Raw genomic sequence first — 57428 nt, forward strand, 5'->3', positions numbered from 1 at the left:
CACAAGGTATTTACGTGTCCCACAATGCCGCGCAGCGGCGCCATAGCTCGAGACCTCGCGAGCCGATGTTCGAACTCAAGCCGAGTTCAAGGATTGGCTCGCCGGATCTCGAGACGCGGCCTCCTGCGTCGGCTGCTCCTCGACCAACGAAATTGTCATTTGCCTCATAGACGCGGCCGACTCCGTCGGGCGCTCCTCGACCACCGGTGATGGCATGGGTCAGGACCTGATGCGAGCACCGAAAAGTTATCCACACTGTGCAAACTCCTGTTAATAACTACACTCACGTAATTCGAATGACAAGAAAACTCAGAAGGCAGAGAGGGGAACTGGTGTTCCCAGTCCGCGGTGATAGCTGCTCACCGCCCGAGAGATCGCTGGCCGTCAGCTGGGAAGCCCCAAAGTTTGCGGGGGCCGCACGGGGGAGCCTCGTACTCTGAAGTGTGACTTCCAGCGAGCAACCGGATGCCCGGTGAGTGACGAGCAGATCGACCCGCCTCGGCGGCGTCGGCGTGCCACCCGAACGCGGCTGGTGCTGCGTTGGAGCGCGATCATCGTCGTGATCGCGGTGCTCGTGACCGGCGGCTACGTCTTCTACAACTACCAACGGTTCACCTCGGGAATCACCCACATCGACGCCATCACGCATTCGAATGCGCCGCAGAAGGACGCCGACGGAACCGATCAGAACATCCTGCTCGTCGGCGACGATCACCGGCCGGCGAATGCAACCGCCGACCAGCTGGCCAAACTCGGCACCGAGGATGACGGCGGCGGAACCAACACCGACACCATGATGGTGTTGCACGTTCCGGCCGACGGAAGCACGGCGACGCTGATCTCGTTCCCGCGCGACTCCTGGGTCGACATCCCTGGATACGGCATGGACAAGCTCAACGCCGCTTTCACTCTGGGCAGTCAGAACGGTGGTGATGCTGCCGGAGCGCAGTTGCTCATCCAGACGATTCAGAACCTCTCTGGGCTGACCATAGATCACTTCGTGCGTGTCTCGATGCTCGGGTTCTACAACATCGTGGATGCTCTCGGCCCGGTTCAGGTGTGTCTCAACGCGGCGGTCGACGACCCATACTCCACGCTGAACTTGCCGGCTGGAGTCTCAACCCTGAACGCGCAACAAGCGCTCGCGTTTGTGCGGCAGCGACATGGGCTGAACAACGGCGACCTCGACCGGCAAGTGCGGCAACAGTACTTTCTGACCGTGGAGGCTCGGCAGATCCTCTCGGCAGGAACCCTGCTGAACCCCGTCAAGCTTCAGAATGTTCTGGATGCCGTCAGCTCTTCGATCGAAACCGATCCAGGGCTCAATCTTCTGGCCCTCGCGGCGCAGCTTCACGGGCTGAACGCCAACAACATCACCACGGCGACGATCCCGATCAGCGGCACTCCGACTATTGAGGTCGACGGTCAAGATCTGGACGTTGTCGAGGTCGACACGGCCGCGATGCCGGGCTTCATCGCAGGAATGATCGGTCCGCCATCCGCTTATGTCAAGGCAAAAGCGGCTCCCGTGGGCAGTGTGACCGTCACGGTGCTGAACGGTGGCGACACCGATGGGGCCGCCGCGTCTGCGACCTCTACACTGACGTCACTGGGCTTTGCCACCGGTACCCCCGGCTCGGCCGACGCGACGGTCACCACCACGATTGAATATCCGGCCGGGCTCGAGGCTCAAGCGAAAGCGCTGGCTCCTTTCGTGCCGGGTGCCATCGTCTCGCTGTCGACGAAGGTCTCCGGAGTCACCCTGATTCTCGGCACCGACGAGTTGACCGTCACACCGCCCAGCACCGCGTCTGCCGAAACCGGGCCGTCAGGCGCCGCCGCGCCGCCGGCATCCGCCTCGCCCGCGCAGAACTTTGCTGCCGGCGCCTGCATCAACTGAGGCGTCAATAAGCTGAGGCGTCAATGGTTTTGCACTGATAGTTTGAGCACAATGAACACCCAGCTGACCGACGACGCCCTCGATTTCGTGACAGAGCGGCACTTGGCCACGCTCTCGACCTTTGCTGCCGATGGAACCATCCACGTCGTGCCGGTCGGGTTCACCTACCTTGACGGCACGATCCGCATCATTACTTCGCGGGGCACCGCCAAGGTGCGCAACGTCGTGCGCGGTGGAAGGGCCTCGATCGGTCAGATCGACGGGGGGCGCTGGATTTCGTTCGAAGGCCCGGCAAGGGTTCTCGAAGATCCGGAATCAGTCGCGCAGGGCGAGCAGCTCTACGGAGTGCGGTACCGCACCCCGCGGCCGAACCCCGAGCGGGTGGTGATCGCCATCGAGGTGGCGAAGGTCATGGGGTCGGCCGGGATGAGGGAGCACTGAGGCCTGCAAGCGCGAGGTGATGAGGCTCCTCAACGCTTCCTCGCCCGCGATATCGTCCCCGTCCCCCTCCCCATCCCCCTCGCCATCCCGCAACACCACACCAACGCCCACATCGCCGTTTGACAGCAATCGGCCGGTCGAGATCTGACCCAGCCGCGCGCCCATTCGACGGAGATTTTCGCGATTTGGGCCGGTTCTGGCCCGATCTCGAGGTTTCAGGATCAAATCTCCGTCGAACGGGGGCAGCCCATCGGGCACGGAGCTCACCTCGGCCACGCGATGCCTCCTCCGCAACGTCACGGGATCGGCCAGATCCACCACAGGGCTTGGCGCGCGCGGGTCACTGACAGGCTCGACCGACGAGATGGTCAGCGAGTAGGGACAGGGGCCCGGGTCTGAGGCTCGACCAACGGCTCGACCAACGGCTCGACCAACGGCTCGACGAACGGCTTGACCGGCGCGACGGACTCGACCAACGGGACGGTCACCGGCGACGGTACTGCTGCGGGCTCGCGCTCGGTTTGTATACGAACGAGCACGACCCCGGCCAGAATGAGCGCGCCCCCGACGAATTGAATCGGAGCCGGGAGCTGGCCGAGCAGCGCCCAGGCGATCACCGCGGCGAAGAGCACCTCGGTCAGCCCGACGAAGGAGGCGAGGCGGCTGCCGAGCCGCGCGCTTCCGGCGATGCCGAGCAAGTAGCCGGCAACGGTGGACATCCCGAGGATCACGGCAGCCGGCACCAGCCAGGACACCGACGAGCCCAGCAGTTCGACCTCGCCGAAGCTGAACCTGAACGGAGCGAGGCCGGTCACTGCGAGCAAACCGAGGCCGATCGAGGCGACCACCATCGAGCTGGCAGCCAGCACGATCGGCGGCAGGTCGGCATCCGCTTGCGCCGAAATGACGAAGTAGATGCAGGCACCGAGCGAGGCGAGGAGAGCCCAGGAGACGCCGACCAGGCTGGGGGCGGCGCCAGCCAGGTTGAGAACGAGCACGAGGCCGGTGAGGGCGACGACAGAACCGGCGATGGTGAACCAGCCCGGGTGCCGGCGCGAACGCGCCCAGAAGAAGAAGACGAGAAAGACGGGCGCCAGGTACTCGATCAGGATCGCGACGCCAACGGACATGTGCTCGATGGCGTTGTAGAACGCGAGCTGGGAGCCGAGTACGGCGAAGACTCCGTAGGCGAGGATGAGGCCCGCATTCTTGCGCAGGATCTGCCAGCGCCCATGCAGCGCGAGAATCGCCGGAATGGCGAGCACGACGGCTGCCCCCGCCGTGCGCCAGAGCACGGCGGCGGTGGGCGACCAGCCGGCGTCGAGCAGCGGCGCAACGAACGGTCCGCTCATGCCGAACGATGCCGCAGCCAGGAACGCGATGGCCAGGCCGGAGCCGAGCCGTTTGTTCGTCGTCGTGATGGTCATGGCTGGCTCCTTTCGGGAGGGCGCTCGGGCGGGAGACTCGTCATCAGGGGCGACCGAAGTGGCCGACGGGCGCACGGGAGAATCCCAGGGCGTCATGAGTCAAATGCGTTATACTCATGACAATAATCGAAACGATGTCAGGAGTCAATGTGCTGTTTGCCTATGACGTTGAATCAACCCTGGTTTCGACAGCCGCGCTCGTGAATACGCTGCCCGAGCTGTCCGACTCCGGGCGCGACGAATTGACGACACCGGCAGAGCTCGACGAGTTCATTCGGTCCAATCAATACACCGGCTCTCGCACACACGACGAGGCCGAGCTGGCCGGGGTGCGCGCGATTCGTGAACCCCTGCGTGAGCTCTGGACGATTGCCGACGAAGAGAAGGTCGTCGACCTCGTCAACGGGATGCTCACCGCGGCCCGCGCTCTTCCGCAAATCGTGCGGCATGACGACCTGGGCTGGCACCTGCATGCCACGAGCAGCGAGAGCCCATTGGCCGATCGCATCCTCGTGGAGGCGGCGATGGGGTGGGTCGATGTGATTCGCAACGGTGAACGCGAGCGGATGCGGATCTGCGCGGCCGACGACTGCCAGGCAGTTCTCGTCGACTTCTCTCGCAACCGCTCGAAGCGCTATTGCGATGTCGGAAACTGCGGAAACCGGGCGAATGTCGCGGCCTACCGGGCCCGGCTCTCCGTCGCCGAATAGCCTCGCCCGGAGCACGGGCCCTGACAACTCACTCCCACTCATTCAGGCCTCGATTCCGGCCGCTGATTCGGGCAGCCGATCACCCCGCGGCTCACCCCTCGGCTCGCGCGGATGGTCGGGTTAGCATGAGGAAATGTCGACTCAGGCTCAGGATTACACCGACGTTCTCACTCGTGCACGCGCCCACGCGCTGAGCTGGCTGGAGACGGTCGGCTCCCGACCGGTGGGCCCGCGGCTGCGCGCCGATGAGCTTCAGGGCGGGTTCGCTGCACCGCTTTCCGACGCGCCGACCGACCCGGTTCTGGTCATCGATGAGCTGGCTCGGCTCGCCGAACCGGGGCTGATGGCCATGCAGTCCGGCCGCTTCTTCGGCTGGGTGATCGGTGGCACGCTGCCCGCCGCCCTCGCCGCCGATTGGCTGGTCAGCGCCTGGGACCAGAACGCCGCCTTGCGGTTCGCGACCCCGGCAACCGCGGCGGCCGAGGAGGCAGCGGGTGGCTGGCTGCTCGATCTGCTCGGGCTTCCGGCGGAGTCCGACGTCGGGTTCACGACCGGCGCGACGATGGCGAATTTCGTGGGCCTCGCCGCGGCCCGGTACGAGGTCTTGGCCCGCGCCGGCTGCGACCTGGCGGTGAACGGGCTGTTCGGGGCGCCACGCATCCGTGTCTTCGTCGGTGCCGAGAGACACGACGTGATCGACCTGACCCTGCGCTATCTCGGTCTCGGCGCCCCCACCGTCGTCGAGGTCGACGAGCAGGGTCGCCTGCGCGCCGACGCCCTGGCCGCAGCGATGGATGCGACGGGGGAGCCGGGGAGCCCGGCGATCGTCTGCCTGCAGGCCGGCAATCTGCACTCCGGCGCCTTCGACCCGATGCGGGAGGCGATTGCCGTGGCACACGACCGCGGGGCCTGGGCGCACGTCGATGGAGCCTTCGGGCTCTGGGCGGCGGTCAGCCCGCGCTATCGCGAGTTGCTCGATGGGGTCGACCTGGCTGACTCCTGGGCGACCGACGCCCACAAGACCCTCAACGTTCCCTACGACTGCGGCGTGGCGATCGTCGCTCGGTCCGAGCCGATGCGCACCACATTCGGCGTGCATACGCACTACCTCATAGCCGATCATCTCGGCGTCGGCGACCCGTTCGAGAAGACGCCGGAGCTCTCCCGGCGTGCCCGTGGGGTGCCGGTCTGGGCGGCGCTTCGGTCGCTCGGCCGATCGGGAACCATCGACCTGGTCGACGGATTGGCGGTCCACGCGCGAGCTCTGGCCGACGGTCTCGCCCGGATTCCCGGCGCCGAGGTGCTCAACGACGTGGTCTTCACCCAGGTCAGCGTGAGCTTCGGCAGTGACGAACGCACCCGCCGGGTGACCGAGCTGCTGCTCGCCGACGGCACCACCTGGATGTCAGGCTCCCGCTGGCGGGGGCGCGACGTGCTGCGCATCTCGGTGAGCAACTGGTCGACGGATGCGGCAGACGTCGAGCAATCGCTGGCGGCGGTCGAGCGGGCGGTCGCCGCGGCCTGACACTCACGCCGAGTTTGACAGTTGCGGTCGAGTTTCCCCGGCGCAACAGGGGATCTCGACCGCAAGTGTCAAACTCGGCGAGGGTGGTTCGCAGGGTTGCGCGGCTGGGGCTACGAGGCCTGCTCGACCTGGACCTCCCACTCCGGGCGCGGAATCGAATCGAGCAGCAGCTGCGTGTACGGATGCTGCGGATTCTCGAGCAGGTCAGCCGTCTGACCGTGCTCGACGATCTCACCGCGACGCATCACCATGGTCGTCTCGCAGACCTTGCGCACGACGGCGAGATCGTGGCTGACGAAGAGCAGTGTGAGCCCGCGTTGCCGACGAATCTCGTCGACGACCTCGAGGACCTGAGCCTGCACCGACACGTCGAGCGCGCTCGTCGCCTCGTCGAGCACCAACACATCCGGACCGACGGCGAGGGCACGCGCGATCGCGACGCGCTGCCGCTGCCCACCCGACAGGGTGCGCGGACGCGCATTGGCGTGCTTCTCGCCGAGGCCGACCTGATCGAACAGGGCGAGCACCCTGGTGCGGGATTCCGCATGGCTGAGCGGGGTGTGCAAACGCAGCGCGTCTTCGACGGCGGCACCGGCCAGGATGCGCGGATCGAGCGACAGGTACGGGTCCTGGAACACGATCTGCACGGTGCGGGCTCGCTCCAGACGCTCTGCCTTGGTGCGAACCCTGCCGTTGCGACCACCTGACGCCCGGGTGACGCCGGCGACCAGGATGTCGCCTGTATCGGCCTGCTCAAGCCCGACGATCATGCGAGCCAGGGTCGATTTGCCGGACCCCGACTCGCCGACCACGGCGAGGGCATCACCGCGCACAACCGACAGCGACACGTTATTCACGGCGATCAGCGGGTCATTGCCCTTCACGTAGTAGGTCTTCGACAGCGACCGCGCTTCGAGCATGACGCCCGTGGGCTGCGCCGATGCTGAGGATGCAGATGGTGCGGTTACCGAAGCTGTCGACGCCGGCCCGGTCTCCACGAACGCGGCGGACTCCGCCGGGCTGATCACCGAAATAGCCCGCGTGAACACGCTCGGCGTTGCTGCGACCAGCTGCTGCGTGTAGGCAGCCTGCGGGTTGGTGAACACATCCTTCACACCGCCATGCTCGACGACCTGGCCGGAATTCAGAACGTAGACCCGGTCGCAGAGCGCCGAGGCGAGGTTGAGGTCGTGGGTGATGAAGAGCATTCCCATGCCCCGCTGCGCCTGCTGTTCGGTCAGCACGCCGATGATCTCGGCCTGCGTCGTCACATCCAGGGCCGTCGTCGGCTCATCGCAGATCAGCAGCCGGGGCGACGTCGACAGTGCGCCGGCGATCATCACTCGCTGCAGCATTCCGCCTGAGAGCTCGTGCGGATACTGGTTGAGGTGCGCCTCTGGCCGCGGCAGACCGACCGAGCGCAGCAGTTCGAGTGCCCGTTCGGCGGCATCCGCTCTTGACCAGCCGTTGCAGAGGATGAGCGATTCGGCGAGGTAGTCGCCGATGCGCCGCATCGGGTTGATGCCGGAGCGCGGATCTTGAAAAACCATCGACGCCGTGCCGCGACGCAGCGCCAAAACCTGCGCCGAACTGGCGGTGAGCACATCGGTTTTGTCGAGCACGACGGAGCCGCTGGTCTCGGACAGGCCGGGCAGCAGGCCGAGCGCAGATCGGGCGGTCAGTGACTTGCCTGACCCGGATTCGCCGACCAGGCCGACGGTCTCGCCCTCCTCGACCGTCAGCGAGATCTCATCGAGCAGACGTGCCTTCGAACCGGTCGTCAGGTCGAGGGTGAAATCGGAGATGTTCAAGAGGCTCATGACGAAAGCTGCCCTCCGATTCGGTCGGAGAATTCTTCTCCGATGATGTTGACGGCGATGACCACGAGAACGACGGCGATCGCGGGAACCAGAGCGGGAAGAATCTGCCCGCTCATCAGGGCTCCGCGGCTCTCGTTGATCATGGCGCCCCAGTCGGCGGTCGGCGCTTGCACGCCCAAGCCGATGAACGAGAGGGCGGCCAGGTCAGCCAGCACGTAGCCGAAATTCAGCGTTGACTGCGCGCCGACAGTGGGCATTACGTTCGGCAGCACGCGGCGCAGCGCGATCCAACCGCCCGAGAAACCTTGCACCCGATAGGCCGCGACATAGGGGCGGGTGCGTTCCGTCACGACGAGCGAGCGCACCAGGCGTGCCACGAACGGCGCATAGGCGATGCTCATCGCGGCGACCGGGGCAGCCAGACCTTTGCCGAAGAGTGCCACGGCGAGGATGGCCAGCAACAGTGCCGGAAACGCGAACAGCAGGTCGAAGATGCGCGCGAGCACCGCGTCGATCCAGCCGCCACGCCACGCGGCGAGCAGGCCGAGAAGAATGCCGAAGATGGTCGACAGAATGACGACGAGCAAGGGTCCGAGCAGCGAGGAGCGTGCCCCGAACATCATTCGGCTGAGCGTGTCGCGACCCAGCGCATCCGTGCCGAGCCAGTGAGTGCTCGTCGGACCAGACAACACATTGGCGAGGTCGACGAAGTCGGGGTCGTATGGCGCAAGAATCGGAGCGGCGATGGCCGAGATCACCATGATCGCCACGACGATCAGACTCGCCAGAAACAGGCCGTTCGCGCGGGGGAGCCGCAGTGACCTGAGCACCGCGGTGGGAACCGCCGGCGCGCTCATCGGGCCGCCGCCCCTGCTGCCATGCGCGGGTCGATCAACGGCGCCAGAAGATCGACGACGGTGTTCACCAGCACGAAGACGATCACGATCAGCAGCACAATGGCCTGCACGACCGGAAAGTCGAGGCGGTCGACCGATTGCACGAGCAGCGAGCCGACACCGGCCAGCCCGAACGCCTGCTCGACGATCGAGCTGGCCACGAGCAGACCGGCGACGAGCACACCGCTCACGGTCAAGATCGGTCCGATCGCGTTGCGCAAGACGTGACGACGGATGACCCGAGCTCGCGTCAGCCCTCGGCTTGTTGCAACTTCCACGTGCTCCCTTTCGAGCTGATCGAGCATGGATGAGCGGGTGACCCGAGCCACCAGGGCGACGAATGCGAGGGCCAGGGCGAGTGACGGCAGAATCAGATGGTAGATCCCGTCGAGAAACCCGTCTCCACTGCCGAACGATGGAAACCAGCCGAGCTGCACCGAAAACACGGCGATGAGCACGATGGCGCCCACGAACGACGGAATCGCACCCAGGCCGGTCATGGTGATCAGGATCGCCCGGTCGGCGGTCTTTCCGCGGTTGAGAGCCGCGACAATGCCAGCAGCCAAACCGAAGATCGCGATCATGGCGCCGGCCATGACGACCAGGCCCAGCGTTACAGGGAGCCGGTCGGCCAGCACCGTCGTCACGTCTTGCCTGAACTGCAGCGAACGGCCGAGGTCGCCCTGAAACAGGTTGCCGACCCAGTCGAGGTACTGCTGCCACATGGGCTTGTCGAGACCGAACTGTGCGGTGATCTCGGCGACGGCCTCCTGGCTGGGCTTGCGACCGCGGAGGAGGAAGGAGACCGGGTCGCCCGGCACGAGGGCGCGTGAGAAGAAGACCAGGAGTGAGGCGGCAAAGACCGTCAGCACCAGGGTTCCGAGCTTCTTGGCGACGAGCGTGGCGACGTTCACCGGCCGGCCTCACTTTCAGCCGACCGGTCAACGCGCAGGCCGCAGTTAGCTTGCGCCAATTGTGGCCGCCCAGGGGTAGTACAGGTAGTTGATCGACGGAGCGACGCCTGTGATGTTCTTGCCGAGCCAGACGACGGTGGGCGATTCGTAGAGCGGCAGCCAGGGCAGCTGCTCGTTGACGATGACCTGTGCTTTGGCGGCTTCGGCTGCTCGCGCGGCCGGGTCGGCAATGCTCACGGCGTCGGTCACGATCTGGTCGAACTCGGGGTCTGACCAGTTGCCGTAGTTGCTGAACTCGCCGGTGCGGAGAATGGCGAGGCTCTCCAACGGGTCAGCAGTCGACTGGTACCAGAGCGTGTAGAAGAGGTCGACTCCCTCGCGGGCCGATGGGTCGGAGAACATCGTCGTCCACTTGTTCGGGGTGATGGTCTGGATGGTCGGTTTCAGACCGATCGCCGTCGCTGCAGCGGCGGTCGCCTGGGCGATCACGTCGAAAGATGCGGTGATCGGCGAGGTGGCAATGACGATCTCTTGACCGGAAACGCCGGCTTCCTCGATCAGCTTCTTCGCGGCATCCAGGTCATAGGGGTATTTTTTCAAGTCGCCGAATGCCGCCGTGACGGTTGCCTCATCGGCGCCGTTCCAGACCGACTTCGTGGTGATCGCATCCGTCACGGTGCCGTAGCCCTGTTCAGCGGCCTTCAGGAGCCCGTCGCGGTCGATGGCCATGGTCAGGGCCTGGCGTACCCGCACATCACCGAGCGGTCCGTCGAGGTTGCTGACGATCATGCTGGCGACGGCGGTGTTGGTGCCGAAGTAGACCTTGCCCTCAGAAGAGGTCTTCAACTGGTCGATTCCGTTGGAGGGAACCATCCAACCGCCGTCGACTTCGCCGGCCTTGAACGCGTTGATGCGCGCGTTCGGGTCGTTCTGAAAGACGAAGGTGACCTCTTTCGACTTGGCGGTGAGGTCGGGGTCCCAGTAGCCGTCGAAGCGATCCAGCGTGATGCTTTCGCCGGACTTCCATGCCCCGAAGGAGAAGGGGCCGGTGCAGTTCACTCCGGTTGACGAGTTGCCGTAGTCTTTGCCGGCCTTGGCCAGGGTGGCAGCCGATTCGATGACGCCGGGGGCGCCGGTCATGCCCTGGTTGAACTGGGAGTCGGGAACCGTCGTGGTGACGGTGACCTGCATGTCGCCGGTCTGTTCAATCGTTGCGACATTCTGATAAACGCTGAACCAGGACGAGCCGACAGCCGGGTCGAGATGGCGGCTCATCGAGGCGACGGCATCGGCCGCGGTGAGCGGGGTGCCGTCGTGGAAGGTCACGCCAGGGCGGATGTTGTAGACCCAGGTCGTCGGGGTCGGGTTCTCGAACGACTCGGCCAGGCCAGGGGAGATGGTCAAGTCGGCGTTCCAGCGCAGGAGTGACTCGCAAACGTTGGCGAGCACCTGGTTGTCTGGATAGTCGAATGCGTAGGCGTAGTCGAGCGAGTACGGCTCGGCGTGAATGGACCAGGTGAACGAATCGAGCTCGCCGGTCGGGGCGGGCGTCAGCGCGGTCAGTTCGAACTTCGGTGAATCGTCGTTCGATTCGGACTTCGGCGCGGTGCACGCGCTGAGAGAGAGTGCTGCAACGACGACGAGTGCCGACGCGGTGAGCAGGCGGCGCGGTCTGAGGCGTGCTCGGGATGACGGTGCTGTGGTGGACATGGATCCCTCCGGGGTTCGGTGGAGCACTAGTTGGTGCGGGCGTAGACCTGAGTGCCGCGCACCCAGGTCGACGTGACGGTTGAGGTGTAGATCTCACTCGGATCGAGGTCAAACGGATTGGGCTCAAGCACCGCCAGGTTGGCCAGGTAACCGGGAACGATGGCCCCGGTGTCGTGATCGCGGTGGTTCACGTAGGCGGATCCCGCCGTGTAGGCGGTGAGGGAGGTTGCCAGGTCAAGCTTCTGACTCGGCGGTCCGAGCGGCCTGTCTGTCGACGTCGGGGAGACCCGGTTGACCGCGATGTGAATGGCCGCGATCGGGTTTGCACTCGACACCGGCCAGTCGCTGCCGGCGGCCAAACGTGCACCCTGAGAGTGAAGTTCGCCGAACGGGTAGTGGTGGTCTTCTGAGGTCTCCGGAAGGAAGGGCAGGGTGAGCTCGTCGAGCTGCGTCTCGTGGCAGCCCCAGAGCGACTGGATGTTTGCAATCGCGTCGAGCTGCGCGAAACGGGGGGTGTCGGCCGAGTCGACGACCTGCAGGTGCGCCAGGTGGTGGCGGTTGTCGTTCGACCCGTTGGTCTGGTGTGCTGCCTCGACGGCGTCGAGGGTTTCACGCACCGCGCGGTCGCCCAGCGCGTGGAAGTGCACCTGGAAGCCGGCGGCATCCACCGTCGTGACGTAGTGCTTGAGCAGCTCTGGGTCGATGAACGAGAGGCCGGAGTTGTCGGTGTCATGCCCGTGCGCGTCGCGGTAGGGAACGTTCATGGCGGCGGTCTGGTTCTCGGCAACGCCGTCGACCATCATCTTGATCGTTCCGAGGTCAAGGGTCTCGGCCGGGTACCGGGCGGCGACATCGTCGCGACGCTCGATCATCTGCTGAACCTGTTCGATGCCGGCGCTGCGCTCCCACCACTGGGACCCGACGACATGGGCGAGCAGCGTACCCTCTTCGATGGCACGCTCATAGGCGACCAGCGAGTCAGTCATGCCGAAGCCGGTTCCGACGAGGGCATCTTGCCAGCCGGTGACACCGAGAGAGAAGAGTTCGGCCTGAGCGGCCAGGAGTCCCTGGTAGGCGAGGTCATCGCTGGTCTGCGGACGCACCTCGTTGAAGAGTTCTGAGGCCCCTTCCTGCAGGGCGCCGGCCGGTGTGCCGTCGCTTTCGCGCTCGATGCGCCCGTCGGCCGGGTCGGCTGTGGCGGCGGTGATGCCGGCGATCTGGAAGGCCTTCGTGTTGGCCCAGGTGCTGTGATGGTCGCGGCTGGAGAGCAAGACGGGCCGGTCGGGCACGATGGCGTCGAGCAGGTCTCGGGTGGGGTTTCCGCCGGGAAAGTGATCCATCGACCAGCCGGCGCCCTGAATCCACTCGAGGTCGGGGTTCGCTGCGGCGTACTCGGCGATCATCGCCACCGCCTCGTCGGCAGTGGTCGCCTCGGTGAGGTTGCACTGCAGCAACTCGACGCCGCCGGAAACGGGGTGAATGTGCGCATCCTGAAAGCCGGGAACGAGCAATCCGCCGTTGAGGTCGATGACCTGGGTGTGCGGTGAGGTGAGCGCGGCAGTGTCTGCCTCGGGAACCACCGCGGTGATCACGCCGTCGGTGACGGCCACCGCCATCCGTTCCGGCGTGTGCGAACGGGTGGTGAAGATCCACCCGCCCGTGTAGATCAAATCTGCGGGTACTGCCACGGAAACTCCTCGTGCTCGATACGGCGTCATCGTCGACCGGACCTCGTCGACCGGATTTCAGGAGACTAACTGCCGGAAAGCCTCATTGTCAACACTGTTCACAACACTGTTCACAATCGTAATCTGTGCGAAACTTTGCAGAGGTTGAATCGGCGGGAGCGGCGCGCGGCGGGAGCGGCAGGCGCAGTGTTCCGCCATGATCGACTGACGGATGTCACTTCGAAGGAGGCAGAGGGAATCGATGAAAACTGTCGATGACAAGCAACGCACCGCCCCGAAGGAGCGCGCGCGCCTCGACGCGGATTCGATCATCGAGGCCGGGCTTCGGATCGCCGCTCAACCCGGCACCACCACGATCTCGGTGCGGGAACTCGGTGCGATGCTCGACGCGGCGCCGACCGCGATCTACCGCCATTTCCGCAGCAAAGAAGGGCTCATGCAGGCACTTCTCGACCGGCTGATCTCGATGTGCATCGAACAGGTGACGGCGCCGCAGGAGGCTTGGCGCGAACGGCTCACACAGTTGTGCGCTGCAACGCTCGATGTCTTTTCGGACTACCCGGCGGTGGGCCTCGAGGCCATCGTGCTCAGCACCGAAGGGCCCGGCGAACTCGACACCATCGAACTCATGCTGGGGGCCTATGCCCAGACGGGGCTCGAGGGAACCGAACTCGTCAGGCACTACGCCGCCCTCTCGACGTATGTGCTCTCTTTCGCCGCCGGCATCGCGCGGGCGCGCAGCATCTCGCACGACATGCACGCACACGACTCGGCGCCATGGTGGGGACGCACCTTGCCGGTCACCGCCGCCTCGCATCCGCAGATCGCAGCCTTGCGTGAGGAACTCATCGCGCTGACGGACCGGGAGATCTATTTTCTCGGCATCAACGAGCTGATGGATTCCGCCGAACGCGCCGGTGCACGAGCGCGCGAACGTGCGGCGGCCTCGGCCTGACCGACCAGCTGTCCTGTGACGGCGCTCACCATCGAATCGACGTGAGGATCGACATTCCGTTCCAGACGACCGTGGTGGTGTCGAGCACGAGGCGCAGGCTTGATTTCTCGAAATCGACGCGGCTGGCACACGCCCGGTGGGTGGATGGCCTGGTGTCGGGTCCCTCATCGCGGCGGGCGATCAAACAGAATCCCTTCGACGGCGTTCTGGCCACCCAGAGCCTCCACCCGCTGGCGGTGGTGCCGGCGAACCGGCTGGCGCTGGCTTCGATTCGTTCTCGCTGAAAGATGATGAAGCCAGTGAAAACGTCAGCGTCAGTTTGGGTTTGGGCGAACCAGACATCGGCCGCGGTCAGATTGCCGGGAAACCGGCTCAGAGTGAGCAGGTCGGATGGTGCGCTCTCCGCCGCGGATGTCGTCGGCGCGCTGACCGGCTGTTCGAACCCGACGGCCGAGGCCAGGCCCAGGCCGATTCCGATGATGACCCCAGCCGTCAGGGTTGCAAGCAGCAGGATTCGAGAGGGAACGCGCGCGCGTCTGAACTTCCTCGCATCCCTCGCATCCGTCGCCTCCGTCGCCTCCGTCGGATCCCGGGCGCCCGGAGCAAGCCCCGCACCGACACCGGTGCCGAGGGGCTCAGAGACGGCGGCGGTGAGGGGACTGCGCTCGGTGAAAACATCTTTCATCCGGCTGAGCGCTGCGTAGACATCGGCGCGTCGACGGTGCTCGGCTGCCGCGATGGCGGCGAGGCGCTGAACGGCTTGCTCACGCTCCAGGCCCTCGGTCGTGAGCGTGGGACGCCCATAGGTGAGGTCCTGGAGGCGTCGAAGCTCTGCCTCCCCTGCCCCCTCTGTTTCGTCAGTCTCTTCTGCCAAACCGTCGGCGACGGCATCCGCTTCGATGCGCGCCTCATCCGCCGCCACCTGGGCCAGCGCGGCCAGCGCGTCGTCATGTCCCTGATAGCTCGCAAGGTAGACACCTCGCACCCCCGGGTCTGTGCTGATCAGCGCTAACGCTGATTCAGCAGTCCACGGGTGGGGGAGGTTCACGGCTGCTCGCTGACCTCACGACGGATGCGAGCGAGGAGTTCGCGAATTTGCTCCCACCGGTCAGGTGGAACGGTGCCAGGAAGCAGGAGCAACCAGAGCTCCTCGACCCGCTGGTAGATGTCGTCGCGATGAGTGAGCACTTCGGAGACCATCTGCACGCCAGTGAAGGCGGGGATGATGAGGTGCGCCAACGTCGAGGGGTTGACTTCTTCTCTGAGGTCGCCTGCGGCCGCCGCCTCGACGAGATACCCCTCGATCCAGGCGATCCAGTCAAGGTAGGGCCCGACCACCGGCGTTTGAAAACTCGAGGCCTCGAGGGTCAAGCGGATGCCGGCGCGCGCGATCGGATTCTCTCGAAGTTGCCGGGCAAACGCGAAGGAGGCGGTCAGCGTGGCGGCGATGCCGGTCGTGCCCGACTCATGCAGGGCCACTCCGATGGTGCCGGCTGCCGCGTGTTGCGCGTCGATCACGGCGAGGGCGATCGCCTCTTTCGAGTCGAAGTGAAAGTAGAGAGCACCCTTGGTGACGCCGGAGGCCTCGGCAATTTCGGCCAGCGACGTCATGCCGTAGCCATGTGCTTGGAATGCCGTTGCCGCACCGGTGACGATGGCTTCACGGGTGTTGGCGGCACGCTGTTGTTGCGCCATCACGCTCCTCGACTCAGGTTCAGTTTAATCACCGATACCGGTCGATGGTCACGCTGCGCGATCGTGGCCGGTGAGACATATCAGGTGCCACCGCCCACGATCGCGCTGGGTCCGCCCCACTTGTGTCCCCGCTCGTAAAAGATACCAGACGGTATTTTTGTCAGACTGGCATGTGGCTGTGTAAGTGGTTGTGGGTGCGGTGCGGGTTCGGTTGCGCAACTGTGATCAAAAAAGATGCGGCCGGGCCCTTACTGTTAAGAAACTTTCTTGATACATTCGTCGAAACCACAACGCGAGGATGCGATTGATGTCAACGAAGACTGTTCAGGGAACACCGTCATGGCTGCGAGCCACGAACGATCGCACCGCGCTGTCGCTGTTGCTCACGCATGGGCCGCTGACCCGCAATCGCATCGGCGAGCTCTCCGGTCTGTCGAAGCCCACCGCTTCCCAGATGGTTCTTCGGTTGGAGGAGGCCGGCCTCATTCATGCGGTCGGGGAGGTCTCGGCAGGGCGTGGCCCCAACGCGGCGAGCTACGGAGTGCGCGTCGACCGGGTGCTCGGCGTCGCCATCGACATCAGCGCCTCGGTGATCGCGGCGACACTCGTCGATGCAAGCGGAACCGTGCACCCGATCGTGGAAACCTCGGTGCAGCGCCCGGCCAAAGAACGCACGGCGCTCTCGGATGTGCGCACCGCCATCGACGCAGTCTGTGCCGCGAATGGCGCAGACCCGGCGGCCGTGCACTTTGTCTGCATCGGTGTTCAGGCGGCGATCGACCCCCGCACCGACGAGCTCAGCTTCACCGATACGCTGCCCGGCTGGCCGCGCACTGGCGTGCGCAAGCTGCTTGAAGACTCCCTCGGCATTGCCGTCACGATCGAGAACGACGTCAATCTGGCTGCCCTGGCCGAACGCAGAGGCGGTGCGGTTGCCCAGGCGGGCGGATTCGCCCTGCTCTGGATGGGAGCGGGTCTCGGTCTGGCTGTCGATCTCGGCGGCACACTTCACCGCGGTGCCGGCGGAGGTGCCGGGGAGATCGGCTACCTTCCCGTTCCCAAGGCCGCGGCTCAGTTCGATCCGAATGCCGACGACCTGCAAGACCTGATCGGCGGCCCGGCGGTCGTGCGTCTGGCCCGCGAGTGCGGCTTGCGCGGCCGCGGCTACTCGGCCCTGATCGAACAGGTCGGCGCCGGCACCCACTCCGGCGCCGGCTCCGGTCTGGAGGCCGACGCGGTGATCACCGCCTTGGCGCCGCGCATCGCCCTCGGAGTGATTCCGGTGCTCGCCGTGCTTGATCCTGAGGTTGTCGTGCTCGGCGGCCCCACCGGCATCGCAGGAGGCGCTCAACTGGCCGAGCGCGTTCAGGCGCACCTGCGGCGTACCTCGCGCTGGGCGCCCGTCGTCGTCGCATCCACCGTTGCCACCTACCCCGTGCTGACCGGAGCCCGTGAGCTGCTGGTCGCCGAGGTGCGCGAGCGACTACTGCGCGACGTCGAACGCATCGAAACCCCCTAGCTCCCCATCAATCGAGCTCCCCACCCATCGGATAGAGGCAGGAAGAAATGAACAAGCGAATAGCCCGGCTCCACCTTCCGGTCATGGCCCTCACCGCGGCATCTGCTCTCATCTTGAGCGGATGCACGTCGGGAGGCTCCGGAAGTGACTTCGCGACAACGACGCCGACCGAGCTCTCTGGCACCGTGTCGTTCTGGCACTTCTTTTCAGACCGCGAGGCCGACGTCATCCAGTCTGTGGTCGACGATTTTGAGAAGGCCAACCCCAAGGTGAAAGTGACGGTGCACCCCGGCCAAGACGACGAGAAACTGCGCAAGGCCATCTCCACCGGAAGCAACGTCGATCTCGGCCTCTCGTACTCCACTGACATCGTCGGAAACTTCTGCTCGACCGGCGCATTTCGCGACCTCGGTGACGTGATCAAGCGCGACAACGTCGACATGAACCAGTTCACCGACACCGTGAAGAGCTACACCGAGTTCGACGGCACGCGCTGCAGCATGCCGGTACTGGCGGATGTCTATGGCCTGTATTACAACAAGGATCTGCTGAGCGCGGCCGGGTTCACCGAGCCGCCGAAGACCCTGGGCGAGCTCGAAACGATGGCCGACGCGCTCACCACCTACAACGCCGACGGGTCGATCAAGACTCTCGGCTTCAACCCGACGATGGGTTGGTACGAGAACGCACCGGCTCACATCGGACCGGCGGCCGGCGCCGAATGGCTGAACGCCGACGGCACATCCGCCATCGGAACCGATGCCGGTTGGCCGGATCTGATCAACTGGCAAACGGCCTACGTACAGAAGATCGGCTGGGACAAGCTCAACACATTCACCTCAGGGCTCGGCCAAGAGTTCTCGGCCGACAACGCCTTCCAGACCGGTCAAGTCGCCATGAACATGGACGGCGAGTACCGCACGGCCTTCATCGACGACCAGGCGCCGAAGCTCAACTACGGCACCGCGCCGTTCCCGACGGCCGATGCCCACACCGATCTCTACGGCGGCGGCTACATCACCGGAAACATCGCCGGAATCTCCAAGGGGTCGAAGAACCCGGAGCTGGCCTGGGCTCTGATGAAGTACCTCACCACCGATACCGCGGCGGTCGTCAAGTTATCGAACGGGCTGAAGAACGTGCCAACCACCCACGCCGCCCTCACCTCGAGCGACCTGGAGGTATCGCCGCAGTTCCAGACCTTCCTCGACATTTCGGAGAGTGAGCACACGACAACGACGCCGCCGAGCCCGGTCGGCGCAGGCTACCAGCAGTCGTTCCAGGACTGGTGGAACATCTACCAAACCGACCCGAGCGGGGATCTGAGCACCGCGCTGACCGACATCGACAAGCAGATCAACGACTCGATCGAGCTTGTGAGTGGTCCCTGACATGACCGCGACCGCTGACGTCCGGCAGGAAACTCTCGGGGTGCAGACGGCGACCGCCGTCCGCACCCCGAGGTACCGCCTGCGTCGCAAACTGGCGACGCTCGCGCTGCTCGCACCGGCGCTGCTCGGACTGTTGATCTTCTTCGTCTACCCGCTGATCGCATCCGTCTACTACTCGTTCACCCGCTACGACCTCGTGTCGCCGCCCGAATGGATCGGCCTGCGCAACTACGAATACCTCTTCACCAAAGACCCAAAGGTCGTCATCGCGGCGATCAACACGTTCTGGTTCGTGTCGATCATGGTGCCGGTGAAGATCATCTTCGCGCTGCTCATCGCCGGGTTGCTGGCCCGGGCTCGCGCGGCTTCGGGTTTCTGGCGCACGCTCTTCTATCTGCCGGCGCTCGTTCCCCCTGTCGCCTCCGTCGTCGCCTTCGTCTTTCTGTTCAACCCCGGCACGGGGCCGGTGAACCAGGTGCTGCGCTTCTTCGGAATTCAAGGTCCGCTCTGGTTCAACGACCCGGCCTGGTCGAAGCCCTCGCTGCTGCTGCTGGCCATCTGGGTGATGGGCGACATCATGATCATCTTTCTTGCTGCGCTGCTGGATGTCCCGCGCGAGCAGTACGAGGCGGCCTCGCTCGATGGGGCAAACGGCGTGCAGCAGCTGCGCTACGTGACATTTCCGAACATCACTCCGGTGCTGCTCTTCGCCCTCGTCACGGGAATCATCGCCGCCCTGCAATATTTCACAGAGGCGGCGGTCGCTTCGGGCGTGGCGTCCGGCAAGGCGGTAGTCGGCGAGGGCACCGGAAACAACCTCGGCTATCCGGGTAACTCGTTGCTCACCTACACCGAATGGCTCTATGTGCGCGGCTTCAGCCAATACCAACTCGGCTACGCCTCGGCCTTGGCCGTGCTGCTCTTCGTGGTCTCTGCCGTGATTCTCGTGTTGTTGCTGCGCCGGTTCAAGGCGTTCACCCCGGAAGGCGCTGCCTGATGACGACTCAAACGGGGCTCTCGAAGCCCGGATTCGCCCCATCCGGACTCTCTCGACGCGGACTCTATTGGGTCGGTGAGCACGCGGTGCTCGTTGCCCTCGGCGTGCTCTTCATCGCCCCGATCGTCTTCGTGGGTCTCACCTCCCTGATGTCGAGCGAGCAGACCCTGACGGCATCGCTCTGGCCGAACCCGGTGCAGTGGAGCAACTACCTCAACGTGTTCACCCAGGTGCCGTTGCTGCGCTGGTTCGCGAACTCGGCGCTCTATGCGGTGTTGGCGACGGCGTTCATGCTCGTCTCGAGCGTGCCGGCGGCGTATGCGTTGGCGAAGATCAAGTTTCCCGGCTCGAATCTGCTCTTCACCGCGATCATCGTCGCCATGCTCCTGCCCCCGCAGGTCACGGCGATTCCGGTCTACGTGATGTGGTCGGGCGCCGGACTCACCGGAACCCTCTGGCCGCTCATACTGCCGAACCTGCTCGGCGATGCGTTCTCGATCTTCTTGCTGCGTCAGTTCTTCTTGACGATTCCGAAGGAGTACGCGGATGCGGCCCGGGTCGATGGCTGCACCGAGTTTCAGGTGCTCACCCGCGTGGTGATCCCGATGGCCAAGCCGGGCATCGCCGCAACCGGAATCTTCATGTTCTTTCACTCCTGGAATGACTACTTCGGCCCGTTGCTCTACACCTCTGAAAACTCGGACTGGTGGCCTGTCGCTTACGGACTCGCGTCGTTCCGCGGCATCCATGGCACCGACTGGGGTCTGACCATGGCTATGACGGTGCTGGTGATGGTTCCGGTTGTCGTCATCTTCTTCTTCGCCCAACGCGTTTTCGTCGAGGGCATCACAATGACCGGCGTGAAGGGATAATTCATGAAACTTGCTGTCGTCGGTGGCGGTTCCACCTACACACCCGAACTGGTCGATGGGTTCGCCCGCTTGTCGGCGACCCTCGCCATCGAGGAGCTCTGGCTTGTCGACACCAACGCCGACCGGCTTGCCCTGGTGGCGGGGATGTCGCAGCGCATGTTTGAGGCTGCGGGTCACCCGGGCCGGGTGATCGCGACGACCGACCTCGTCGCCGGCGTCTCGGACGCCGACGCGGTGCTGATTCAGTTGCGGGTGGGCGGCCAGTCCGCTCGCCACGGCGACGAGACGTTTCCGCATGGCGAGTGCTGCATCGGTCAGGAGACCACCGGACCCGGCGGTTTTGCCAAGGCACTGCGCACGGTTCCGGTGGTTCTGGGCATCGCAGACGCCGTGCGCACGCACGCCAAACCGAACGCCTGGATCATCGACTTCACCAACCCGGTCGGCATCGTCACTCGGGCTCTTCTGAACGAAGGTCACCGCGCGGTCGGACTCTGCAATGTGGCGATCGGTTTTCAACGGCGCTTCGCCGCACTGCTCGGTGTCGACCACCGCAGAGTGAGCCTGGGGCATGTCGGGCTGAATCACCTCACCTGGGAGCGCGAGGTGTGGGTCGATGACGTCGTCGGCAGCCCGGTCGGCAGTGGTGGCGGCGGTCGGCGCAACGCGCTTCCCGAGCTGCTCGGCCGGCATCTCGGCGAGCTCGCCGAGGAGATCGAGCTACCGGCGAGCGTTATATCCCTCTTGGGGAATGTGCCGTCGTACTACCTGCGCTACTACTACGCGCACGATGAGGTGCTGCGGGAACAGCTGGCCGGACCGAGCCGCGCGGAGGCGGTTCAGGAGGTCGAAAAGGCGCTCCTTGAGATCTATGCCGATGTGAGCATGAACACGAAACCCGAGATTCTGGCGCTACGTGGCGGAGCCTTCTATTCCGAAGCGGCCGTCGATCTGCTGGCGTCGCTCGCTTCGAACCGGGGCGACACCCAGGTGGTGAACTTGCGCAACGGCGGTGCCCTGCCGTTTCTGCCCGACGATCATGTGATCGAAGTGCCGGCCGTGGTAGGAGCCAACGGGGTGACCGCGTTGCCGATCGCGCCGGTGGCCGACGACATCCGTGGGTTGATCTCGGCGGTGGCCGGCTATGAGCGGTTGGCGCTGGACGCCGCGATTCACGGCGGGCGCGACCGAACGCTGCGGGCGATGCTCGCGCATCCGCTCGTCGGGCAGTTCGACAAGGCCGAGAAACTGACTGACCTGCTGCTCGCCGGCAATAGCCAATACCTGCCGTGGGCTCGGTGATGAGTGTGTCTGCAGGAGGTGTAGCCACCGGCGCCGTGCCGCCCCATGGAATGGTCATCGCCGTCGATGGCGGCGGATCGAAGACCGACGTCTGGGCGATCGGTCTCGACGGAACCGTGCTTGCGCAGGTGACCGGGCCGGGCTCGAACCCCCAGCTGATCGGGCGCGAGCGGGTGGCCGAGCTGATCGACGAACTCGTGCAGAAGGTGACCGCTGCCGCGGGCCCGCGACCGCTCGTGCGCACAAGCATCTACTTGTCGGGGCTCGACCTGCCGGTTGAGACCGAGCTCTTTCGGGAGGTGGTCAACCGACGCGCCTGGTCGCGTGGTGTGACGGGTGAGCAGACTGTGATCGACAACGACCTGCTCGCGTTGCTGCGGGCCGGCACCTTGGAGTCCGACGCGGTTGCCCTCATCTGTGGCACCGGCATCAATTGCATCGGTGTGCGCTCCGACGGCGAGGTCGTGCGCTTTCTCGCGCTCGGCATGATCTCGGGCGATTGGGGCGGTGGCTGGCATCTCGGTGAGAGCGCGCTCTGGCATGCGATGCGAGCCGAGGACGGCCGGGGCGAGGCGACGATGCTGGCCTCGATGATTCCGGCCACTCTCGGGCGGGGGTCGGTGCGGGGCGTCGTCGAAGCGCTGCACTTCGGGCAGATCCCGTCGAGTGAGCTGGCGCTACTCTGCCCAGACGTCTTTGCTGCGGCGCGCGCGGGGGATGCCGTAGCCGGAGCCCTGGTCGATCGGCAGGCCGAGGAGATCGTGCTGATGGTGACTGCCGCATTGACGCGGCTGAGTCTGATGAATCGGGAGACCCCCATCGTGCTCGGCGGCGGTGTGCTCGCTGCCGCCGACGAGCGCCTGATGGCGGGTATCGAGAGCAGGTTGGCCGACCGGGCACCGCTGGCGCGCATCCGCCTCATCACCGCGCCACCGATCGTCGGAGCCGCAATTTTGGCCCTGGAGAGCATCGGGCGACACGAAGCGGGGCGACGACTCGCCGCTGAACACGCCGCAGCGTGAGTTATCCACAGCGGTGGATGAACTGTGGAGAACTTTGAGGCCTGTGAAATACCGCAGATTTCGAGTGTAAATCGGGGTTTCCGCCGAAAAAATTCGAACTACACGCGTGTAGTTATCCACACCCAGCTGGCAGGTTATCCACTGGTTAACGGGGGTTTTCATCGTTTCTCACAGTGTTCTCCACAGGGTTATCCACAGGTGGAAAGGTTGTGGGTAACTCGGTGCACAACTCGGGGCGGGCCCGGGTTGATGCAGCGCCGGGCGTGTCGGCCTGTGGAATCGTGACCTGGTGAGGCGATGAAGTCTGGGAAACTCCCGAAGACGGTTTCCGGGTGCTGAGAGGTCAAAAATTGGGCTCGACCAGCACAGACCTTCGCGCGGGCTCGGTGTTCGAACAGCGATGGTCAGGCTGGCGAGGTGAAAGTCACCAGCGGTTCTGCACGTGTTCGGCCCAGCCCACGAGACCGTCGACGCTCACGACAATTGGTTCAACGTCACTGTCACCGTCATTGTGGGTGTCGGCGCCGGTGTCGGTCACGGTGACGGTGCCGGAGTAATGGCCGAAGCACTGGTGGGTGTTCGAAGAAATGACATATGCGTTGCTCGACGCGACGCGGTCGTAGAACGGTGTGAAGATCACGTTCACGCCATCGCCGCGGATGGCCCAGGGTGAGAGAAAGTCGGTGGGGTCGTAGTCCCACTCGAGTTCTTCGCTGATCTTGTGCAGGCGGCCGTCGACGACGAGGGCGTTCTCGGTGGAGCCGGAGCCGTCTGTCCATTTTCCGCCGAGCTGCAGACCGATCGTCTGACCGTCGACGACCCCGGAACCGGCGCCCCAGTTCCAGGTCATCCGGTAGGGCCAGCGGCCGCGGCCGTGGTCGAGAACCGCCCAGGAGTCGGCGGCGGACACGTCGTAGTCGACGCCGTCAACCGTGACGCTGCCGCGCACCCGCAGGGCGACATCCTTCACCGTGTACTGGAACAGGCGATACGACCAGGGCACGACGACTCCGAGGGCCTCATGGTGTGCCGGGCGCAGGGCGACAAGATCGAGGCTCACGCGCGGGGTGACGGCGCGGATGTTGGTGCCGCCGCCGACTTCATCGATGTCAATTGTGAGGGTCTTGGTGCGGGCCGTCGTCGGTCCGGCGCGCAGCGTGCCTGGCAGGGTGACCGCGCCAGAGAGCGGGGTGATGACTGTTTCGTCGATGGGCATCAGCGTCGTGCGGTCGAGCACCCAGAGTTGGTTCAGCGATGCGTAGTCGAGCGAGGAGACCGTGATGCCGATGATGTGGGTCGGGGTGACGATTCCCCAGTATTCCCAGCGCTTGTTGCGCCCCCAGCCGTAGAGGCCGCGGCCGATGCGGTCGGTGTTGTGCCACAGATGACGGGACCAGCCGATGGCGTGTTTGTTCAACCGGCCCCCCGGCACGGTGAGGTCGACGGGCGCAATGATTTCGTGTTCGGGCACGGAGGGCATCTCCTTACCTTATGTGGGGAGGAGGTCCTCGGCCGTGAGGCGGCGCCTCTGCGCAGCGCGTCGGCGCTGTGGCGACCGGTTTCGCCGCCGGCGAGTGCCGATTCGCCTGCGCTCAGTGCTGGCTCCGCCGGGAGCCGGGAGGATAGATTCGACGCAGTTGGCAGCGCACCGGCTGTCTGTAGAAACTCGCACCGAGATGAGTCAGCCGTGTTCAATTTCTTCGATGGTCCGCAACTCGTACGCCCGGCCGTGACCGAGGCCGACGCGGTGCGTATGGCCGTCGAGCTCTACGGAATCACCGGCACGGCGCAGGAGCTCGGGAGCCAGCAGGATCGCAACTTTCGAATCGACGGCGCCGATCCGGCCGGCCGGGAAGGCAGCTATCTGCTCAAGGTCGACAACCCAGCGTTCGCCGAAAGCGAGCTTGCCTCCCAAGGGGCGGCGATGGAGCACCTCTCCGATCGGGGGTTGCGCATCCCGGTGCCGGTGCGCGGGCGTGATGGGCAGAGCCGGCAATGGTGGCCGGATGCGACGGGGTTGCTTCCCGTGCGGATGTTCACATTTCTGCCGGGCGGCTCGCTGGTCGACGCGGGGCACTTCGACGCGAGTGTGATCGGCGAGTTGGGCCGCATTTCCGCGCTGGTGGCCGACGGTCTGACCGATTTCAGCGGTGACGGCCTCGATCGGCAGCTGCAGTGGGACATGCGCAACGCCTCCGCGGTCGTCGATCAACTGATCGATCGGATGCCCGAACCGGCACGTCGGGACCTCGTGCGTCAGAAGGCCCGGAGCGCCGCCGACCGACTGAATGTGCTGGCCCCGGCACTGCGGGTGCAACCGATTCATGGAGACGTGACCGATGACAACGTCGTCTGCACGCGCCTCGACAACGGGCGCCTCTTCCCCGACGGAGTGATCGACTTCGGCGATCTCGGGTACGGCTGGTTGGTCGCCGAGCTCGCGGTGACGATGTCATCGATCCTTCCGCACGTTCCCCAGAATCCCGCTGCCGTGTTCGAAGCGGTGCGCCGCTTCGATGAGGTCGTCCCGCTGCACGATGAGGAGATTGCGGCGCTCTGGCCGCTCCTCATTTTGCGCGGTGCGGTGCTCGTGGTCAGCGGTGAAGACCAGACGCAGCGTGAGATCGGAAACGTCTATGCCGAAGAACGCATGCAGGCCGAATGGCAGGTTTTCGACATCGCCCAGCGCATCGGGTTCGACGAGGCCGAGGTGGCGATTCGTCAGCTGCTCGGTCGGTCGCCGCTGAGCTCGGCGCACAGTCCTGTGCGCGTGCTCGTGGCTGAGGCGTCGATGATCGCGGCAATCGACGCGGGCGACTCCGTGATTCTCGATCTGTCGGTGACGAGCCCGCTGCTGCATGACGGCCGCTGGCTGCGGCCTGACGCCGAATGGGCGCTGGCGGCTGAGGCGCTGGATCAGAGTGCCGTCGCCGTCGCTCCCTACGGCCAGCACCGGTTGACCAGGAGTCGCCCCCACCAGCCGACGGAGTCCGAAACGTTTGCTGCGATCACCGAGGTCTTTCTCGGCGGATCAACGCGCATCCATGCACCTCTCGCTGCCGTCGTCGTGCGGGCAACCGGGGAGGAGCTCGTGCTGCGCCTGAGCGCTCCGGGCGACAGTGCAGAGGAGCTCGTGCTCGGCGGTCTCACCGCGGTGGTGGCGGTGGGCACGGCGGTGACGGCCGGGCAGCTCGTCGGCACCGTGAACCACGTCGACGAGCGCGAGTTGGCCGATGGTCGGTCGGTGGGGCGACTCACCGTGCAGCGTCGGCGAAGCGGGGCGACGCCGCCTCGGTTCGCGACGCCGACCTGGGGCGAGGCCTGGCGCGTTCTGGCGCCGGATCCGGCCGCGCTACTCGGCCTCTCGCCGGTGCCGGCAGCTGAGCCCGCGGTCATGTCGGCCGCGGAGTCCGCCGAGCGGGAGGCGGATCGCCGGGAGCGTGTCTTTGCCGCGGCGCAGGAGCGCTACTACGAGAACCCGCCTCAGATCGAGCGAGGTTGGCAGCAATTCTTGGTGGCGACCGACGGGCGCTGCCATCTCGACATGGTGAACAATGTCTCGGCAATCGGCCACAGCCATCCGCGGCTCAGCAGGGCCATCTTCGACCAGATGCAGCTGCTCAACACCAACTCCCGATTTCTCTACCGGGCTCTCGCCGACCTGAGCGAGCGGCTTGTCGCGTTGGCTCCCGACCCGTCGCTCGACACCGTGCTGCTCGTCAACAGCGGGAGCGAGGCCGTGGATCTCGCATTGCGCCTCGCTCAGATGCACACGGGTCGTCGCACTGTCGTCGCACTGCGGGAGGCCTATCACGGCTGGACGATGGCGTCGGATGCCGTCACGACGTCGGCCTACGACAACCCGTTCGCCCTGGCGAATCGCCCCGACTGGGTCACGGTGGTCGATGCGCCGAACAGCTATCGGGGTCGGCATCGCGGCGCACAGGCCGGTGCCGAGTATCTGGTGGACTTCACGCAGCAGCTCAATGCGCTGCAGGAGACGGATGCGGCTCAGCGGGGTGAGCTGCCCGACGATGCTCAGGGCGTCGCGGCATTCATCTGCGAGCCGATCCTCGGCAACGCCGGGGGAGTGGTGCTGCCCGTCGGCTATCTGGCCGGAGTGTATGCCGACATTCGGGCGCGGGGCGGTCTGTGCATCGCCGATGAGGTGCAGGTCGGCTACGGGCGTCTCGGCGAGCATTTCTGGGGAGTGCAGCAGCAGGGAGTGGTGCCCGACATCATTTCGGTCGCGAAGGCCATGGGCAACGGCTATCCGCTCGGCGCGGTGATCACCCGACGGGAGATCGCGGAGTCCCTCGCCAGGGAGGGCAATTTCTTCTCGTCGGCGGGCGGGAGCCCGGTCGGTTCGGTGGCGGGGCTGGCGGTGCTCGACGTGATGCGCGACGAGGGCTTGCAGGAGAATGCCCGGCTGGTCGGCGGGCATCTGGTGCAGCGGCTGACCGAGCTCGCCGCGAAACATCCGCTCATCGGGGCGGTGCACGGTCTCGGGCTGTATCTCGGGGTGGAACTTGTGCGGGACCGGGTCACGCTGGAGCCGGCCGCCGCAGAGACCGCGGCAATCTGCGAACGGATGCGAGAGCTCGGGGTCGTCGTGCAGCCGACGTCGGAACGTCAGAACGTACTCAAGGTGAAGCCGCCGCTCTGTCTCACGATCGAGAGTGCTGACTTCTTCATCGACATGCTCGACGAGGTGCTGACGCGGGGCTGGTAAGGCACGTCGGCGCGGGGAATCCCGCGCGCCAGAACTGAATCGCGGGCGAGCTGCGTCTAGCCGAGCAGCAGCTTGGCGAGCTGGTCGGCCGAGTGCACGACGGCGGTCGCCGCGGTGGCCTCTGCCGGTGAGCCATAGCCCCACTCGACCAAGATTGCCGGCACATTGTTCGCGGCGGCGCCTTCGGCGTCGTAGCTGCGATCTCCCACCATCACCGGGGCGCTCAGGTCGGCACCGGCAGCGGCGAGGCGCACCAGCGCCTCCTTCACGATGTCAGCCTTGGCGCTGCGCACCTCATCTTCGGAGGCGCCGACGATGACGGTGAAGTACTTCGCCAGGTCGAAGTGATTGAGAATCTTGATGGCGTTCTGCTCTGGCTTGCTGGTGGCCAGCGCGAGCGGAATGCCCGCGGCGTGGATGCGCTCCAGCAGGCCGGCGACGCCGGGGTAAATGGCGGTGTCGAGCGATGCCTCGCCCGAGTAGTGCGCGCGGTAGACGCCGAGCGCCTCATCGGCCTCGGTCGGGGTCATCCCGGCGTACTCGCGGAAGGCGGCAAGCAGGGGCGGGCCGACGTAGGCGAGAAGCTCGTGGGCGGGCGGGACCGGACGTCCCAGAAGTTGAAAGGTGTGCGCAAGGGAGCTGGTGATGGCCGGCGCGGAATCGGTGATGGTTCCGTCGAGGTCAAAGAGAATTGCGCTCCAGGTGCGCGTTAAAGTCGGATTCACTCGCCTTATCCTAGGTGGCCAGTCTGGGAAACCGCGTGATTCCGGCGGCCATATGACGGGCGATCAACGCGCAAGGGCGGGAACGTAGGCCCAGCATTCCACTTCCAGGTGAGCGCCGAGCGCGAGGCCAGAGCTCCCGAAGGCACTGCGTGAGGGGAGCCGCTCGGCATCGAAGTACTCGAGGTAAACGGCGTTGAACTCAGCCCAACGCGACATGTCGTCGAGCATGATCGTCGCTTTGAAGACATCCGTCATGCCCGCGCCGAGCGAGCGGAGCGTCTCGGCGATGTTCTGCATGGTCTGGTGGGCCTGCGCCTCAAAGCCGTCGGCGAGGGTGCCGTCGGCGCGGATTCCGAGCTCGCCGGAGAGGTAGAGCACGTCGTTGATGCGCACCGCTTGTGAGAACGGGCGAGGTGTCGGTGACGGATAGAACTCGATGGCGGGCGGGGCAGGGGCGGTGTTCGCGGTCGTGTTCGGGGATTCGGTCACGTTTTCGCGCGCGATCATGCGGCGGCCTGTGCGGTTGCGTGCGTGAGGAACGTGGCGACGACCGTGTTCCAGGCGTCGGGATCCTCGAAATAGGGGGAGTGGCCGCGGCCGGCGAGCTCGATCACCGCGGCGTTCGGGAGATACTCGGCTGCTCGTCGAATGAGCTTGGGCGTCATCAAGGTGTCGAGTTCACCGGCGATCAAGAGGGTAGGGATGTCCAACGTGCGCAGGTCGTCCGGGTCGAAACTGTGGTTGGTGAGGATGCGAAAGAACTCGGAATCGTCTGGACGCGCTCCGAACGAACCCAGCGCTTGGTAGAGGTAGGCGCGGGCCGGGTCGAGGCTGGGCAGCCGCTCGCCGAGCGCCGGGTGTTCGCCGAGCGGGCGCGCGGCGTGCGGACCGGAGCCCGCGGTCGGGCCGGGAGTCGCACGGGGGCGTGAGGTTGGAGGGTCGGAGGCGGCCGGCGCACCGGCCTGCGCCCCGAAACCGGCAGGGATGCCTCCGGTCGTGCAGGCCAGAACGATCGAGGCCACGCGATCGGGCGCGGCCAGGGCGGTGCCGAGCGTCGCCCAGCCGCCCATCGACTGGCCCACCAGATGGGCGTTCTCGACTTCGAAGTGATCCAGGATCGCCAGCAGGTCAGACACCGAAGACTCGGGGCCGTGCGTGCCCGTTGTGTTCGTCGACCGGCCGAAGCCGCGGTGATCCCAGGTGATCACCCGGTAGTTCTGCGCAAAGAAGGGCAGCTGCTGATACCAGACCGCCGCGTTTCCGCCGAGGCCATGGGAGAGGATGAGATCGGGACCGGTTCCGGCAGATTCGCACCAGATCTGTTCACCGTCGGCGACGCTCAGAAATCCCTCGGTGCGTTCGATCATGCGTCCCCCTCAACGTTCCGCGCGACTCGCGCGTTGGCAGCCAGACTACGGGGACGAGAGGTCCGGCGCTCGATCACCGGGTTCGTTCGATCACCCGGGTCGCGGCATCCGCCTCGGCATTCCCATTCGACGGAGATTCGTGCCGGAACCGTTCGAATCGGGCTGAAATCGGCCCAAATCGCAAAAATCTCCGTCGAATGGGTTGATCACCGAGCGCCAGGACGGGCTAGAAGAACGTTAGAAGAGGCGCGTGAGTGTGTCGTCGAGGCCACGCATGGCGTCGTAGTCGAGCAGCAGGCAGCGGATGCCGCGGTCCTCTGCCAGTTTTCTGGCCTGCGGCTTGATCTCCTGGGCGGCGAAAACGCCAGTGACCGGAGCGATGTGCGGGTCGCGGTTCATGAGCTCGAGGTAGCGGGTGAGCTGCTCGACGCCGTCGATGTCTCCGCGACGCTTGAGCTCGACGGCGACCGACTTGCCCGAGGCATCCTGAGCCAGGATGTCGACAGGGCCGATCGCCGTCATGTACTCCCGACGCACCAGGGTGTGGCCCTCGCCGAGCAGGTGGATGTGCTCGGCCAACAGCTTCTGCAGCTGCGATTCGACGCCGTCCTTGATCAGGCCGGGGTCGATGCCGAGTTCGTGCGCCGAATCGTGGATCACCTCGTAGAGGTTGACCGTGAGTTCGTCGGCGGTCTTCGCGTGGGTGACCTTCCAGATGGCGGTGATGCCGGCATCCGTCTGGTCGTCTTCGGGCGAAACCTCGGCCAGGGAGCAGGGCGGGCTCATCCAGTTGAGGGGCTTGTAGGAGCCGCCATCTGAATGGATGAGCAGGCTGCCATCGGCTTTGAGCATGAGCAGGCGGGTGGCCAACGGCAGGTGCGCGTTGAGACGCCCGGCGTAGTCGACGGAACACTGGGCTATTACGAGACGCACCCGAAGAGCTTAACTCTTTCGGATGAGTGTCGCGTGCGCGGGTGGCGCACCCGGCCCACGCGACGCCGGCTGCTAGGGGATGTCGGTGAGGGTCTTCTCGACCGCGGCCAGGCGTGCATCGAGTGAACCGAGTTTGCCGAGAAGCTCGGTGCTGACGGCGGTGTTGCGCTCGACGACCTCACGGAGTTCACCGGAACTGCTGAGTTCCACTCGCCGCGTCTTCGCGTTCTGGATGGCCACGACGATCTGATAGCTGATGCCGCCGATGATGCCCGCGATCGCGATCCAGGCGAACCAGGGGATGTATCCGAGTTCCATAGCTATTTCTCGCTTTCTTGCTTCTGTTCGGGGTCGGATGCGTCGCCGGCCGCGGTAATTGCCGCAGTAATTGCCGCAGTATCTGCCGCGGCGTCTGCCGCAGCATCCGCTTCGACGGCCGCGATGATCGCGGCGGGGTCAATGGTGAGAACGAATGGCACGACCTCGAAGAACTTGAGGGCTTTGCCGTCGCTTGAGAGCTCGAGCCGACCGCTGAGATAGCCGGCTTCCTCGAGTCGTTGCAGGTGCATGTACAGCAGCGGCCGCGACATCCCGAGCCTGCGAGCCAATTCGCTCACGTGGAGCGGTTCGGCCGAGAGCGCGGCGATGATGCGATAACGCTGGGGATGGGCGATTGCCGTGACCTTCGCCAGCTCGTCTTCCAACGACATTCATCCACCACCTTTCACCTGTCAGAAGAAACTTACAGGTGAAAGATGGTGGAAAGCAACTCGGGGCGAGAGGCATGCGGCGAGATGCCATGCGGCGGTGCGTGACTAGCGCTTGGCGCGCGCGCCCACCCGCTCGCGCACGGCAGGCGCGGCCAGGCCGGCGAGCAGCATGAGCACCAGAATCAGGTAGAGGGCGTTCAGGATGCCGACGGCTTCGCCGAGCAGGCCGATCACGGGCGGGCCGACGAGGAATGCGGTGTAGCCGATGATCGCGACGGCGCTCACGCGGGCCGCTGCGTGCTTCGGGTCGTCGGCGGCGGCCGAGATTCCGACCGGGAAACCGAGCGAGGCGCCGATTCCCCAGAGCACGGTGCCGACGTAGAGCAGCGCATCGGTCGGCGCGAGGATGAAGAGCAACAGACCGGTGATTCCCATCACGGCACAGACCCGCAGCACGAGCACGCGGCCGAAGCGGTCGATGATCGGGCCGCCGACCACGCGACCGGCCGTCATGGCGACGGCGAACACGCCGAAGACAAGGGCGCCGTTCGTCTTGCTCATGTCGTGGCCATCGACGGCGGCCAGCGCGATCCAGTCGTTGGCCGACCCCTCAGCGAACGACATGCCGAGCATGACGACACCGATCAAGATGAGGCGCATGTCGGCCCAGACCGAGAGGCTTTCGCGCAGGCGTTCACGCCAGGACGGCGTCGGGGCGACTGGCGCATGGGAGGCGGCCGTCGCGGCCGTCGCGGTGCTGGCATCCGTCGCCGCGTGGATGTCGCCCAGTTCTTCTCGCATCGGAATGAACCGAACCGCAACGATCACTCCCACCATGACGAGCGCGGCCATGCCGAAGAGGTGACCGGCGACGTTGATGCCGAGGGCGGATGCGCCGGCGCCGATCAGAGCGCCGATCACGGTTCCGAAACTGAAGCAGGCATGCATCAGGGGCATGAGGGTCTTGCCGATCTCGCGCTCGACGGCCGCGGCCTCGACGTTCATCATGACGTCGACCGAGCCCATGCCGAAGCCGACGAGGGCGAGGCCGGCGAAGGCGACCGGAAAGGAGAAGACCATGCTGGCGCCGATTCCGATGGCGACCAGTCCAACGGCAGTCACCGCGATGCTGGTGATCATTGCCCGGCGGGCACCGAAGCGGGCGAGCATCCAGGCGGCGCAGATGAGACCGAGGATCGAGCCGGCGGAGAGCCCGAATATCAGCACGCCGACTTCGGCGGTGTTGAGGCCGAGGCCGTCGCGCACGGCCGGAACGCGCGACACCCAGCTCGCGACACAGAGTCCGCTGAGTAGAAAGACGACGAAGACCGCGTTGCGCCAATTGAGGAGTTCGCGCCGTGACAGAGCGGGGGCGGAGCTCGCGACGGAGCTGGGGGCCGCGCTCGGGGTCGTGCTCGGGCTGGTGGCAGTACTCGTGTCGCGGGGGAGGCCCTCGCTGCTCAGTGGCGACGGCACTGCGTTGCCAGGGGAGGGGGTCGGCTGCGACATGGTGAAATTCCTGAGCTGGGTGGTGTGTGCGGGTGGATCGATGTGGGGCGTTGGTGGGCGTCCGGAGGTGCCGAGACCGTGCCGTGACACGTGATGTGCCGATTCGAATGGGTCGAATCGATTCGATCGAATCGATTCGACTAAACTATCCTGAAACAGGGATCACTCGCAAGGACACCATGCCCTCAGACTCACCCGAACGGCCGACTCTGGCCGCCGTCGCCCGGCGTGCCGGCGTATCTCCGTCGACGGCATCGCTCGCCTTCAGCGGGTCTGGCCCCGTCTCCGACGCCACCAAGGCACGCGTGCTCGCCGCGGCAGCCGAGCTGAACTATGCCGGCCCCGATCCGCGCGCGCAGTCGTTGCGCCGCGGTCGCTCCGGCATCGTCGGTGTTGTGCTCGAGGAACGAGTGCGCGCCGCCTTTCTCGACCCGGTGAAGATTCAGATGCTCGACGGCCTCTCCGAGGGAATCGCCCCGCTCGGTGCCGGCCTGCTGCTGCTCACCGATACGGGTGACGGCGCCGTGAGCGTGGGCAGCGCCCCGGTTGATGCCGTCGTGTTGATCGGCTGCAGCCCGCGGCTCGGGCACACGGTCGACGTGCTGCGCCAGCGCGGAATCCCCATGGTGGCGATCGAGGGCGAGGCCGGTGACGACGTGATCAGGATCTCCATCGACAACGAGGAAGCCACGCGTCGCGGCGCCGAACATCTCCACACGCTCGGGCACCGCGCCGTCGCGTTGGTCACTCTGCCGCTCGACCCCGACCGCACGCGCGGCCCGCTCACCCCCGAGCGCGAGGCCGCGAGTTCCTCGGCCACGGCGAGCGACCGCATCGCCGGCGCCAGGGCGGTGTTCGCGGAGATCACCGGTGTGACAGCTGCAGCGAGCGATGTCGAAGAGGGCCGGCTCGCCGGGCTGACGCTGTTGCGCGATCCGCAGACGCGCCCGACCGCGGTGATCGCGCAAAGCGACCTTCTGGCCGCCGGAGTGATCAGGGCGGCCGAGGAGCTCGGACTGCGAGTTCCTCAGGATGTCAGCGTGGTCGGCTTCGACGGCGTGCGCGTCGATGGCCTCGCACCGTACGACCTGACCACGCTCGTGCAGCCCTCCGCAGCTAAGGGGCGCGCCGCTGGCGAGGCCCTGGTGCAGATGCTGGCCGGTGGACAACCGCAGGGCACCTGCTTCAGCAGCGTCTTCCACGCCGGAAACACGACGGCGCCGCCGCGTCCCTAGCGACCCCGATTGCGGGCGATCGAGCGAGCGCTCGATCAGAGGCGTGCGTGCGCCCAAATCGTCGCCGCCGAGCGCCCGAGGCGACGATTTGAGCGCACGCGCGGAGAGCGCCGCGGCGCGAGCGAGCGAGCGAGCGGATGGGACAGATCAGCGACGCGCGCCGACGACCATCCAGCGCGCCCCATGCGCCCGCAGGCCGAGCGTGAGCGCCCGCGCGCCGAGGTAGCCGAACACGAAGGCGGCCATCAGCAGAGCGAGACCCGCTGCTCCCGGGGGCGCGAACGCCTGCACCAGCAGCGCAAGCGGCACAAAGGCAGCGAGGTTCAGGATGCCGGTGAGTGCGAGATACCGCGCGTCGCCGGCCCCGATCAGCACACCGTCGAGCACGAACACCAGTCCGCCGAGCGGCACAGACAGACCCAAGACGATCAGCGTCGGCGGGAGCAGAGCCGCGACATCCGCCGAGCTGGTGAACAGACCGCCCAAGATGCCGCTCACCGCGATCACCAGCACGCCGAGCACCGCACCGCCCGCAATTCCCCACTCGAGGCAGCGACGCAGCACCGCGCGCACGTTGGCGACATCACCGGCGCCGAGGCCGCGTCCGACGAGGGCCTGGGCGGCGATCGCCAGCGCGTCGAGGGCGAAGGCGAGGGTCGCGAACAGCGTCATCGCGATCTGGAACGCGGCGAGATCGGCCGAGCCGAGGCCGGTCGCCACGAACACCGCGAGCAGCATCGCCGCGCGCAGACTCGCCGTGCGCACAAACAGCCAGCCACCCGACGCCGCGCCGAGGAGCATGCCCGAACGGTGGGGGCGGAGGCGTGCGCCGTCGCGACGGGCCTGCCTGACCACGACGATGAGATAGACGAGCACCATCGACCACTGCGCGACGACCGTGCCGAGAGCCGAGCCGGCGATGCCGAGTCCGAGGCCGTAGATGAACCAGAAGTTGAGCACGATGTTCGCGGCGAACCCGAACCCGGCCACGTAGAGCGGCGTGCGGGTGTCCTGCAGGCCGCGCAGCAGCCCCGTCGCCGCGAATACCAGCAACATGGCCGGGATGCCGAACATCGACATCGACAGATAGCTGGCGGCATCCGCCGTGACGGCCTCACTCGCACCGAAGGCACCGACGAGGATCGGAGTCGTGAACCAGCCGGCGACGCCGAGCACGACGCCGAGACCGAGTGCGAGCCAGAGCCCGTCGATTCCGACCGCTACAGCTTTGCGCCGATCACCGGCGCCGAGCCAGCGGGCGACGGCCGGAGTCGTGCTGTACGCGAGGAACACCATCAGCCCGATGATCGTCTGCAGCACCGCGCTGGCCAGGCCGAGGCCGGCGAGCGGAGTTTCGCCGAGGTGTCCGACCATCGCCGAGTCGGCGAGCAAGAACAGGGGCTCGGCGATCAACGCGCCGAGCGCGGGGACGGCGAGTCGCAGGATCTCACGATCCATGGGGGCGCGGCGCAGAAGTCTGATGCTTCGATCCTACGAGCCGACGGATCGCCAGCCGCGCACGAAAGCGACCGGGTCCTGTGCGCGCGTGCGCTCAAATCGTCGCTTCTCTGCGCGGCGAGGCGACAGATTGAGCGCACTCGCGAGCATCCGGCGCACGCGAGGAGCGTGAGACGATCGGCGCGCTCTAGACCATCACGGCGCGCGGGTCGCCGGCGTCGATGATCTCCTTGCCCAGCGGCATCAGCGCGATCGGCACCATCTTGAAGTTGGCAATGCCGAGCGGAATCCCAATGATCGTGATGCAGAGCGCAATGCCGCTCAGGATGTGCTCGATCGCGATCCAGATACCGGCCACGATCACCCAGATCACGTTGCCGAGAAACGAGAAGACTCCGGCATCGGGGCGGCTCACCACGCGACGGCCGAACGGCCAGAGCGCGTAGAAACCGATGCGGAACGACGCGATGCCGAACGGAATCGTGACGATCAGGATGCAGCAGATGATTCCCGCAAGCATGTAGCTGAGAAAGAGCCAGAAGCCCGAGAGCACCAGCCAGATGACGTTCAGAACGGTGTTCATGGTGCTGCTATCCAAGCACAGCAACCCGGGGCGCCGATGTTTGCCAAAACCCCCGAGAATCGCCGTTTGTGCCGAGAGTCGCCGCCGCACCGGCGATTCTCGGCAGAAACAGCGACGCTCGGCACAATCACGCCCGCGCCGAATAGGGTGGAGGCATGACTGACGCTCCCCTCGCATCCGGTATCGACAGAGCAGAACTCGACCCGGCGGTTCGCCCGCAAGACGACTTGTTTAGGCACGTCAACGGCACATGGATCGCCCGCACCGAGATCCCCGCAGACAAGGCGAGGTGGGGGTCGTTCTATCTGCTGGCTGAGGGCGCAGAGAAGGCCGTGCAGGAGATCATCCTCGAGGCCCAGAACGCCGAACCCGGCACTGAGGAACGCAAGTTCGGCGACCTCTACGCGAGCTTCATCGACGAAGCGCGCATCGAAGCCCTCGGCGCCACACCGCTCACCGCCGACCTCGCCACCGTCGACACGATCACCTCGATCCCCACTTTCATCAGCACGCTCGGCCAGCTCGAACGCGCCGGCGTGCCCGGGGCCTTTCAGCTCTACGTCGACAACGACCCGGGCAATCCTGAGCGCTACCTCGTCTTCGTCGAGCAGGGCGGCCTCGGGCTGCCAGACGAGTCCTACTTTCGCGACGAGAAATTCGCCGAGGTACGCACGGCCTACCTGGCCTTCCTCGAGCGGATGTTCACGCTGGCCGGGTTGGAGCACGCCGCGGAGCGCGCCCAGCGCGTTATCGATCTCGAGACCGCGCTCGCCGGGCACCACTGGGACAACGTGGCCACCCGCGACAGCGAAAAAACCTACAACCTGCGCGACTGGGATCAGGTCTCCGCACTCGCCGCCGGTGCCGACCTCGACCTCTGGCTGACCGGCATCGACGCTCCAGCCGGGGCGTTCACCGAAGTCGTCGTGCGCGAGCCGAGCTTCGTCGCCGGACTGGCCGAGCTGTTGACCGAGCCCCGCTTGGAAGCCTGGCAGGACTGGCTGCGTTGGCAGGTCATCCGCTCGTCTGCCGCCTACCTGTCGAGCGACTTCGTCGAGGCGAACTTCGACTTCTACGGCCGCACGCTGACCGGCACCCCGCAGATCCGCGACCGCTGGAAGCGCGGCGTCTCGCTCGTCGAGGGCGCGCTCGGCGAGGCCGTCGGCCGCATTTACGTCGACCGCCACTTCAAGTCCAGCGCCAAGGCCAGCATGGATGTGCTGGTCGACTACCTCGTCGAGGCGTACCGCGAGAGCATCACGACGCTCGACTGGATGACCGCCGAGACGCGCGAGCGTGCGCTCGAGAAGCTCGACAAGTTCACCCCGAAGATCGGTTTTCCGGTGAAGTGGCGCGACTACTCGACCCTGTCGATCGACGCCGACAACCTGATCGCCAATGTGCGCGCGACGAGCGAGTTCGAGTTTCAGCGCGAACTCGGCAAGATCGGCAAGCCGCTCGACCGCGACGAGTGGTTCATGACCCCGCAGACGATCAACGCTTATTACAACCCCGGCTTCAACGAAATTGTCTTCCCCGCCGCCATTTTGCAGGCGCCCTTCTTCGATGAGGACCGGGATGCCGCGGCCAACTACGGCGCGATCGGCGCCGTGATCGGGCACGAGATCGGACACGGCTTCGACGACCAGGGCTCGAAGTACGACGGCGACGGACGCCTGACCGACTGGTGGACCGAAGCCGACCGGGCCGCATTCGAGCAGCGCACCGCGTCGCTGATCGCGCAGTATGACGCGCTCGAGCCCAAGCAGATTCCGGGCAACCACGTCAACGGTGCCCTCACGATCGGCGAGAACATCGGCGACCTGGGCGGTCTCTCGATCGCCTGGAAGGCCTACCTGCTCTCGCTCGGGGGCGAAGAACCGCCGGTGATCGACGGCTTCACCGGAGCCGAGCGGTTCTTTCTCTCCTGGGCTCAGGCCTGGCAGATGAAGCTCCGCGACGAAGAAGCCGTGCGCCTGCTCGCGATCGACCCGCACTCGCCGAACGAGTTTCGCTGCAACCAGATCGTGCGCAACATCGACGACTACTACGCGGCGTTCGGCGTCACCGAGACGGACGAGCTCTGGCTCGATCCGGCTCAGCGCGTCACCATCTGGTAGGTCGCGCGAGCCGGCTGTGCGCCGGTTGCACGCCGGCCTCGGCCACCCCGCCATTCCCTGTGTCAGGGGCGTGAGTTAGTGTGATCGCGGGCGATTCACCGCCCCAACGAATGAAGGACCGCCGCCATGGCCACGCCAGCCCCCGACTCAGTGCGCCGTTCCCGGCACGCCGACGAGCGTCGGGGTAAGCACCAGGGCGCGGATGCCCACGACAATTTCGCGCGCGGGTTTCAGGCGCTCGGTGAGCTGGCTCTGAACGGCGTGCAAGTGTCTGCGCGGGCGACCGACTTGGTCTCGGGGCGTGAACTGTTCTCGATCGACGACCACGTCGTCATGCCCAGCGCCGGAATCGGCACCATTCTTCTGCTCGTCGAGGTCGCCGCGAAGCTGCGCGACGCCGACTTCGGCATGTACACGCTGCTCGATCGAACGGCGGCCGACTCCGTCGGCGGCTCGGGGATCTGGCAGCACCTGCAGGCTCCGTCGCTGCCCGTCGCCGATCTCGCCGCCCTCGTCGGCGCATCGAACGACAATCTGGCGACCAACGTTTTGATTCGCGCGGTTGGTCTCGATGCGGTGCGTGATCGTGCCGAACTACTCGGCCTCACCCGGTCGGCTCTGCTCGATCGCGTGCGCGACAAGCGCGGCCCCGACGACGCCCCCCACCTCTCGGTCGGTTGCGCCAAGGAGCTCACCTGGTTGCTCACGGCCCTCGCGCGTGGCGAGATCGTCGACGCCGAGGCGAGCGAGCGGGTGCTCGGCTGGCTCTCTCTGAACTCCGACCTGTCGATGGTCGCGAGTGCCTTCGGCCTCGATCCGCATGCCCACCGCACCGGTGACCACGGGCTCCTGCTGGTGAATAAAACCGGAGCGGATGCCGGCGTGCGCAGCGAGATCGGAATCGTGCGCGGTCCGCGGGCCGGCGTGACCTATGCGGTCTCGATGTCCTTCGCTGACACGGGCGTGACCTCACGGCTGGCCGTGCTCGACGGGATGCGTCAGGTCGGGCTCGATCTCTTGGAGTACGTGCACTAGCCATTTCGTTGGTCGAGGAGCACGCGACGCAGGAGTGCGCGTCTATGAGGTATATGGCCTTTTCGTTGATCGAGGAGCGCGCGAGCTTGCAAGCACGCGTCTCGAGATCTCGCGAGCCAATCCTTGAACTCGGGTTGCGTTCAAACATTGGCCCACGGGGTCTCGACCCGATCGCGGGCGGCCTCCTCGACCAACGAAATGGTCAAATGCGTTCACCACAATGCCGCGCAGCGGCCCTACAGCTCGAGACCCGGCGAGCCGATCTCGAGACAGGCTCGACCAACGGCATGCGTCAGGTGCCGTCCTTCCCGTCGTCGCCGTGGTCCTTCCCGATTTCGTCATCATCGTGCGAGGAAGCGAAATCCTGACCCCAGTCTGACTGCGACATGTCCGATTCGGGATTGGCGTACTGGGCCATGACGAACTTTCCCTCTTCGATGGAGGCGACGGCGGGGCCGGAACCCATGAGCGGGGTCTGCGCCGTCTCCGGAGTGAAGAACACGGCCACCGCCCCGATGAGGGCCGCCGCCATCAAGTAAAACGCCGGGATATCGAGTGCGAACGGAAGGTGGGCATCCGTCGCCCACTGCACGAGTGCGTCGGTGACCAGCGGCGTCGTTCCGCCGAACAGCGAGACCGACACATTGAAGGCGATCGCGAGGGCACCGTAGCGGATGACGGTGGGAAAGAGGGCGGGCAGGGTCGCGGGCATGGTCGACATGAAGGTCACCAGAATCAGTCCGAGAATGAGGAGTCCCGAGAAACTGATCACGATGTTTTCGGACTGGATGAGCTTCAGCGCCGGCCAGGACAGCACGAAGAAGCCGATGCAGCCGACGTAGAGCATGGGTTTGCGGCCGAACCGGTCGGAGAGCCGCCCGCCGGTGGCCATCACCGTCATCAGCATCACCATCACCACGATGATGATCAATAGGCCGCTGATCGCGTCACGACCGAGTGAGCCCGTCAGGTAGGTCGGCATGTAGGTCAAGAGCATGTAGTCGGAGACGTTGAAGACCAGTACGAGCCCGACACAGACGAGCAGGGGGCGCCAGCTCTGGGCGAACAAGCGCGCAAACGGCGTCTTCTCCTGCTCGCGTTCCGTCGACGCCTGCTGCTGCTTCTTGAAGGCGGGAGTCTCCTCGAGCCTGAGCCGCAGATAGAGGCCGATCAGGCCGAGCGGACCGGCCAGGAGAAACGGGATGCGCCAGGCCCAGGACAGCAGCACATCCTCCGGAAACACAAACTGAATGACCGTGACGATGACCGCACCCAACACGTAGCCACTCAATGTGCCGAATTCGAGCCAGGATCCGGCGTAGCCGCGACGGCGGTCTGTCGAGTACTCCGCGATGAAGGTCGCCGCGCCGCCGTACTCGCCCCCGGCAGAGAATCCCTGCACCAGCCGGCAAATGAGGAGCAGGATCGGCGCCCAGATTCCGATCGTCGCGTAGTCGGGGATGAGCCCGATCGCCAGGGTGCCGATCGCCATCACGATCATGGTGAGGGCGAGGATGCTTCTCCGGCCGATCTTGTCACCGAGCGGGCCGAGGATCGCGCCGCCGATGGGTCGCACGAGAAAAGCGGCGGTGAACGCGCCCAGTGAGGCGAGGGTTGCCAGCCCGATGTCTCCCGGGGGAAAAAAGACGCGGGCGAGAGTCGTGGCCAGGTAGGCATAGACGCCGAAGTCGTACCATTCCATGGCGTTGCCAAGGGCTGCCGCACCCACAGCCCGCCGGAGCACGGCCCTGTCAACGACCGTGATGTCGTGTCTAGTGAGTGCCCGGCGATTCTTTCGGCGGGCTTCTCCTGATTCGGATGTCGACATGGCTGCCTCCCGAGGGCTGCTCCCGCCCACGATACGCCTGGGTCCGGCGGCCGTCCACGACGCTGACGCTCGTCACTCCGAGCGTGCTGAGAGATGCTCGTGCACCGCCAGCCACTGGCCGTCTCGGAGTTCGAACACGATCGTCTCCCGTTCGTGAACGGTCTCGACTGCCCCGTCCATCTCGAGGGTCGTTTCGACGTTGTGGCTGAACACCGCGGCCGTGCCGAGAACCTGCACCCGACGGTTGGTTGAGACGCAGCTGTGCACCCGGAAGCCTGCGGAGCGTTCCCATTCGTCCCAGAGCTCCTCATAGGCGGCTCGCGATTCGAGCCGGTCGGGAGCAGTGTGAAAGACGAATGTCGCGTCGTTGGCGAAACCCGAGAAGTAGGCGTCTCGGCGGTGATGTCCGAAGTCCGCGATGATCGCATCCGCGGCGGCCAGCACCGCGTCGGCCAACACCGCGTCGCTCGTCGACGCAGCGACGGAGCCGCCCCTCCCGACGCCGCTCACGACGCTGCCTGCGCAATCGCCATGGCGGAGATGAGCTCGTAGGCAACGTGGGCGGCGGCAACACCGGTGATCTGGGCGTGGTCGTAGGCGGGTGCGACTTCGACGATGTCTGCGCCGACGAGATTGACCGAAGAGAGCGCACGGAGAATGGCGAGCAACTCGCGGCTGGTGAAGCCTCCGGCCTCCGGAGTTCCGGTTCCAGGGGCGAACGCGGGGTCGAGCACATCGATGTCGATGGAGACATAGACGGGGCGGTCACCGAGGCGACGCAGCATCCGCTCGATCACTCCGCTGACGCCGAGTGAATCCATCTCGGTGGCATGCACAATCTCGAAGCCCAGGTCGCCGTCTTGGTCGAGGTCGTCCGCGGTGTACAGCGGACCCCGGATTCCCACGTGCAGGCACGCGTTCTTGTCGAGCAGCCCCTCCTCCGACGCGCGACGAAACGGTGTGCCGTGCGTGTAGTCGGCGCCGAAATAGCTGTCCCAGGTGTCGAGGTGTGCGTCGAAATGCACCACGGCGAGCGGGCCGTGTTTCGCGGCCATCGCTCTGAGCAAGGGGAGGGCAATGGTGTGATCGCCGCCGAGAGTGAGGAGCTTGGCGCCGGTTTCGAGAACGGCGCTCGCCCCGGCCTCGATCTCGGCGAGGGCTTCCTCGATCGAGAACGGGTTGACGGCGAGGTCGCCGCCGTCAACGACCTGCAAAACGGCGAACGGCTGCACATTCTGCGCGGGGTTGTAGCCCCGCAGCAGGCGCGAGGACTCCCGAATGTGGCCCGGTCCGAATCGTGCACCCGGGCGGTAGCTCACCCCGGTGTCGAACGGAACACCCAGGATGACGACGTCGGCGGCATCGACCTCGTCCCAGCGGGGCAGCCGGGCAAAAGTGGATGCGCCGGCGTACCGAGGCACACGCGTCGCGTCGACCTGGCCGATTTTTCCGCCGGAGTTGAGGCGGGGGGTGGTGTCACGCATTGGTCGTTGCCTTTCGCTTGGCCGCCATCTTGGCCGCGGTCGACGAGTGATCGAGTACGACATCTTGCACTTCGCCTGGCCGGGACGGAATGACGCGGGGGCCCTCCTCGCCGAACACGTAGCGCGGTTCGGGAAAGAGCCAGAGCGCCCCGAGGTAGAGCACGGCGGCCGAGACAATGGCGACGATCAGGCTGAGGTCGATCCCGCCGGCGGCATTGATGAAGGGGCCGATGATCACCGGCGGGTAGTTGGCGAAGAGCAGTCCGAGTGCGGCCGCCCCGATCCAGGCGACCATGCCGCGCCAGTTGACACCGCTGTTGAACCAGTACTTGCCGCCGGTCTTGCCCTGATTGAAGACCTGCAGGCTGCGCGGGTCGAAAGATCCGCGACGCACGAAATATCCGATCGCCATGATCACCATCCACGGAGTCGTGGTCACGACGATGGCACCGATGAAGGCGTTCACTGCGCCGAGCAGATCGAAGAAGATGCGACCGGTGAGGATAAAGATGAATGCCACGACGCCAATGGCGATGGTTGCTTGCACGCGGCTGAATCGTGGAAAGACGGAGGAGAAGTCGAGACCGGTGCCATACAGCGAGGTGGTTCCGGTCGACAAGCCGCCGATGAAGGCGACGAGCATGAGCAGGATCGCGTACCACGCCGGCGAGATTTGGATGAGGGCGAAGACGTAGTCGGCCTCGCCGGCCACGAGCGTTGCCGTGGCGACTCCGAAGAGGAAGGGGATGAGCGTGAGTGACTGCCCGAGGAACGTGGCAAGGAAAAGCTTGCGCGGCGGAGTGCTCGCCGGAATGTAGCGAGCCCAGTCACCGAGGAACGCGCCAAAGGAGATGGGGTTGCCCATCACGATGAGCGCGGCCAGAACGAACGTGGGCCAGAACTCACCCAGGGCGAAAGCGCTGGGACCCGGGTTGTAGCCCGCGTCAAAAGTGCCGGAGAACGCCAGAACGGCCAGCAGGATGAGGGCGGTGTTGGCGAAGACTGCCGTTTTGTTCACGAACAGCATGAACTGGTAGCCGAACACGACAACGACGATCACGATCAAGCCGATGATCGCGTAGATGGCAGTGCGCAGGCCAATCGAGTCGGGAACGCCGCCGAGACGGTTGAGGGCGCCGACGAGCGCATCGCCGCTGACCCACACCGAGATCGAGTAGAAGGCGATTGCCGTGAGCAGTGAGAGGAACGAACCGAGCACGCGTCCACGAACTCCGAAGAACGCTCCGGATGAGACTGCGTTGTTGGTGCCGGTGCGTGGTCCGAACAGTCCCATCGGCATCAGGAAGAGGGTGCCGACGAGCACTCCGCAGATCGTGGCCAGTACGGCCTGCCAGAAGGAGAGCCCGAGAAGGATGGGAAAGGTTCCGAGCAGCACGGTAGCGAACGTGTTCGCGCCGCCGAACTGAATACGAAGCAGGTCGACCCAGGTTGAGGTGCGATCGGCATCGGGAATGGTGTCGATCCCATACCCCTCGATCTCGGTCATCTTGGGGCGAGCGTTGAGGACAATGCTCGGTTCGGCGCTGTCAACATCATTGTTGGCGTTCATCAGAGTCCTTTGGGTGGCCGGATGGTATGGCCCGACTCTAGACGGGAATATGACTGAGATGCAATAGTTATTGCCCATGAGGATAGAACGCATCGTGGATCTCTCGGTCGTGCTGAGAGAGGGAACGCCCGTGTATCCCGGCGACCCGGAACCGCACTTCACCGTGCACAGCACGATCAAGACGGATGGCTTCAACCTGCTGAGCGTGCAGATGGGATCGCAATCGGGAACGCATGTCGATGCTCCCTACCATTTCGATGAGACGGCACCCAAGCTCGATGAGCTCCCGCTCGATCGATTTCTCGGCCCCGGTGTGATCGTTGACGTGCGTGGCATTGCGCCACGCACCGCGATCACCTGGGATCGCATCGCGCCGGTGGCAGACCTTCTCGTACCGGGAAGCATCGTCCTCCTGCACACCGGATGGAGCCAGTACTTCGGGTCGGCTGCTTACTACGACAACCCGTATCTCGACGCGGATGCCTGCCGTCGACTGATCGAGCGGGGAGTTCTCACCTTCGGTATCGACGCCCTCAACATCGACGAAACGCCCGATGCCACGCATCCCGGTGTCGGCTACCCTGTCCACCATCTCATCGCGGAGGCGGCCGGCGTCATTGCCGAGAATCTGACAAACCTCGATTCGGTCGACTTCGCCGACCCGCTGATCTCGCTGCTTCCACTGGCGTTCGAAGGAGCGGATGGCGCGCCCGTGCGGGCGGTTGCCATTAAACTCAATCCGTAAACGGACGGACGGATGCAGTGACCAACCAGGTTCAGATCGGGGCGCGACTTCGCGCGGCCAGACTCGCACGCGGTCTCACCCTCGACGCGGTCGGAACAGCAGCGGGCATCAGTCAAGGATTCGTGAGCAAGCTCGAACGCGACCAGGTTTCGCCCTCGGTCGCCACGCTTGTGGCGATCTGCGACGCGGTGGGAATCAAGGTCGGATCACTCTTCGAGCCTCCGCCGTCACAGATCGTGCGGGCCGGAGCGGGGTCTCCGATCAACTTCGGCGGCCAGGGTGCCGCCGAGTTTCTCGTTACCCCCGGCAACCAGACCGACCTCGAGGTCATTCAATCTCTGATCTCCCCGGGCGGTTCGGGCGGCGCCGACCTCTACTCGCTCGACTGCGACATCGAGTTCGTGTTCGTCATCCGTGGAACCTTGACCGTCGTGCTCGCCGACGATGAGCACGAGCTTGGCCCCGGCGACGCCATGACCTTCCGTGGTCGCGACCCGCATACGTGGCGCAATTCCTCCCTGGTCGAAGACTGTGAAGTCATCTGGGTGCTGGTTCCGGCGACCTAGTCGATCAACCCACGCTCGGCGAGCAACCTCAGCACCTCGGCACCGGCCGGCGGGCAGCGGAACAGGTCGGCCGTGGTCGCCCAGTGCAGGGCGCTGACCTCCGCCGACGGCTGAGGGTCGGCATCCGTCTCTGCAGCAAACACGCGCATGCGCACCAGGCGCCCGTCGGGTTCACCGTGAGCCTGAATCGCCACGGTGAACATCTCGGTCAGAGCGGCGGGGTCGAGCCGCAGCCCGACTTCCTCCCACGCCTCACGCGCGGCACCTTCCGCGGCCGTCTCACCGGCATCGATCTTGCCGCCCGGCATGAAAATCACGTCGCGGCCGCGGGCGGTGACCATCAGCACTCGCCGGTCACGGATGAGGGCGATCGCCGCCACCAGGATGTCGGGAAGCGAGCTGCTGGGCTGTGCGGAGTCGGGAACGGTCGTCGAGGTCATCTCTCCATTCAACTCGATCAGCAAACGCTGATCAGCACGCACCCAGGTGGATCGCTAAACTGGCCTGATCCCTGTTTCTGGCTTTAGCCACCTCTCGACCATTGGAGCCACCGTGGCCGCACCCTCCCGCCTCGATTCCGTCATTGCCCTCGCCCGCCACCGCGGGTTCGTCTTTCAGGCTGGTGAAATCTACGGGGGCTCGCGTTCAGCGTGGGACTACGGACCCCTCGGCGTCGAGCTCAAAGAGAACATCAAGAAGCAGTGGTGGCGTTTCATGGTCACCTCGCGCGATGATGTCGTCGGCCTGGACTCCGCGGTGATTCTGCCGCGCAAGGTCTGGGAGGCATCGGGCCACGTCGAGGTCTTCAGCGACCCGCTGGTCGAGTGCACCAGCTGCCACAAGCGTTTTCGCGCCGACCACCTGATCGAAGAGTTCGAAGAGAAGAAGGGTCGCACGCCCGAGAACGGACTCGACGACCTGCCCTGCCCGAACTGCGGAAACCGCCACATCTGGACCGAGCCGCGCGCCTTCTCCGGCCTGCTGAAGACCTACCTCGGCCCGGTCGACGACGAAGCCGGCATGCACTACCTGCGCCCCGAGACCGCACAGGGCATCTTCGTGAACTTCGCCAACGTTCTGCAGGCGTCGCGTCAGAAGCCGCCGTTCGGTATCGGCCAGATCGGCAAGAGCTTTCGCAACGAGATCACTCCAGGAAACTTCATTTTCCGCACGCGCGAGTTCGAGCAGATGGAGATGGAATTCTTCGTCGAGCCCGGCACTGACGAGACCTGGCACGAGTACTGGCTTGAGCAGCGCATGGGCTGGTACACCGGCCTCGGCATCAATCCAGAGAACCTGCGCTTCTTCGAGCACCCGGCCGAGAAGCTCTCGCACTACTCCAAGCGCACCGTCGACATTGAGTACCGTTTCGGCTTCTCTGGCAGCGAATTCGGCGAGCTTGAGGGCGTGGCGAACCGCACCGACTTCGACCTCAAGACGCACTCGGAGGCATCCGGCAAGGACCTCTCCTACTTCGATCAGACGAAGAACGAGCGTTGGTTCCCCTACGTGATCGAGCCCGCAGCCGGCCTCACCCGCTCGCTGATGGCGTTCCTCGTCGACGCGTACGACGAAGAAGAAGTGCCCAACGCAAAGGGCGGCGTCGACAAGCGCACCGTGCTGCGCCTCGACCCGCGCCTGGCCCCGGTCAAGGTTGCGATCTTGCCGCTGTCACGCAACGAAGCCCTGTCGCCGATGGCGCGCGAGCTCGCCGCGAGCCTGCGTGAATCGTGGAACGTGGACTTCGACGACGCCGGCGCGATCGGCCGCCGCTACCGCCGTCAAGACGAGATCGGCACCCCGTTCTGTGTCACCGTCGACTTCGACTCGCTCGACGACCAGGCCGTCACCGTGCGTGATCGCGACAGCATGAAGCAGGAGCGCGTGCCGCTCGCCGACCTCTACGTCTACCTGGCCGAACGGCTGCGGGGCGCGTAACTCGCCCCTGTACTGAAGCAGTACCGAAAAACGGATGCCGACCTGCAGCTCGCAGGTCGACATCCGTTTTTGCGTCACTCACTTCGTTGATCGAGGAGCAGCCGACGAAGGAGGCCGCGTCTATGAGGCAAATGACCACTTCGTTGATCGAGGAGCGCGCGAGCTTGCGAGCACGCGTCTCGAGATCTCGCGAGCCAATCCTTGAACTCGGGTTGAATTCGAACATCGGCTCGCGAGGTCTAACGCACGCGCAGTTCGGTGGTGCTGACCACGCATTTTCAGAACCGCACCCTGCCGCTCGTGCAGATCGCGACCGGCTCCTAGATCTCGTCTTCCCACTCGCGCCGCAAGATCGCGTAAATCGCCAGATCGCTCCAGGCGCCCTTGAAGATCTCGCTCTCTCTGAAATAGGCCTCTTGGCGCATGCCGAGTCGTTGGCAGAGAGCGACGGATGCCGTGTTGTGCGGATCGAGGCGGGCGAACACCCGGTGCGCACCGATCTCGCCGAAGGCGAGTTCGAGCAGTGCCCTGGCCGCCTCTGTGGCGTAGCCCTTGCGTTGGTGGTCGGGGTGAAAGACCCAACCGATCTCGATCTGGGCGTTCGGGCCGCTGGCCAGAAACACGCTGAGGTCGCCGATCACTGGGCCGGACTGACCGTCGGCCCCCACGAGTTCCACGCCCAAGACCAGCCGGTCGTTGTCGTTCTCGATCTGGGTGAAGCCCGCGCGTTCGAGTGTGTGCTCCCGGGATTCCTCGTGATTGCGCAGTGGCCACGGCAGAAATTCCACGACCTCGGGAATCGACTGATAGGCGAACACGTCGTCGATATCATTCTCGGTCAGCGGGCGCAGAAGCAGGCGATCGGTGCGGATCGGGTGCGCGCTGAACGGCAGCGTGGTCAGGCCAGTGGGTGTCGTCATGCGTGAGCCCCCGCTCATTCGGTCGGTCATGGCCAGCCTACGAGACGACCCGGTCGACTCGCATCCTTGCCCGACCACCGCCGGCGCTGAAAGATGGGAGACATGAGCGGACTTGTGGCGAACGCACCAGACACCCCTTTTCTCGCAGTCGACCTTGAGGTGATGAACCGCAATCTGGAGCGCACGGCGACGAGCGCAATCGAGCGCGGCCTCGCTCTCCGGCCGCACGCGAAGACCCACAAAGTGCTCGAAATCGGTCGTCGTCAACTCGAACTGGGGGCCGTGGGACTGACGGTGGCCACGGTGGCAGAGGCCGAGGTGTTCGCGGCGGCGGGGTTCGACAATCTGTTCATCGCCTACCCGGTCTGGGCCACCCCGTCGCGAGCGGCGCGGCTGCGCGCGGTGGCAGAGCGCGCGACGGTCACACTCGGGGTCGATTCGGTCGAAGGCATCGCTGAGTGTGCGGCGGGGCTCGCGGGCAGCGGCGTGCGGGTCATGATCGAGGTCGACAGCGGTCATCATCGCAGCGGCGCGCAGCCGACTGAAGCCGGTGCCCTTGCAGCTGCGGCAGTTCGATCCGGACTGCAGGTGGCCGGCGTCTTCACCTTTCCCGGGCATGGCTACGCGCTGGGCGGGAGGGCGCAGGTGGCCGGAGAGGAAGCCGACGCGATCACGCGCGCCACCGCGTCAATCGAGCACCTCGGCATCGATGTTGCAGTGCGCAGCGGCGGTTCGACCCCGACCATGGCGGATGCCGATTCGAGCGTGCTCACAGAACTGCGTCCGGGGGTCTACGTCTTCAACGACGCTCAACAGGTCGAGCTGGGCAGCTGCACGTGGGCTGATGTCGCGCTCAGCGCGCGGGCAACCGTCGTGAGCCGGTCGGGACAGAACGCCATCGTCGATGCCGGCAGCAAGGTTCTCGGCGCCGATCAACCCCGCTGGGTGACCGGAGGGGGTCGCCTGCCCGACTACCCGGATGCCCGGATCGTCGCCATGTCTGAGCACCACGCGACGGTCAGGTTCCTAGACAACACACCCCCGCCGCCGCGCGGAACCGTGGTCAGGGTCGTCCCGAACCATGTCTGCAGTGCAGTGAACCTCGCCGACGAGCTCTTCGTCGTGCGAAACGAGACGGTGATCGACAGCTGGGTGGTCGCGGCCCGGGGCGCGAACAACTAGCTCTCGAGAGAAGCCGAGCTCTCGAAAGAAGCCGACGTCGTCCTAGCTCGAGTCACCGGCAAAGCCGGAATTGACCGCGACGGATGGCGCAGACTCTGACCCAGGGGGTGCGGCATCCGTTCGCTCCACCTTGAGTCCGAAAACGGCGTCGAGGCCATCGAGGAACGCATCGTGCTCACCCTCGCGGGCGAGTTCGCGCGAGCGCACCATCGGAGTGTGAAGCAGCACGCCGACCAGGTGTCGCAGGGCGGCCTCGGTCTGTGTGCTGTTCTCGTCGCGCCCCCGCGCCCGTTCGATCTCGGTTTCGAGAATCTCGAAGACGTGGCTGCGCAGGGCCACGACGGCCGGTGCGAGACTCTGCTCGCTCGTGACGGCGGTAAAGGTGCGGGCGGCCTGCGTGACCAGGGCGCGGGCTTCGCTCGTGGCGTTGAGCTCCTCGAGCGGCGCGTGGATGCGGATCGTCTCGAGATCGAGCAGGGCGACTCCGGCGAGTTCGGTCACGTTCGGGTCGACGTTGCGGGGGAGGCCGAGGTCGATGATCAGCTGGTGGAACACGGTGTTGGCCGGGGCGGGAGACGGTGCGATCGGGCAGAGCCGGAGCGGCTGGTCGTCGGCGGAGGCCGCAGCCTGACCGAGCTGGTGGCGACCGGTTCCGAGCAGCGCCGCGTCGACGACGTGGTGGTCAGCCGTTGTGCACGTGACGATGAGGTCGGCCTGTGCGGCTTCACGGGCGAAGTCGGCGTCGGCGACGGCCTCGATGTTGTGGGAGGTGGCGAACTTTTCAGCGCGGCCGGACGGCGAGTAGACGCGCACGTTCTCGGAGCCGCGGTCACGCAGGGCGGCCAGGGAAGCCCCGGCATAGCGGCCGGTGCCGACGAGCAGCACCCGGGCGCTTGCCCAATCGGTGACTCGGCTTGACGCGAGTTCCAGGGAGAGACGCACGAGCGAACGACCGGCCGCACCGATGCCGGTGCGGTTCTTGACGCCGCGGGAAGTCTGGGAGGCGCGCTGAAACAGGCGCTCGAGCTCGGGACTGGTCGTGCCATTGACGCGAGCCTGTTCGAGGGAGCGGCGCACCTGGCCGGCGATTTCACCCTCACCGACGACGACCGATTCGAGTCCGCTCGTCACCGCGAAGAGGTGCTCTGCGACGCCGTTGCCGTGCACGAGGTGGAGGGTTTCGCGCAGCGTCGACGCCAGAACGCCGGTGCTCTCGCTGACGGCGTCGATGGCCGCATGGATGGCCGGAATCGGCGAGACGCCGAAGGGTTCGTCGAGATCGAGGTAGGCCTCGAAGCGGTTGCAGGTGGCGACGATGATCGCGCCGTTCAGCGGGCCGTGACGCTCGAGCATGCTCTCGGCCGATGCCCCGGCACCGACAGACAACTTCTCCAACACATCGAAGGAGGAGTTCTTGTGACTCGCGGACAGACAGATCAGCACCATCAGATTCTACGTCTTGTAGTATCAACAGCCGAATCGGGGTGCAGCCTCCGCCGAGTGCCGGGGCGGGGACGTCGAAATATTCGTCGCTGAGCCAGACGCTCAGCGATGTTTGACAGAATCAAGAGCGTGAACCTTGACGCGCAGCATCCTCTCTCCAGCGGTCTCACCGCCGACTCCCGCCTGGTGCGGGCCTACCAGGGCACCAGGCCTGACGTGACTCCGGTCTGGTTCATGCGTCAGGCCGGCCGATCGCTGCCGGAATACCGCGAGCTGCGCGTCGGAACCCGCATGCTCGACGCCTGCCTCGACCCGGCCATGGCCAGCGAAATCACCCTGCAGCCGGTGCGCCGCCACGGTGTCGACGCCGGAATCTTCTTCAGCGACATCGTCGTTCCGCTCAAACTCGTCGGTGTCGACGTCGAGATCGTCGCCGGCAAGGGCCCGGTGCTCGGCACCGCGGTACGCACCGGAGCGGATGTCGCCACCCTCACCACGCTCGACCCGGCCGTGCTCGACTCGGCACTCGCTCCCATCCAAGAGGGCGTCGCCCGCACGGTCGCCGAGATGGGCGCGACGCCGCTGATCGGGTTCGCCGGAGCACCGTTCACCCTGGCCGCCTACCTCGTCGAGGGAGGGCCGTCGAAAGACCACATCCACGCGCGCACCCTCATGCACTCCGACCCCGAAGCCTGGGCTGCCCTGATGGCGTGGACCGCCGAGGTCACCGGCCGCTTCCTGCGCGCCCAGGTGCTGGCCGGTGCCAGCGCGGCGCAGCTGTTCGATTCGTGGGCCGGGGCGTTGCCGCTTGCCGACTACACGACCCACGTGGCCCCGGCATCCGTTGCCGCGATCGGCCACGTCAAGGATCTCGGCTACGTCGAGCGTTCCGCCGATGCCGCAGCCGACCCGGTCGAGGTGCACCGCAGCGTGCCGATCGTGCACTTCGGCGTCGGTACCGGTGAACTGCTCGCTGCCATGCACGATATCGGCGCCGATGTGGTCGGAGTCGATTACCGGGTGCCGCTCGATGAGGCCAACCGGCGACTCGGCGGCGGGGTTCCACTGCAGGGCAACGTCGACCCCGCGCTCCTCGCCGCTCCCTGGCCGGTGCTCGAGGCCCACGTTCTCGACGTGCTCGAGCGTGGTCGCACCGCCCCTTCGCACGTGTTGAACCTCGGCCACGGGGTTCCGCCGGACACCGATCCGGCCGTGCTCAGCCGGGTCGTCGAACTCGTGCACGAGGCGAGCGCTGCCGACTCTGCTGCAGCCTCCGCCGCATCCGCAGAATGAACGCGATTCGCATGATCGACGTCGTGGTGATCGGCGGCGGCGTCGCCGGCCTGGTCGCCGCGCGGGAGTGCGCGCACATCGGCTTGACGGTCACCATCATCGAGGCGACGGATGCCGTCGGCGGCGCCGTCGCCTCCCACGAGGTTGCCGGGCTGACCCTCGATAGCGGGGCTGAGAGTTTCGCCGTACGCCGGGGTAGCGTGGCCGATTTTGTTGCCGGCCTCGGCCTGACCGAACAGATCGTTGCCCCGAATTCGGCTGGCGCCTGGCTCTGCTTGCCCGCCGACCGCCGGACCAAGAAATCGGCCGCTCGGTCAGGACAGGCAGACGGCCACGCGTCGGCGACTGCGCCGGCCGGCAGCGGTGTGCTCTGCGTCCCGTTACCGAAGACCGGGGTGCTCGGCATTCCCGCCTCGCCGCTCGCCGACGATGTGCGACGGGTGATCGGCTGGGGCGGCGCCTGGCGCGCCTACCTCGACCGAGTCATGCCCGTGTTGAAGATCGGTCGGGAAGAGAGTCTCGGCGACCTGGTCGAGAAGCGCATGGGACGACGGGTGCTGGAACGCCTCGTCGAACCGGTCGCGTCTGGGGTCTACTCCGCTGCCGCCGCCGATCTCGAGGTTGACGTCGTCGCGCCGGGGCTCAATGCGGCGTTGACGACCACCGGATCCCTCTCTGGCGCCGTGCTCGCCCTCCGCTCGGCGGCCCCGGCCGGTTCCGCCGTCGGCGGACTCCGCGGCGGGATGTCGAGTCTGGTCACCGCGCTCGTCGCCGACCTGCAGCATTTCGGCGCCGAGATCGTCACGAACCAGACGGTGACGCAGCTCGCACGGGCGGGAACCGACGAGAAACCAAGCTGGACCGTCACCACCGGCGCCTCGGCGCCGCCCGAGAAGGCGCACTCCGACGAGGCGCCGGTGCCTGGTGCGGTGCCTGGAACGGGGGCCGACGCGGTAGCCGACGCGGCCACTGCCCCGACCACCGCCACGACGCTCTACTCCCGCTTCGTCATCGTCGCAACGCCGGGGGCATCCGCTCTCGAGCTGCTGGCGCCCCTCGGCGAGGACTTCGCTGCGCTCACTGAGCTCGACTGGCCGCATCCCGCCGCCGTCGAACTCGCCACCCTCGTCATCGATGCGCCCGCCCTCGACGCGCAGCCGCGCGGCACCGGCGTGCTCGTGGCCGCCGGCACTCCGGGCGTGAGCGCGAAAGCCCTCACCCACGTGAGCGCCAAGTGGGACTGGGTGGCCGAGGCCGCCGGCCCCGGTCGCCATGTGGTCAGGCTCTCCTACGGCCGGTTCAACGAAGCGAACCCGGCCGACGCACTCAGCGACGCCGAGTTTCAGGCGTTGGCGGTGCGCGATGCGTCGATCATCCTGGGCGTCGATCTCGATCCGGCCGCCGTGCGCGGTTTCGCCCGCACGCCGTGGCGCAACGCACTTTCTCCGGCGACGCTCGGCGCGCGCGACAGAAACCGGCAGGTGCGCGAGGTGGTCGAGGCTGTGCCAGGACTGGAAGTGACCGGAGCCTGGTTGGCCGGCACGGGATTGGCGTCGGTGATACCGGATGCGCTCACTGCGGCGGCTCGCACCCGTCACGCCGCGCTCGGCTTGTGACGGCATTCGACGGGACAATCGATCATGGACACTTCAGGCATTTCAACCGGGCCGCGCTGGCTGAACGCCTATCTCGCGCTCCGCGCATCCCGCCCGGAATTCTGGCTGACGCTCGCGCTCGCCGCTGAAATCCTGGGGATTGTCTCGGGTGCGGCGCAGTTCAGCGCGGGCGGTGCGATCGGCGCAGCCCTGCTCTCGATCGTGCTGCTCTGGCCGATCCGTCGCGGCGTGCTCTTCGCCTGGCACCTGTTCTTGTTTCTGCATTGGGTGCAGCTCGCCCTGATCGCGGTCTTCGCGCTGCTCGTCGCGATTCTTCCGACGGGAGACTTCAGTGTCGATTCGGTCGGCGTCGTCGCGACGGCACTCGCCCTCTGGGCCGTGTCAGCGAAGTGCGTCAGGCCCGTGCCGCGACAGGCCTAGGCCGGGCCTCGCCGTGGTGCGCGAACGGCGAATTGCACGCGGCGAGACGTCATTCGAAGACACCCGTCATGTTCCTGCGACGGCAAGGGGGATACGCTGGGTTCACCGAACCTGACGGAATGGAGTCACAATGCGGGGAAAGCTTCTGTTCATCACGGGTGGACTGGTCGGTTATGTGCTGGGAGCACGCGCCGGGCGCAAACGCTACGACCAGATTGCCGCTGCGGCGAGTGACCTGTGGAATGCGGAGCCGGTGCAGCGTCGGGTGACGATAGCGCGCGATTTCACGCTCGACGCCGTCGGCGACCTGCCCGTCGTGCTTTTCAACGCCGGAAAAAAGGTAGTCGAGAACGTGCAAGGCAAGAAGTCGGCAACGGATGCCGCCGGCCCGGCCTCGAAGACCGCGTCGAAGCCTGCCGCGAAGCCGGCCTCGACGTCTGCGTCGAAGCCTGCAGCGAAGCCGGCCTCCCAGACCGCACCGAAGTCAGCCGCTGACCCGGCATCCGAAAACTCTTCGTTCTAGTCGTTGCATCGCACCGGGAAGGCACGCTTGTGAGTACCAGTGAACCAGGCAACAGCGCACCGAATTCCGGCGCACCGAGTTCCAGTGCACCGAGTTCCAGTGCACCGAGAAACAGCGCACCGAATTCCAGCGGACCGAGCTACAGCGTGCCGTACGGCGGGTTCAACCCGAAACGCAAGCGGGGTCTGTTCGGGCTGATCAGCGACGTTCCCGGCCAGATCTCGACTCTCGTGAAGGCCGAGATCGCAGCCTTCATGGCCGAGATCAAAGACAAGGCGAAGGTTCTCGGACTCGGCATCGGACTCTTCGTCGTGGCGGGCGCCTTCGCGTTCTTCGCACTGGGCGTTTTCGTGGCGCTGGCCGTGATCGCCCTGGCGCTGGTGCTGCCGCTCTGGCTGGCAACATTGATCGTCGCCGTCGTGCTGCTTCTGATTGCCGTGATTCTGGTTCTGATCGGAATCAATCGGGTCAAGGTCGCAACGAAGCAAGATCCAGACGGGATCGCCGCAAGCATCCATCACGATGTCGAGGCTTTGAAGGGGGTTGGCGACTATGGCCACTGAACGACCCGACCAGGCTCGACTGAGCACGACGCGACCGGGCACCGACCCGTTCGTCACTGGCGCACCTGCTACCGCCGGCACCGACCTCGCCGCCGCGCATCCCACCCCTGAGAAGCCGAAGAGCAAGGCCGAACTGCGCGCCGATGCCACGCGTGCCAGGGCCGAGCTCGCCGGCACCCTCGACGCCATCGAGCTGAAACTCAACCTTCCGTATCAGGCACGGCTGCGGGGGCGTCGATTTCGGATGGGCGCGCGCAAGCTCCAAGACGACAACCCGCTCGCTGTCGTGGGTCTTCTGGCCGGAGCCGTCGCCGTCGTCAGCGGAACCGTCTGGCTCGGCGTGCGGGCGATTCAGCGCCGCTGAGCAGCAGTTCTCCCACTCGCCGACAGAGCTGTTTTTGGTGCTAGCCCGAAAGCGGGAGAGACTAGGAGCATGACTCACCCGGCTGCCGGAGAGGCAGTAAACACCACTCAGGCCAACACCTCCACCGATGCATCGATCGATGCGCCAGAAGCGTCGCCGCAGGGGTTCACCCTGTTCGCCGTTCTGCGCAAAGACCCGGCGAATCCCGATGACCTTGACGGCCGCGATGTTCCGCACGCGGTCAACGAGCTCGACGACGTGATCGCACTCGTCGAAGCCGAGGGCGTCACCGTGCGCGGCTTCTACGACGTCTCCGGCCTGCGTGCCGACGCCGACGTCATGATCTGGACCCACGCCGACGAGGCCGAAACCCTGCAGTGGGCCCACCGCGAGCTGCGACGCACGCGCCTGCTCAAGAGCCTGCTGCCCACCTGGAACGCGATGGGCGTGCACCGCGACGCCGAGTTCAACAAGAGCCACGTGCCCGGATTCCTGCGCGGAATCGAGCCCAAGAACTGGATGACGGTCTACCCGTTCGTGCGGAGCTACGAGTGGTACCTGCTTCCGGAGGCCGAGCGCAGCAAGATGCTGGCCGACCACGGCCGCAAGGGCGCCTCCTTCCGTGGCGCCATCGCCAACACGGTTTCGGCCTTCGCACTCGGAGACTACGAGTGGCTGCTGCCGATCGAGAGCGACGACCTCACCGAGCTCGTCGACCTGATGCGTGAACTGCGCGCGACGGAAGCCCGCCGTCACGTGCGCGAGGAGGTCCCGTTCTACACGGGACGCCGCGTCACCCTGGCCGAACTGGTGGAGGTGCTGCAGTAGTGACCGAGTACGACGCCATTCTGCTTGCCGGCTTTGGTGGTCCAGAGGGCCAGGACGACGTGATCCCGTTCCTGCGCAACGTCACGCGTGGGCGCGGCATCCCTGAGGAACGCCTCGAAGAGGTGGCTCACCACTACCGTCACTTCGGTGGCGTGAGCCCGATCAACAACCAGAACCGTGCGCTCAAGGCGGCTCTGGAGACCGAACTCGCCTTTCGCGGCATCGACCTGCCGGTGATCTGGGGTAACCGCAACTGGACGCCGTACCTCGCCGACGTCATCACCGAAGCACATGAAGCCGGTCACAACCGCCTCATCGCCATCGCCACCAGCGCCTATAGCTCCTACTCGAGCTGCCGCCAGTACCGCGAAGACTTCGCTGCTGCCCTCGCCGACACCGGCCTCGACGGCACTGTGCAGATCGACAAGGTGCGCCAGTTCTTCGACCACCCCGGCTTCGTGCTTCCGTTCATCGAGGGTGTGAAAGAGGGCCTCGCCGAGGTGCAGGCCGCAATTCCGGGCATCAACCTGCAGACCGAGGTCGAGGTTCTGTTCGCGACCCATTCGATTCCGTCGACGGATGCCGCCAAGAGCGGTCAAGACCTCAGGGACCTGGATGCCGACGGGCAGCCGGTGCGTCGCTACGGCGACGACGGCGCCTACGCCGCGCAGCACCGGGCCGTCGCCGAGGTCGTCATGGCCGCGGCCACGCCGTCCGCCGAGCAGCAGCCCGCCTGGCAGCTGGTCTACCAGTCTCGCTCCGGCCCGCCGAGCATGCCCTGGCTCGAGCCCGACATCAACGACGTCATCGCGACGCTGCCTGAGCGGGGCATCCGTGCCGTCGTGATCGTGCCGCTCGGTTTCGTCAGCGACCATATGGAGGTGCTCTGGGACCTCGACACTGAGGCCATCGAGACCGCCGCTGAAAACGGCCTGCACGCCGTACGCGTGCCGA

The 57428-nt window shown here is 65.8% G+C and carries 52 protein-coding genes (1 of these 52 running past the window's edge); 27 read left to right on the forward strand and 25 right to left on the reverse strand.

All coding sequences use genetic code 11. The features are described from left to right. Positions 1-472 precede the first annotated feature (472 nt). Together ABD791_RS17870 and ABD791_RS17875 are read left to right on the forward strand one after the other, a co-directional pair. On the forward strand, positions 473-1900 hold the full coding sequence (locus tag ABD791_RS17870) for an LCP family protein (RefSeq protein ID WP_345069207.1): 1428 nt from the start codon (positions 473-475) through the stop codon (positions 1898-1900). A 51-nt stretch (positions 1901-1951) separates the two neighbouring features. Continuing rightward, the gene (locus ABD791_RS17875; protein WP_345069208.1) at positions 1952-2341 is read left to right on the forward strand and encodes a PPOX class F420-dependent oxidoreductase; all 390 of its coding nucleotides are present in this window, start codon (positions 1952-1954) and stop codon (positions 2339-2341) included. 368 nt (positions 2342-2709) lie between these two features. On the opposite strand, the gene ABD791_RS17880 is transcribed toward ABD791_RS17875, so the two are convergent. Next, entirely contained in the window at positions 2710-3768 is a 1059-nt protein-coding gene (locus tag ABD791_RS17880; protein WP_345069210.1) for an EamA family transporter, read from the reverse strand. A gap of 149 nt (positions 3769-3917) precedes the next feature. Between ABD791_RS17880 and ABD791_RS17885 the strand changes: the two genes are divergently transcribed. After that, positions 3918-4478, forward strand: a complete 561-nt coding sequence (locus ABD791_RS17885; RefSeq protein ID WP_345069353.1) for a CGNR zinc finger domain-containing protein — start codon at positions 3918-3920, stop codon at positions 4476-4478. A 133-nt stretch (positions 4479-4611) separates the two neighbouring features. Then, on the forward strand, positions 4612-6003 hold the full coding sequence (locus ABD791_RS17890; protein ID WP_345069212.1) for a pyridoxal phosphate-dependent decarboxylase family protein: 1392 nt from the start codon (positions 4612-4614) through the stop codon (positions 6001-6003). A gap of 110 nt (positions 6004-6113) precedes the next feature. On the opposite strand, the gene ABD791_RS17895 is transcribed toward ABD791_RS17890, so the two are convergent. From ABD791_RS17895 to ABD791_RS17915, 5 genes are read right to left on the reverse strand one after another with little or no spacing between them, the layout of a single operon-like run. Next, positions 6114-7823, reverse strand: coding sequence for a dipeptide ABC transporter ATP-binding protein (locus ABD791_RS17895; protein ID WP_345069214.1), 1710 nt, complete (start codon positions 7821-7823; stop codon positions 6114-6116). Beyond that, a complete protein-coding gene (locus tag ABD791_RS17900; RefSeq protein WP_345069215.1) occupies positions 7820-8680 on the reverse strand; it encodes an ABC transporter permease in 861 nt (286 codons plus the stop codon). The genes ABD791_RS17895 and ABD791_RS17900 overlap by 4 nt, the downstream gene beginning before the upstream one ends. Continuing rightward, complete coding sequence (locus tag ABD791_RS17905) at positions 8677-9633, reverse strand: ABC transporter permease (protein WP_345069217.1); 957 nt, start codon at positions 9631-9633, stop codon at positions 8677-8679. Before ABD791_RS17905 ends, ABD791_RS17900 begins: the two co-directional genes overlap by 4 nt. 45 nt (positions 9634-9678) lie before the next feature. Continuing rightward, positions 9679-11343 carry an ABC transporter substrate-binding protein gene (locus tag ABD791_RS17910; RefSeq protein WP_345069219.1) on the reverse strand — a complete coding sequence of 555 codons (1665 nt, stop codon included), beginning with the start codon at positions 11341-11343 and terminating at the stop codon, positions 9679-9681. A gap of 26 nt (positions 11344-11369) precedes the next feature. Then, positions 11370-13031 carry an amidohydrolase gene (locus ABD791_RS17915; protein WP_345069221.1) on the reverse strand — a complete coding sequence of 554 codons (1662 nt, stop codon included), beginning with the start codon at positions 13029-13031 and terminating at the stop codon, positions 11370-11372. A gap of 241 nt (positions 13032-13272) precedes the next feature. Between ABD791_RS17915 and ABD791_RS17920 the strand changes: the two genes are divergently transcribed. After that, on the forward strand, positions 13273-13986 hold the full coding sequence (locus ABD791_RS17920; protein WP_345069222.1) for a TetR/AcrR family transcriptional regulator: 714 nt from the start codon (positions 13273-13275) through the stop codon (positions 13984-13986). A gap of 25 nt (positions 13987-14011) precedes the next feature. On the opposite strand, the gene ABD791_RS17925 is transcribed toward ABD791_RS17920, so the two are convergent. Together ABD791_RS17925 and ABD791_RS17930 are read right to left on the reverse strand one after the other, a co-directional pair. Further along, complete coding sequence (locus ABD791_RS17925; protein ID WP_345069224.1) at positions 14012-15034, reverse strand: hypothetical protein; 1023 nt, start codon at positions 15032-15034, stop codon at positions 14012-14014. Beyond that, positions 15031-15681: a ScbR family autoregulator-binding transcription factor gene (locus ABD791_RS17930; protein WP_345069226.1), complete on the reverse strand. Its 651-nt coding sequence runs from the start codon at positions 15679-15681 to the stop codon at positions 15031-15033. Before ABD791_RS17930 ends, ABD791_RS17925 begins: the two co-directional genes overlap by 4 nt. 307 nt (positions 15682-15988) lie before the next feature. Here ABD791_RS17930 and ABD791_RS17935 point away from each other — a divergent pair, with 307 nt between their 5' ends. The 6 genes from ABD791_RS17935 to ABD791_RS17960 are packed head-to-tail and all read left to right on the forward strand — an operon-like array spanning position 15989 to position 22784. After that, positions 15989-17200: an ROK family transcriptional regulator gene (locus tag ABD791_RS17935; protein ID WP_345069228.1), complete on the forward strand. Its 1212-nt coding sequence runs from the start codon at positions 15989-15991 to the stop codon at positions 17198-17200. Between the two features lie 47 nt (positions 17201-17247). Then, entirely contained in the window at positions 17248-18591 is a 1344-nt protein-coding gene (locus ABD791_RS17940) for an extracellular solute-binding protein (protein ID WP_345069229.1), read from the forward strand. A gap of 1 nt (position 18592) precedes the next feature. After that, a complete protein-coding gene (locus ABD791_RS17945; protein ID WP_345069230.1) occupies positions 18593-19588 on the forward strand; it encodes a carbohydrate ABC transporter permease in 996 nt (331 codons plus the stop codon). After that, complete coding sequence (locus ABD791_RS17950) at positions 19588-20460, forward strand: carbohydrate ABC transporter permease (RefSeq protein ID WP_345069231.1); 873 nt, start codon at positions 19588-19590, stop codon at positions 20458-20460. Before ABD791_RS17945 ends, ABD791_RS17950 begins: the two co-directional genes overlap by 1 nt. 3 nt (positions 20461-20463) lie before the next feature. Then, on the forward strand, positions 20464-21762 hold the full coding sequence (locus tag ABD791_RS17955; RefSeq protein WP_345069233.1) for a 6-phospho-beta-glucosidase: 1299 nt from the start codon (positions 20464-20466) through the stop codon (positions 21760-21762). After that, the gene (locus ABD791_RS17960) at positions 21762-22784 is read left to right on the forward strand and encodes an N-acetylglucosamine kinase (protein WP_345069235.1); all 1023 of its coding nucleotides are present in this window, start codon (positions 21762-21764) and stop codon (positions 22782-22784) included. Before ABD791_RS17955 ends, ABD791_RS17960 begins: the two co-directional genes overlap by 1 nt. 424 nt (positions 22785-23208) lie before the next feature. On the opposite strand, the gene ABD791_RS17965 is transcribed toward ABD791_RS17960, so the two are convergent. After that, positions 23209-24264: a DUF2804 domain-containing protein gene (locus ABD791_RS17965; RefSeq protein ID WP_345069237.1), complete on the reverse strand. Its 1056-nt coding sequence runs from the start codon at positions 24262-24264 to the stop codon at positions 23209-23211. A gap of 207 nt (positions 24265-24471) precedes the next feature. Between ABD791_RS17965 and ABD791_RS17970 the strand changes: the two genes are divergently transcribed. Then, on the forward strand, positions 24472-27516 hold the full coding sequence (locus tag ABD791_RS17970) for an aminotransferase (protein ID WP_345069239.1): 3045 nt from the start codon (positions 24472-24474) through the stop codon (positions 27514-27516). Between the two features lie 56 nt (positions 27517-27572). Here the strand turns inward: ABD791_RS17970 and ABD791_RS17975 are convergent, their stop codons facing one another. The 7 genes from ABD791_RS17975 to ABD791_RS18005 form a co-directional block, all read right to left on the reverse strand. After that, positions 27573-28241 carry an HAD hydrolase-like protein gene (locus ABD791_RS17975; RefSeq protein WP_345069241.1) on the reverse strand — a complete coding sequence of 223 codons (669 nt, stop codon included), beginning with the start codon at positions 28239-28241 and terminating at the stop codon, positions 27573-27575. A 63-nt stretch (positions 28242-28304) separates the two neighbouring features. Continuing rightward, positions 28305-28748: a RidA family protein gene (locus tag ABD791_RS17980; protein WP_345069243.1), complete on the reverse strand. Its 444-nt coding sequence runs from the start codon at positions 28746-28748 to the stop codon at positions 28305-28307. After that, a complete protein-coding gene (locus ABD791_RS17985) occupies positions 28745-29608 on the reverse strand; it encodes an alpha/beta fold hydrolase (RefSeq protein ID WP_345069245.1) in 864 nt (287 codons plus the stop codon). The genes ABD791_RS17980 and ABD791_RS17985 overlap by 4 nt, the downstream gene beginning before the upstream one ends. A 237-nt stretch (positions 29609-29845) precedes the next feature. Beyond that, the gene (gene nucS / locus ABD791_RS17990) at positions 29846-30541 is read right to left on the reverse strand and encodes an endonuclease NucS (protein ID WP_345069247.1); all 696 of its coding nucleotides are present in this window, start codon (positions 30539-30541) and stop codon (positions 29846-29848) included. Between the two features lie 72 nt (positions 30542-30613). After that, a complete protein-coding gene (locus ABD791_RS17995) occupies positions 30614-30859 on the reverse strand; it encodes a hypothetical protein (protein WP_345069249.1) in 246 nt (81 codons plus the stop codon). Positions 30860-30861: 2 nt separating this feature from the next. Then, positions 30862-31251: an ArsR/SmtB family transcription factor gene (locus ABD791_RS18000; protein ID WP_345069251.1), complete on the reverse strand. Its 390-nt coding sequence runs from the start codon at positions 31249-31251 to the stop codon at positions 30862-30864. A gap of 105 nt (positions 31252-31356) precedes the next feature. Beyond that, positions 31357-32760 carry an MFS transporter gene (locus ABD791_RS18005; protein WP_345069253.1) on the reverse strand — a complete coding sequence of 468 codons (1404 nt, stop codon included), beginning with the start codon at positions 32758-32760 and terminating at the stop codon, positions 31357-31359. 179 nt (positions 32761-32939) lie between these two features. On the opposite strand from ABD791_RS18005, the gene ABD791_RS18010 reads away from it, so the two are divergent. Beyond that, positions 32940-33995: a LacI family DNA-binding transcriptional regulator gene (locus tag ABD791_RS18010; RefSeq protein WP_345069255.1), complete on the forward strand. Its 1056-nt coding sequence runs from the start codon at positions 32940-32942 to the stop codon at positions 33993-33995. A gap of 147 nt (positions 33996-34142) precedes the next feature. Here the strand turns inward: ABD791_RS18010 and ABD791_RS18015 are convergent, their stop codons facing one another. Further along, complete coding sequence (locus ABD791_RS18015) at positions 34143-35453, reverse strand: MATE family efflux transporter (RefSeq protein WP_345069257.1); 1311 nt, start codon at positions 35451-35453, stop codon at positions 34143-34145. A 187-nt stretch (positions 35454-35640) separates the two neighbouring features. Then, positions 35641-36036 carry a YccF domain-containing protein gene (locus ABD791_RS18020; RefSeq protein WP_345069259.1) on the reverse strand — a complete coding sequence of 132 codons (396 nt, stop codon included), beginning with the start codon at positions 36034-36036 and terminating at the stop codon, positions 35641-35643. Positions 36037-36191: 155 nt separating this feature from the next. Between ABD791_RS18020 and ABD791_RS18025 the strand changes: the two genes are divergently transcribed. Together ABD791_RS18025 and ABD791_RS18030 are read left to right on the forward strand one after the other, a co-directional pair. After that, the gene (locus ABD791_RS18025) at positions 36192-38156 is read left to right on the forward strand and encodes a M13 family metallopeptidase (RefSeq protein WP_345069261.1); all 1965 of its coding nucleotides are present in this window, start codon (positions 36192-36194) and stop codon (positions 38154-38156) included. A gap of 126 nt (positions 38157-38282) precedes the next feature. Further along, positions 38283-39191, forward strand: coding sequence for a serine hydrolase (locus ABD791_RS18030; RefSeq protein WP_345069262.1), 909 nt, complete (start codon positions 38283-38285; stop codon positions 39189-39191). 292 nt (positions 39192-39483) lie between these two features. On the opposite strand, the gene proP is transcribed toward ABD791_RS18030, so the two are convergent. From proP to ABD791_RS18050, 4 genes are all read right to left on the reverse strand, one after another. After that, a complete protein-coding gene (proP, locus tag ABD791_RS18035; RefSeq protein ID WP_345069263.1) occupies positions 39484-41019 on the reverse strand; it encodes a glycine betaine/L-proline transporter ProP in 1536 nt (511 codons plus the stop codon). 72 nt (positions 41020-41091) lie between these two features. Then, on the reverse strand, positions 41092-41529 hold the full coding sequence (locus ABD791_RS18040) for a nuclear transport factor 2 family protein (RefSeq protein ID WP_345069264.1): 438 nt from the start codon (positions 41527-41529) through the stop codon (positions 41092-41094). Next, complete coding sequence (speB, locus tag ABD791_RS18045) at positions 41526-42503, reverse strand: agmatinase (RefSeq protein ID WP_345069265.1); 978 nt, start codon at positions 42501-42503, stop codon at positions 41526-41528. The genes ABD791_RS18040 and speB overlap by 4 nt, the downstream gene beginning before the upstream one ends. Beyond that, positions 42496-44073: a purine-cytosine permease family protein gene (locus tag ABD791_RS18050; protein ID WP_345069266.1), complete on the reverse strand. Its 1578-nt coding sequence runs from the start codon at positions 44071-44073 to the stop codon at positions 42496-42498. The genes speB and ABD791_RS18050 overlap by 8 nt, the downstream gene beginning before the upstream one ends. 76 nt (positions 44074-44149) lie before the next feature. On the opposite strand from ABD791_RS18050, the gene ABD791_RS18055 reads away from it, so the two are divergent. Together ABD791_RS18055 and ABD791_RS18060 are read left to right on the forward strand one after the other, a co-directional pair. After that, complete coding sequence (locus ABD791_RS18055; protein WP_345069267.1) at positions 44150-44818, forward strand: cyclase family protein; 669 nt, start codon at positions 44150-44152, stop codon at positions 44816-44818. Positions 44819-44835: 17 nt separating this feature from the next. After that, positions 44836-45384 carry a helix-turn-helix domain-containing protein gene (locus ABD791_RS18060; protein WP_345069268.1) on the forward strand — a complete coding sequence of 183 codons (549 nt, stop codon included), beginning with the start codon at positions 44836-44838 and terminating at the stop codon, positions 45382-45384. Here ABD791_RS18060 and ABD791_RS18065 read toward each other — a convergent pair. Further along, a complete protein-coding gene (locus tag ABD791_RS18065; protein WP_345069269.1) occupies positions 45381-45824 on the reverse strand; it encodes an NUDIX hydrolase in 444 nt (147 codons plus the stop codon). The genes ABD791_RS18060 and ABD791_RS18065 overlap by 4 nt on opposite strands. Before the next feature lie 112 nt (positions 45825-45936). On the opposite strand from ABD791_RS18065, the gene ABD791_RS18070 reads away from it, so the two are divergent. After that, positions 45937-47322 carry a glycine--tRNA ligase gene (locus ABD791_RS18070; RefSeq protein ID WP_345069270.1) on the forward strand — a complete coding sequence of 462 codons (1386 nt, stop codon included), beginning with the start codon at positions 45937-45939 and terminating at the stop codon, positions 47320-47322. A 320-nt stretch (positions 47323-47642) separates the two neighbouring features. On the opposite strand, the gene ABD791_RS18075 is transcribed toward ABD791_RS18070, so the two are convergent. After that, the gene (locus ABD791_RS18075) at positions 47643-48242 is read right to left on the reverse strand and encodes a GNAT family N-acetyltransferase (RefSeq protein WP_345069271.1); all 600 of its coding nucleotides are present in this window, start codon (positions 48240-48242) and stop codon (positions 47643-47645) included. Between the two features lie 102 nt (positions 48243-48344). Between ABD791_RS18075 and ABD791_RS18080 the strand changes: the two genes are divergently transcribed. Next, complete coding sequence (locus tag ABD791_RS18080; protein WP_345069272.1) at positions 48345-49424, forward strand: alanine racemase; 1080 nt, start codon at positions 48345-48347, stop codon at positions 49422-49424. Between the two features lie 42 nt (positions 49425-49466). Here ABD791_RS18080 and ABD791_RS18085 read toward each other — a convergent pair whose 3' ends face one another. Then, complete coding sequence (locus ABD791_RS18085) at positions 49467-50867, reverse strand: glutamyl-tRNA reductase (RefSeq protein ID WP_345069273.1); 1401 nt, start codon at positions 50865-50867, stop codon at positions 49467-49469. A gap of 129 nt (positions 50868-50996) precedes the next feature. On the opposite strand from ABD791_RS18085, the gene hemE reads away from it, so the two are divergent. From hemE to ABD791_RS18125, 8 genes are all read left to right on the forward strand, one after another. Continuing rightward, entirely contained in the window at positions 50997-52160 is a 1164-nt protein-coding gene (gene hemE / locus ABD791_RS18090; RefSeq protein WP_425562271.1) for a uroporphyrinogen decarboxylase, read from the forward strand. After that, a complete protein-coding gene (locus ABD791_RS18095) occupies positions 52157-53776 on the forward strand; it encodes a protoporphyrinogen/coproporphyrinogen oxidase (protein ID WP_345069275.1) in 1620 nt (539 codons plus the stop codon). Before hemE ends, ABD791_RS18095 begins: the two co-directional genes overlap by 4 nt. 24 nt (positions 53777-53800) lie before the next feature. Next, entirely contained in the window at positions 53801-54196 is a 396-nt protein-coding gene (locus tag ABD791_RS18100) for a hypothetical protein (protein WP_345069276.1), read from the forward strand. A 130-nt stretch (positions 54197-54326) separates the two neighbouring features. Beyond that, on the forward strand, positions 54327-54719 hold the full coding sequence (locus ABD791_RS18105) for a hypothetical protein (protein ID WP_345069277.1): 393 nt from the start codon (positions 54327-54329) through the stop codon (positions 54717-54719). A 29-nt stretch (positions 54720-54748) separates the two neighbouring features. Beyond that, positions 54749-55282, forward strand: coding sequence for a phage holin family protein (locus tag ABD791_RS18110; protein ID WP_345069278.1), 534 nt, complete (start codon positions 54749-54751; stop codon positions 55280-55282). Next, positions 55272-55646: a hypothetical protein gene (locus ABD791_RS18115; RefSeq protein WP_345069279.1), complete on the forward strand. Its 375-nt coding sequence runs from the start codon at positions 55272-55274 to the stop codon at positions 55644-55646. The genes ABD791_RS18110 and ABD791_RS18115 overlap by 11 nt, the downstream gene beginning before the upstream one ends. A 69-nt stretch (positions 55647-55715) precedes the next feature. After that, entirely contained in the window at positions 55716-56474 is a 759-nt protein-coding gene (hemQ, locus tag ABD791_RS18120) for a hydrogen peroxide-dependent heme synthase (RefSeq protein WP_345069280.1), read from the forward strand. Continuing rightward, positions 56474-57428, forward strand: partial view of a ferrochelatase gene (locus ABD791_RS18125; RefSeq protein ID WP_345069281.1) — the 5' portion only. It continues 188 nt past the right edge of the window; the window shows 955 of its 1143 coding nt (coding positions 1-955); the start codon lies at positions 56474-56476; its stop codon lies beyond the right edge, outside the window. Before hemQ ends, ABD791_RS18125 begins: the two co-directional genes overlap by 1 nt.

The sequence above is a fragment of the Glaciibacter kafniensis genome, assembly GCF_039538945.1.
Taxonomy (GTDB): Bacteria; Actinomycetota; Actinomycetes; order Actinomycetales; family Microbacteriaceae; genus Cryobacterium; species Cryobacterium kafniensis.

Bases quoted from the DNA above. Each gene is read 5' to 3' on its own strand.
- ABD791_RS17920 (WP_345069222.1), top strand. From the start codon at position 13,273: ATGAAAACTGTCGATGACAAGCAACGCACCGCCCCGAAGGAGCGCGCG.
- ABD791_RS17875 (WP_345069208.1), top strand. From the start codon at position 1,952: ATGAACACCCAGCTGACCGACGACGCCCTCGATTTCGTGACAGAGCGG.
- ABD791_RS18010 (WP_345069255.1), top strand. From the start codon at position 32,940: ATGCCCTCAGACTCACCCGAACGGCCGACTCTGGCCGCCGTCGCCCGG.
- ABD791_RS17910 (WP_345069219.1), bottom strand. From the start codon at position 11,343: ATGTCCACCACAGCACCGTCATCCCGAGCACGCCTCAGACCGCGCCGC.
- ABD791_RS17995 (WP_345069249.1), bottom strand. From the start codon at position 30,859: ATGGAACTCGGATACATCCCCTGGTTCGCCTGGATCGCGATCGCGGGC.
- ABD791_RS18095 (WP_345069275.1), top strand. From the start codon at position 52,157: ATGAACGCGATTCGCATGATCGACGTCGTGGTGATCGGCGGCGGCGTC.
- ABD791_RS17965 (WP_345069237.1), bottom strand. From the start codon at position 24,264: ATGCCCTCCGTGCCCGAACACGAAATCATTGCGCCCGTCGACCTCACC.
- ABD791_RS18075 (WP_345069271.1), bottom strand. From the start codon at position 48,242: ATGACGACACCCACTGGCCTGACCACGCTGCCGTTCAGCGCGCACCCG.
- ABD791_RS18000 (WP_345069251.1), bottom strand. From the start codon at position 31,251: ATGTCGTTGGAAGACGAGCTGGCGAAGGTCACGGCAATCGCCCATCCC.
- ABD791_RS18065 (WP_345069269.1), bottom strand. From the start codon at position 45,824: ATGACCTCGACGACCGTTCCCGACTCCGCACAGCCCAGCAGCTCGCTT.
- ABD791_RS18105 (WP_345069277.1), top strand. From the start codon at position 54,327: ATGCGGGGAAAGCTTCTGTTCATCACGGGTGGACTGGTCGGTTATGTG.
- ABD791_RS17960 (WP_345069235.1), top strand. From the start codon at position 21,762: ATGAGTGTGTCTGCAGGAGGTGTAGCCACCGGCGCCGTGCCGCCCCAT.
- ABD791_RS18080 (WP_345069272.1), top strand. From the start codon at position 48,345: ATGAGCGGACTTGTGGCGAACGCACCAGACACCCCTTTTCTCGCAGTC.
- ABD791_RS17950 (WP_345069231.1), top strand. From the start codon at position 19,588: ATGACGACTCAAACGGGGCTCTCGAAGCCCGGATTCGCCCCATCCGGA.
- proP (WP_345069263.1), bottom strand. From the start codon at position 41,019: ATGTCGACATCCGAATCAGGAGAAGCCCGCCGAAAGAATCGCCGGGCA.
- ABD791_RS17880 (WP_345069210.1), bottom strand. From the start codon at position 3,768: ATGACCATCACGACGACGAACAAACGGCTCGGCTCCGGCCTGGCCATC.
- ABD791_RS17985 (WP_345069245.1), bottom strand. From the start codon at position 29,608: ATGATCGAACGCACCGAGGGATTTCTGAGCGTCGCCGACGGTGAACAG.
- ABD791_RS17955 (WP_345069233.1), top strand. From the start codon at position 20,464: ATGAAACTTGCTGTCGTCGGTGGCGGTTCCACCTACACACCCGAACTG.
- ABD791_RS17940 (WP_345069229.1), top strand. From the start codon at position 17,248: ATGAACAAGCGAATAGCCCGGCTCCACCTTCCGGTCATGGCCCTCACC.
- ABD791_RS17930 (WP_345069226.1), bottom strand. From the start codon at position 15,681: ATGGCGCAACAACAGCGTGCCGCCAACACCCGTGAAGCCATCGTCACC.
- ABD791_RS18015 (WP_345069257.1), bottom strand. From the start codon at position 35,453: ATGGATCGTGAGATCCTGCGACTCGCCGTCCCCGCGCTCGGCGCGTTG.
- ABD791_RS17945 (WP_345069230.1), top strand. From the start codon at position 18,593: ATGACCGCGACCGCTGACGTCCGGCAGGAAACTCTCGGGGTGCAGACG.
- ABD791_RS18005 (WP_345069253.1), bottom strand. From the start codon at position 32,760: ATGTCGCAGCCGACCCCCTCCCCTGGCAACGCAGTGCCGTCGCCACTG.
- ABD791_RS18100 (WP_345069276.1), top strand. From the start codon at position 53,801: ATGGACACTTCAGGCATTTCAACCGGGCCGCGCTGGCTGAACGCCTAT.
- ABD791_RS17895 (WP_345069214.1), bottom strand. From the start codon at position 7,823: ATGAGCCTCTTGAACATCTCCGATTTCACCCTCGACCTGACGACCGGT.
- hemQ (WP_345069280.1), top strand. From the start codon at position 55,716: ATGACTCACCCGGCTGCCGGAGAGGCAGTAAACACCACTCAGGCCAAC.
- ABD791_RS18025 (WP_345069261.1), top strand. From the start codon at position 36,192: ATGACTGACGCTCCCCTCGCATCCGGTATCGACAGAGCAGAACTCGAC.
- ABD791_RS17900 (WP_345069215.1), bottom strand. From the start codon at position 8,680: ATGAGCGCGCCGGCGGTTCCCACCGCGGTGCTCAGGTCACTGCGGCTC.
- speB (WP_345069265.1), bottom strand. From the start codon at position 42,503: ATGCGTGACACCACCCCCCGCCTCAACTCCGGCGGAAAAATCGGCCAG.
- ABD791_RS17980 (WP_345069243.1), bottom strand. From the start codon at position 28,748: ATGATCGCGCGCGAAAACGTGACCGAATCCCCGAACACGACCGCGAAC.
- ABD791_RS17935 (WP_345069228.1), top strand. From the start codon at position 15,989: ATGTCAACGAAGACTGTTCAGGGAACACCGTCATGGCTGCGAGCCACG.
- ABD791_RS18020 (WP_345069259.1), bottom strand. From the start codon at position 36,036: ATGAACACCGTTCTGAACGTCATCTGGCTGGTGCTCTCGGGCTTCTGG.
- ABD791_RS18115 (WP_345069279.1), top strand. From the start codon at position 55,272: ATGGCCACTGAACGACCCGACCAGGCTCGACTGAGCACGACGCGACCG.
- ABD791_RS17890 (WP_345069212.1), top strand. From the start codon at position 4,612: ATGTCGACTCAGGCTCAGGATTACACCGACGTTCTCACTCGTGCACGC.
- ABD791_RS18050 (WP_345069266.1), bottom strand. From the start codon at position 44,073: ATGAACGCCAACAATGATGTTGACAGCGCCGAACCGAGCATTGTCCTC.
- ABD791_RS18030 (WP_345069262.1), top strand. From the start codon at position 38,283: ATGGCCACGCCAGCCCCCGACTCAGTGCGCCGTTCCCGGCACGCCGAC.
- ABD791_RS18055 (WP_345069267.1), top strand. From the start codon at position 44,150: ATGAGGATAGAACGCATCGTGGATCTCTCGGTCGTGCTGAGAGAGGGA.